This is a genomic window from Nocardia sp. NPDC056611 (assembly GCF_042792755.1).
Taxonomy (GTDB): domain Bacteria; phylum Actinomycetota; class Actinomycetes; order Mycobacteriales; family Mycobacteriaceae; genus Nocardia.
Map to the genome: position 1 here is coordinate 1,006,674 of NZ_JBHTVV010000003.1, position 50,560 is coordinate 1,057,233.

54 protein-coding genes (1 of these 54 running past the window's edge) are annotated in these 50,560 nt (G+C 69.1%); 34 read left to right on the plus strand and 20 right to left on the minus strand.

Annotation, left to right across the window (positions count from 1 at the left end; all coding sequences use genetic code 11):
* The 4 genes from ACFRAQ_RS21150 to ACFRAQ_RS21165 form a co-directional block, all read left to right on the plus strand.
* Positions 1–1,151 carry the 3' portion of a magnesium chelatase subunit D family protein gene (locus ACFRAQ_RS21150; RefSeq protein WP_379101994.1) on the plus strand. The gene continues 1,003 nt to the left of window position 1, outside the view, so 1,151 of the gene's 2,154 nt are visible here — the last part of the coding sequence; the start codon falls outside the window, past its left edge; the stop codon is at positions 1,149–1,151.
* A gap of 183 nt (positions 1,152–1,334) precedes the next feature.
* Positions 1,335–1,955, plus strand: coding sequence for a cob(I)yrinic acid a,c-diamide adenosyltransferase (cobO, locus tag ACFRAQ_RS21155; protein WP_379101996.1), 621 nt, complete (start codon positions 1,335–1,337; stop codon positions 1,953–1,955).
* An 11-nt stretch (positions 1,956–1,966) separates the two neighbouring features.
* Entirely contained in the window at positions 1,967–3,361 is a 1,395-nt protein-coding gene (locus ACFRAQ_RS21160) for a cobyrinate a,c-diamide synthase (RefSeq protein ID WP_379102224.1), read from the plus strand.
* Complete coding sequence (locus ACFRAQ_RS21165) at positions 3,348–4,103, plus strand: cobalamin biosynthesis protein (protein WP_379101998.1); 756 nt, start codon at positions 3,348–3,350, stop codon at positions 4,101–4,103. The genes ACFRAQ_RS21160 and ACFRAQ_RS21165 overlap by 14 nt, the downstream gene beginning before the upstream one ends.
* Positions 4,104–4,160: 57 nt before the next feature.
* Here ACFRAQ_RS21165 and ACFRAQ_RS21170 read toward each other — a convergent pair whose 3' ends face one another.
* Together ACFRAQ_RS21170 and ACFRAQ_RS21175 are read right to left on the minus strand one after the other, a co-directional pair.
* A complete protein-coding gene (locus ACFRAQ_RS21170) occupies positions 4,161–5,261 on the minus strand; it encodes a hypothetical protein (RefSeq protein ID WP_379102000.1) in 1,101 nt (366 codons plus the stop codon).
* A gap of 11 nt (positions 5,262–5,272) precedes the next feature.
* Positions 5,273–6,400 carry a phosphotransferase family protein gene (locus ACFRAQ_RS21175; protein WP_379102002.1) on the minus strand — a complete coding sequence of 376 codons (1,128 nt, stop codon included), beginning with the start codon at positions 6,398–6,400 and terminating at the stop codon, positions 5,273–5,275.
* A gap of 293 nt (positions 6,401–6,693) precedes the next feature.
* Between ACFRAQ_RS21175 and ACFRAQ_RS21180 the strand changes: the two genes are divergently transcribed.
* Positions 6,694–8,052 carry a DoxX family protein gene (locus tag ACFRAQ_RS21180; RefSeq protein ID WP_379102004.1) on the plus strand — a complete coding sequence of 453 codons (1,359 nt, stop codon included), beginning with the start codon at positions 6,694–6,696 and terminating at the stop codon, positions 8,050–8,052.
* Here the strand turns inward: ACFRAQ_RS21180 and ACFRAQ_RS21185 are convergent.
* Entirely contained in the window at positions 8,019–9,035 is a 1,017-nt protein-coding gene (locus ACFRAQ_RS21185; protein WP_379102006.1) for a hypothetical protein, read from the minus strand. The genes ACFRAQ_RS21180 and ACFRAQ_RS21185 overlap by 34 nt on opposite strands.
* 228 nt (positions 9,036–9,263) lie before the next feature.
* Between ACFRAQ_RS21185 and cobA the strand changes: the two genes are divergently transcribed.
* From cobA to ACFRAQ_RS21205, 4 genes are all read left to right on the plus strand, one after another.
* Entirely contained in the window at positions 9,264–10,472 is a 1,209-nt protein-coding gene (gene cobA / locus ACFRAQ_RS21190; RefSeq protein ID WP_379102226.1) for a uroporphyrinogen-III C-methyltransferase, read from the plus strand.
* Between the two features lie 76 nt (positions 10,473–10,548).
* Positions 10,549–12,012 (plus strand): MFS transporter, encoded by a 1,464-nt coding sequence (locus tag ACFRAQ_RS21195; RefSeq protein WP_379102228.1) that lies wholly within the window; start codon positions 10,549–10,551, stop codon positions 12,010–12,012.
* A gap of 55 nt (positions 12,013–12,067) precedes the next feature.
* Positions 12,068–12,637, plus strand: a complete 570-nt coding sequence (locus ACFRAQ_RS21200; RefSeq protein ID WP_379102008.1) for a TetR family transcriptional regulator — start codon at positions 12,068–12,070, stop codon at positions 12,635–12,637.
* A gap of 70 nt (positions 12,638–12,707) precedes the next feature.
* On the plus strand, positions 12,708–13,337 hold the full coding sequence (locus ACFRAQ_RS21205) for a metal-dependent phosphohydrolase (protein WP_379102010.1): 630 nt from the start codon (positions 12,708–12,710) through the stop codon (positions 13,335–13,337).
* 67 nt (positions 13,338–13,404) lie between these two features.
* On the opposite strand, the gene ACFRAQ_RS21210 is transcribed toward ACFRAQ_RS21205, so the two are convergent.
* Positions 13,405–13,881, minus strand: coding sequence for an Lrp/AsnC family transcriptional regulator (locus tag ACFRAQ_RS21210; protein ID WP_379102012.1), 477 nt, complete (start codon positions 13,879–13,881; stop codon positions 13,405–13,407).
* Between the two features lie 84 nt (positions 13,882–13,965).
* On the opposite strand from ACFRAQ_RS21210, the gene ACFRAQ_RS21215 reads away from it, so the two are divergent.
* Positions 13,966–15,093: a metallophosphoesterase gene (locus ACFRAQ_RS21215; RefSeq protein ID WP_379102014.1), complete on the plus strand. Its 1,128-nt coding sequence runs from the start codon at positions 13,966–13,968 to the stop codon at positions 15,091–15,093.
* Between the two features lies 1 nt (position 15,094).
* Here ACFRAQ_RS21215 and ACFRAQ_RS21220 read toward each other — a convergent pair whose 3' ends face one another.
* Positions 15,095–15,925 (minus strand): alpha/beta fold hydrolase, encoded by an 831-nt coding sequence (locus ACFRAQ_RS21220; protein ID WP_379102016.1) that lies wholly within the window; start codon positions 15,923–15,925, stop codon positions 15,095–15,097.
* A gap of 69 nt (positions 15,926–15,994) precedes the next feature.
* Between ACFRAQ_RS21220 and ACFRAQ_RS21225 the strand changes: the two genes are divergently transcribed.
* Positions 15,995–16,435 (plus strand): MarR family winged helix-turn-helix transcriptional regulator, encoded by a 441-nt coding sequence (locus ACFRAQ_RS21225; protein ID WP_379102018.1) that lies wholly within the window; start codon positions 15,995–15,997, stop codon positions 16,433–16,435.
* Here ACFRAQ_RS21225 and ACFRAQ_RS21230 read toward each other — a convergent pair.
* The 4 genes from ACFRAQ_RS21230 to ACFRAQ_RS21245 all read right to left on the minus strand — a co-directional run bounded on the left by ACFRAQ_RS21230 (position 16,432) and on the right by ACFRAQ_RS21245 (position 22,517).
* Positions 16,432–17,844, minus strand: a complete 1,413-nt coding sequence (locus tag ACFRAQ_RS21230) for an NAD(P)/FAD-dependent oxidoreductase (protein ID WP_379102020.1) — start codon at positions 17,842–17,844, stop codon at positions 16,432–16,434. The genes ACFRAQ_RS21225 and ACFRAQ_RS21230 overlap by 4 nt on opposite strands.
* A 271-nt stretch (positions 17,845–18,115) precedes the next feature.
* Entirely contained in the window at positions 18,116–19,603 is a 1,488-nt protein-coding gene (locus tag ACFRAQ_RS21235; protein WP_379102022.1) for an aminobutyraldehyde dehydrogenase, read from the minus strand.
* A 32-nt stretch (positions 19,604–19,635) separates the two neighbouring features.
* A complete protein-coding gene (locus tag ACFRAQ_RS21240) occupies positions 19,636–21,000 on the minus strand; it encodes an aspartate aminotransferase family protein (RefSeq protein ID WP_379102024.1) in 1,365 nt (454 codons plus the stop codon).
* Positions 21,001–21,026: 26 nt separating this feature from the next.
* The gene (locus ACFRAQ_RS21245) at positions 21,027–22,517 is read right to left on the minus strand and encodes a CoA-acylating methylmalonate-semialdehyde dehydrogenase (protein WP_379102026.1); all 1,491 of its coding nucleotides are present in this window, start codon (positions 22,515–22,517) and stop codon (positions 21,027–21,029) included.
* A 125-nt stretch (positions 22,518–22,642) separates the two neighbouring features.
* On the opposite strand from ACFRAQ_RS21245, the gene ACFRAQ_RS21250 reads away from it, so the two are divergent.
* Positions 22,643–24,244, plus strand: a complete 1,602-nt coding sequence (locus tag ACFRAQ_RS21250; RefSeq protein WP_379102028.1) for a PucR family transcriptional regulator — start codon at positions 22,643–22,645, stop codon at positions 24,242–24,244.
* Positions 24,245–24,251: 7 nt separating this feature from the next.
* On the opposite strand, the gene ACFRAQ_RS21255 is transcribed toward ACFRAQ_RS21250, so the two are convergent.
* Positions 24,252–25,097, minus strand: coding sequence for a hypothetical protein (locus ACFRAQ_RS21255; RefSeq protein WP_379102030.1), 846 nt, complete (start codon positions 25,095–25,097; stop codon positions 24,252–24,254).
* A 222-nt stretch (positions 25,098–25,319) separates the two neighbouring features.
* Here ACFRAQ_RS21255 and ACFRAQ_RS21260 point away from each other — a divergent pair, with 222 nt between their 5' ends.
* The 3 genes from ACFRAQ_RS21260 to ACFRAQ_RS21270 are packed head-to-tail and all read left to right on the plus strand — an operon-like array spanning position 25,320 to position 28,287.
* Complete coding sequence (locus tag ACFRAQ_RS21260) at positions 25,320–26,834, plus strand: APC family permease (RefSeq protein ID WP_379102032.1); 1,515 nt, start codon at positions 25,320–25,322, stop codon at positions 26,832–26,834.
* A 47-nt stretch (positions 26,835–26,881) separates the two neighbouring features.
* Entirely contained in the window at positions 26,882–27,331 is a 450-nt protein-coding gene (locus ACFRAQ_RS21265) for a nucleoside deaminase (RefSeq protein WP_379102034.1), read from the plus strand.
* Positions 27,328–28,287 carry an isopenicillin N synthase family dioxygenase gene (locus ACFRAQ_RS21270; RefSeq protein WP_379102036.1) on the plus strand — a complete coding sequence of 320 codons (960 nt, stop codon included), beginning with the start codon at positions 27,328–27,330 and terminating at the stop codon, positions 28,285–28,287. The genes ACFRAQ_RS21265 and ACFRAQ_RS21270 overlap by 4 nt, the downstream gene beginning before the upstream one ends.
* Before the next feature lie 62 nt (positions 28,288–28,349).
* On the opposite strand, the gene ACFRAQ_RS21275 is transcribed toward ACFRAQ_RS21270, so the two are convergent.
* Positions 28,350–28,832 carry a nuclear transport factor 2 family protein gene (locus ACFRAQ_RS21275; protein WP_379102038.1) on the minus strand — a complete coding sequence of 161 codons (483 nt, stop codon included), beginning with the start codon at positions 28,830–28,832 and terminating at the stop codon, positions 28,350–28,352.
* Positions 28,833–28,888: 56 nt separating this feature from the next.
* Here ACFRAQ_RS21275 and ACFRAQ_RS21280 point away from each other — a divergent pair, with 56 nt between their 5' ends.
* Both ACFRAQ_RS21280 and ACFRAQ_RS21285 read left to right on the plus strand, forming a co-directional pair.
* A complete protein-coding gene (locus ACFRAQ_RS21280) occupies positions 28,889–29,977 on the plus strand; it encodes a dihydrodipicolinate reductase (RefSeq protein ID WP_379102040.1) in 1,089 nt (362 codons plus the stop codon).
* Entirely contained in the window at positions 29,974–30,462 is a 489-nt protein-coding gene (locus ACFRAQ_RS21285) for a carboxymuconolactone decarboxylase family protein (RefSeq protein ID WP_379102042.1), read from the plus strand. The genes ACFRAQ_RS21280 and ACFRAQ_RS21285 overlap by 4 nt, the downstream gene beginning before the upstream one ends.
* Before the next feature lies 1 nt (position 30,463).
* Here ACFRAQ_RS21285 and ACFRAQ_RS21290 read toward each other — a convergent pair whose 3' ends face one another.
* On the minus strand, positions 30,464–31,729 hold the full coding sequence (locus tag ACFRAQ_RS21290) for an alkaline phosphatase family protein (RefSeq protein WP_379102044.1): 1,266 nt from the start codon (positions 31,727–31,729) through the stop codon (positions 30,464–30,466).
* Between the two features lie 394 nt (positions 31,730–32,123).
* A complete protein-coding gene (locus ACFRAQ_RS21295) occupies positions 32,124–32,660 on the minus strand; it encodes a winged helix-turn-helix transcriptional regulator (protein ID WP_379102046.1) in 537 nt (178 codons plus the stop codon).
* A gap of 60 nt (positions 32,661–32,720) precedes the next feature.
* Between ACFRAQ_RS21295 and ACFRAQ_RS21300 the strand changes: the two genes are divergently transcribed.
* On the plus strand, positions 32,721–33,365 hold the full coding sequence (locus ACFRAQ_RS21300) for a dihydrofolate reductase family protein (RefSeq protein ID WP_379102048.1): 645 nt from the start codon (positions 32,721–32,723) through the stop codon (positions 33,363–33,365).
* Here ACFRAQ_RS21300 and ACFRAQ_RS21305 read toward each other — a convergent pair whose 3' ends face one another.
* Complete coding sequence (locus tag ACFRAQ_RS21305) at positions 33,366–33,758, minus strand: ankyrin repeat domain-containing protein (RefSeq protein WP_379102050.1); 393 nt, start codon at positions 33,756–33,758, stop codon at positions 33,366–33,368.
* 24 nt (positions 33,759–33,782) lie between these two features.
* Positions 33,783–34,529 carry a peroxide stress protein YaaA gene (gene yaaA, locus ACFRAQ_RS21310; RefSeq protein ID WP_379102053.1) on the minus strand — a complete coding sequence of 249 codons (747 nt, stop codon included), beginning with the start codon at positions 34,527–34,529 and terminating at the stop codon, positions 33,783–33,785.
* Positions 34,530–34,587: 58 nt separating this feature from the next.
* Between yaaA and ACFRAQ_RS21315 the strand changes: the two genes are divergently transcribed.
* Positions 34,588–36,345: a proline--tRNA ligase gene (locus tag ACFRAQ_RS21315; protein ID WP_379102055.1), complete on the plus strand. Its 1,758-nt coding sequence runs from the start codon at positions 34,588–34,590 to the stop codon at positions 36,343–36,345.
* Positions 36,346–36,396: 51 nt separating this feature from the next.
* On the opposite strand, the gene ACFRAQ_RS21320 is transcribed toward ACFRAQ_RS21315, so the two are convergent.
* Positions 36,397–36,684 carry a hypothetical protein gene (locus ACFRAQ_RS21320; protein WP_379102058.1) on the minus strand — a complete coding sequence of 96 codons (288 nt, stop codon included), beginning with the start codon at positions 36,682–36,684 and terminating at the stop codon, positions 36,397–36,399.
* Between the two features lie 145 nt (positions 36,685–36,829).
* Between ACFRAQ_RS21320 and ACFRAQ_RS21325 the strand changes: the two genes are divergently transcribed.
* Positions 36,830–37,015: a hypothetical protein gene (locus ACFRAQ_RS21325; RefSeq protein ID WP_379102060.1), complete on the plus strand. Its 186-nt coding sequence runs from the start codon at positions 36,830–36,832 to the stop codon at positions 37,013–37,015.
* On the opposite strand, the gene ACFRAQ_RS21330 is transcribed toward ACFRAQ_RS21325, so the two are convergent.
* Positions 37,012–38,247 carry an NADH:flavin oxidoreductase/NADH oxidase family protein gene (locus ACFRAQ_RS21330; protein ID WP_379102062.1) on the minus strand — a complete coding sequence of 412 codons (1,236 nt, stop codon included), beginning with the start codon at positions 38,245–38,247 and terminating at the stop codon, positions 37,012–37,014. The two genes, ACFRAQ_RS21325 and ACFRAQ_RS21330, sit on opposite strands and share 4 nt — an antisense overlap.
* Before the next feature lie 63 nt (positions 38,248–38,310).
* On the opposite strand from ACFRAQ_RS21330, the gene ACFRAQ_RS21335 reads away from it, so the two are divergent.
* From ACFRAQ_RS21335 to ACFRAQ_RS21345, 3 genes are all read left to right on the plus strand, one after another.
* Complete coding sequence (locus tag ACFRAQ_RS21335; RefSeq protein ID WP_379102064.1) at positions 38,311–38,913, plus strand: TetR/AcrR family transcriptional regulator; 603 nt, start codon at positions 38,311–38,313, stop codon at positions 38,911–38,913.
* Between the two features lie 25 nt (positions 38,914–38,938).
* Positions 38,939–39,622, plus strand: a complete 684-nt coding sequence (locus ACFRAQ_RS21340; RefSeq protein ID WP_379102066.1) for a type 1 glutamine amidotransferase domain-containing protein — start codon at positions 38,939–38,941, stop codon at positions 39,620–39,622.
* Positions 39,623–39,812: 190 nt separating this feature from the next.
* A complete protein-coding gene (locus ACFRAQ_RS21345; protein ID WP_379102068.1) occupies positions 39,813–40,547 on the plus strand; it encodes an alpha/beta hydrolase in 735 nt (244 codons plus the stop codon).
* A gap of 45 nt (positions 40,548–40,592) precedes the next feature.
* Here the strand turns inward: ACFRAQ_RS21345 and sigJ are convergent, their stop codons facing one another.
* Positions 40,593–41,489: an RNA polymerase sigma factor SigJ gene (sigJ, locus tag ACFRAQ_RS21350; RefSeq protein ID WP_379102071.1), complete on the minus strand. Its 897-nt coding sequence runs from the start codon at positions 41,487–41,489 to the stop codon at positions 40,593–40,595.
* A gap of 166 nt (positions 41,490–41,655) precedes the next feature.
* Between sigJ and ACFRAQ_RS21355 the strand changes: the two genes are divergently transcribed.
* The 4 genes from ACFRAQ_RS21355 to ACFRAQ_RS21370 all read left to right on the plus strand — a co-directional run bounded on the left by ACFRAQ_RS21355 (position 41,656) and on the right by ACFRAQ_RS21370 (position 43,619).
* Positions 41,656–42,237 carry an NADPH-dependent FMN reductase gene (locus tag ACFRAQ_RS21355; RefSeq protein WP_379102073.1) on the plus strand — a complete coding sequence of 194 codons (582 nt, stop codon included), beginning with the start codon at positions 41,656–41,658 and terminating at the stop codon, positions 42,235–42,237.
* 9 nt (positions 42,238–42,246) lie between these two features.
* A complete protein-coding gene (locus tag ACFRAQ_RS21360) occupies positions 42,247–42,711 on the plus strand; it encodes a YybH family protein (RefSeq protein ID WP_379102075.1) in 465 nt (154 codons plus the stop codon).
* 102 nt (positions 42,712–42,813) lie between these two features.
* Complete coding sequence (locus tag ACFRAQ_RS21365) at positions 42,814–43,368, plus strand: dihydrofolate reductase family protein (protein ID WP_379102078.1); 555 nt, start codon at positions 42,814–42,816, stop codon at positions 43,366–43,368.
* 8 nt (positions 43,369–43,376) lie between these two features.
* Positions 43,377–43,619: a hypothetical protein gene (locus ACFRAQ_RS21370; protein ID WP_379102081.1), complete on the plus strand. Its 243-nt coding sequence runs from the start codon at positions 43,377–43,379 to the stop codon at positions 43,617–43,619.
* Here ACFRAQ_RS21370 and ACFRAQ_RS21375 read toward each other — a convergent pair.
* On the minus strand, positions 43,600–43,821 hold the full coding sequence (locus ACFRAQ_RS21375; protein ID WP_379102083.1) for a hypothetical protein: 222 nt from the start codon (positions 43,819–43,821) through the stop codon (positions 43,600–43,602). The genes ACFRAQ_RS21370 and ACFRAQ_RS21375 overlap by 20 nt on opposite strands.
* A 433-nt stretch (positions 43,822–44,254) precedes the next feature.
* Between ACFRAQ_RS21375 and ACFRAQ_RS21380 the strand changes: the two genes are divergently transcribed.
* The 5 genes from ACFRAQ_RS21380 (at position 44,255) to ACFRAQ_RS21400 (ending at position 48,549) form a co-directional block, all read left to right on the plus strand.
* Entirely contained in the window at positions 44,255–45,706 is a 1,452-nt protein-coding gene (locus tag ACFRAQ_RS21380) for an amidase (RefSeq protein WP_379102085.1), read from the plus strand.
* Between the two features lie 79 nt (positions 45,707–45,785).
* Positions 45,786–46,685, plus strand: a complete 900-nt coding sequence (locus tag ACFRAQ_RS21385) for a virginiamycin B lyase (RefSeq protein WP_379102088.1) — start codon at positions 45,786–45,788, stop codon at positions 46,683–46,685.
* Between the two features lie 166 nt (positions 46,686–46,851).
* Entirely contained in the window at positions 46,852–47,268 is a 417-nt protein-coding gene (locus ACFRAQ_RS21390) for a nuclear transport factor 2 family protein (RefSeq protein ID WP_379102090.1), read from the plus strand.
* Between the two features lie 97 nt (positions 47,269–47,365).
* Positions 47,366–47,656 carry a hypothetical protein gene (locus ACFRAQ_RS21395; protein WP_379102092.1) on the plus strand — a complete coding sequence of 97 codons (291 nt, stop codon included), beginning with the start codon at positions 47,366–47,368 and terminating at the stop codon, positions 47,654–47,656.
* An 86-nt stretch (positions 47,657–47,742) separates the two neighbouring features.
* Positions 47,743–48,549, plus strand: coding sequence for an LLM class flavin-dependent oxidoreductase (locus tag ACFRAQ_RS21400; protein ID WP_379102094.1), 807 nt, complete (start codon positions 47,743–47,745; stop codon positions 48,547–48,549).
* Between the two features lie 186 nt (positions 48,550–48,735).
* Here ACFRAQ_RS21400 and ACFRAQ_RS21405 read toward each other — a convergent pair whose 3' ends face one another.
* Positions 48,736–48,972 (minus strand): hypothetical protein, encoded by a 237-nt coding sequence (locus ACFRAQ_RS21405; protein ID WP_379102096.1) that lies wholly within the window; start codon positions 48,970–48,972, stop codon positions 48,736–48,738.
* A gap of 351 nt (positions 48,973–49,323) precedes the next feature.
* Here ACFRAQ_RS21405 and ACFRAQ_RS21410 point away from each other — a divergent pair, with 351 nt between their 5' ends.
* Complete coding sequence (locus ACFRAQ_RS21410; RefSeq protein WP_379102098.1) at positions 49,324–50,202, plus strand: DUF5753 domain-containing protein; 879 nt, start codon at positions 49,324–49,326, stop codon at positions 50,200–50,202.
* Positions 50,199–50,390: a DUF397 domain-containing protein gene (locus ACFRAQ_RS21415; protein ID WP_379102100.1), complete on the plus strand. Its 192-nt coding sequence runs from the start codon at positions 50,199–50,201 to the stop codon at positions 50,388–50,390. Before ACFRAQ_RS21410 ends, ACFRAQ_RS21415 begins: the two co-directional genes overlap by 4 nt.
* Positions 50,391–50,560: the final 170 nt, after the last annotated feature.

Here is a 50,560-nt window from a genome sequence, read left to right on the forward strand (position 1 = left end):
ATGGAGCTGACGGCCTGGGAAAAGGTGAGGCGGTCCCGCCGAACGGCGCGGGACCGCGGAATCCGGGGCAGGGCGAGGAGGGCGACGCCGATTCGCCTGCCGCGGAACAGAACTCACCCGAGCCTCGGAATCCCGCCGACTCGGCCTCGGCGGACCGACCCGACGGTCCGGACTCGCGCGATGCCGGCCCGGACTCGCCTGATGGTGGCCTGGACTCGCCGGACGGCGGCCCGGACTTCCCCGGTGGCGGCCCGAATCCTCCTGGGGGAGACCGGAATCCCTCCGACGACCGCGCCGCCCGCGACCCGTCTGCCGATCGCCCCGCCCGCGAGGGCAGCGTCGCCGCCTCCACCGCCACCCTCCCCAAGCCTCCGCGCTGGGAGGTCCCGGGTGTCGGTGAAGGCGCCCCCGGCCGCCGCTCCCGCGCTCGCACCCGCCAGGGCCGCATCGTCCGTGCCACCGACGACACCTCCACGGGCCTGCACCTCCTGGGCACTATCTTCGCCGCGGCCCCGCGCCAGTTCGAGCGTGGCCGCCTGACCGGCCCCCTCGCCTTCGCCCCCGACGACCTGCGTGGCGCGTATCGCGAAGGCCGCGAGGGCAACCTGGTCGTCTTCGTCGTGGACACCTCCGGCTCGATGGCCGCCCGCGACCGCCTCTCCGCCGTCACCAACGCCGTCGTGGCTCTGCTCCGCGACGCCTACCAGCGCCGCGACAAGGTCGCCGTCATCACCATGCGCGGCCAGGAAGCCGACCTGGTCCTGCCCCCGACCTCCTCGGTCGACATCGCCGTCCGCCGCCTGGCCGACCTGCGCACCGGCGGCAAAACCCCACTCGCCCAGGGCCTGCTGAAGGCCCGCGGCCTGATCCGCCGCGAACGCACCCGCGACCCCCACCGCCGCCCCCTGCTGGTCCTGCTCACCGACGGCCGCGCCACCGGCGGCGTCGATCCCGTCCCGCGTGCCCGGGCCGCCGCCCGCATGCTCGCCAACGACTCAGTCACCGCCATGGTCGTCGACTGCGAGCGCGGCATGATCCGCCTCGGCCTGGCTCGCGACTTCGCGGCCGAATTGCGCGGCGGCTACCTGCATTTGGGCGAACTCACCGGCGACGCCGTCGCAGGCATCGTCCGCGCGAGCCGGGCTGCGTAGACACGGTGGGAACGCGCGGAACAGCATGAAAGTTCGCGGCCCGTCTCGTTCTGGACTGAGTGGAGCGGAGGAGCGAAGCGGGGGAGCGGAGGGAGGGAAGAACGAGACTTCGGGGGCCGCGAACAGCCCGGAGCGAAGCGGAGGGCAAGATGAAACAGCCCGCGTTGAAAGGAGCCTCCACCGATGCCGAAGGGTGTTCCCCTCCCGGAATCCATTCCCGATGACGGTCTGACCACCCGGCAGCGGCGCAACCAGCCGGTGCTGGCGGTGCACACCGGGCCCGGCAAGGGGAAGTCGACGGCCGCGTTCGGGATGGCGTTGCGGGCGTGGAACCAGGGCTTCGACATCGCGGTGTTCCAGTTCGTGAAGAGCGCGAAGTGGAAGGTGGGTGAGGAGGCGGCGTTCCGTACCCTCGGGCAGCTGCACGACGAGACCGGCGCGGGCGGCGCGGTGGAGTGGCACAAGATGGGCGAGGGCTGGTCCTGGACCCGCAAGCAGGGCTCCGACGACGACCACGCGGCCGCGGCCGCGGCGGGCTGGCAGGAGATCCGGCGACGCCTGGAGACCGAACAGCATCGCTTCTATGTGCTCGACGAATTCACCTACCCGCTCAAGTGGGGCTGGGTCGATGTCGACGAGGTCGTCGAGACGCTCCGCGACCGGCCGGGCAATCAGCACGTAGTGATCACCGGCCGCGACGCCCCGCAGGCCCTGATCGACGCCGCCGACCTGGTCACCGAGATGACCAAGGTGAAGCATCCGATGGACGCCGGCCGCAAGGGCCAACGCGGCATCGAGTGGTGAGCGGGCCCGCCATGGTGAGCCCGGCGAGCACCCCCGCCGTCGTCATCGCCGCGCCCGCCTCGGGCAGCGGGAAGACCACGGTGGCCACCGGATTGATCGGCGCGCTGCGCCGTGCCGGGCACCGGGTCGCGCCGTTCAAGGTCGGCCCGGACTACATCGACCCCGGCTATCACGGCCTGGCCGCCGGCCGCCCGGGCCGCAACCTGGACCCGGTCCTGGTCGGCGCGGACCGCATCGCACCGCTGTACCTGCACGGCAGCCGCGACAGCGATCTCGCGGTGGTGGAGGGCGTCATGGGCCTGTTCGACGGCCGCATCGACGAACACCACACCGAACCCATCGCCGAGGGTTCGACCGCCCAGATCGCGGCCATGCTCGGCGCACCCGTGATCCTGGTGGTGGACGCGCGCGGCCACAGCCAGAGCCTGGCCGCCCTGCTGCACGGTTTCGCCACCTACGACAGCGGAATCCGGCTCGGCGGAGTGATTCTCAACCGCGTGGGCAGTGAACGCCACGAACAGGTCCTGCGCGCCGCCTGCGCCCGCGTGGGCCTGCCGGTGCTGGGCGCCCTGCCCCGGCTCGCCGAACTGGCCGTGCCCTCACGGCATCTCGGCCTGATCCCGGCGGTCGAACACGGCAATGCCGCGCAGGCGGCCGTGGACGCCATGACGGATCTCGTCGCGGCGCACATCGATCTGGCCGCGGTGGCCGCCCTGGCCGCATCCGATGTGCGGGGCCGGGCGTGGGATCCGGCGGCGGAAGTGACGGTCCAGGAATCGGGACCGGTGGTGGCCATCGCCGGGGGACCGGCCTTCACCTTCGGCTATGCCGAGCACCGCGAGCTGCTCACGGCGGCGGGGGCCCAGGTCCGCGTCTTCGACCCGCTGCGCGACGAACTGCCGTCCGGCACAGCCGGATTGGTCATACCCGGCGGCTTCCCCGAGGAACACGCCGCCGACCTCGCGGCCAACACCGGACTGCTGGCGGCCATCGCCGGCCAGGCCCGCCGCGGCCTCCCTATCCACGCCGAATGCGCCGGTCTGCTGTACCTGACCCGCACCCTCGACGGCCACCGCATGGCCGGTGTCCTCGACGTCGACGCCGAGTTCGGCCCGCGTCTCACCCTCGGCTACCGAGACGCGGTGGCGCTCACCGGCTCTCCGCTCTGGAGCGCGGGCGACCGCGTCCGCGGCCACGAATTCCACCGCACCCGGCTCGTCGACGCCGGTTCGGCGGACACCGCGTGGGCCTGGCGTTCACCCGCCGGGGAGACGGTCCGCGAAGGTGCGGTGCTCCGCCGTGTGCACGCGTCCTACCTGCACACGCACCCGGCGGGGAATCCGGCGGCGGTCGGACGGTTCGTCGCCGCGGCGGCCGACTTCGCCCGGACCGATGTCACGGTCTGACCTGGCGGTCGGTGTCGGGCTGCGTCCCGGGACGCCCGCCGAGGTGATCGTGGCGGCGGTGCGGGAAGCCTTGGGGGACAGGGTGGTCGGTCGATTGGCGACCCTCGACCGGCGCGCCGACGAGCCCGGTTTCGTGGAGGCGGCGTCTCGGCTGGGCGCGGAGGCGGTCCGCTTCTCGGCGTCGGAATTGGAAGCGGTCTTCGTTCCCCATCCCTCGGATCGGGTCGCGGACGCGGTCGGCGCGGCGAGTGTCGCGGAGGCGGCGGCCGTGCTGGCCAGTGGGGGCGGGGATCTGGTCGTCGCCAAGACGATCGTGTCCGGCGTCGTCATCGCTGCCGCCGAACCGGACCAGCGCGGGTATATCTTCTGTGCTGTGGCCGACCCCACCCCGACCCTGACCCCGGACCGCTGGCGCACCTTCCTGACCTGGTGGCGCTTCTGGGGCATCCTGGGTTTCTGCGGCTCGGCCTTCCTGACGTTCCTGATCATCAGCGATCTGGACGGCGTCCCCGCCTACTGCGGCTGGCGGCATCCCTGCCCGCCGTGGATCACCCTGACCGTCGGGGCGTTCCCGATGTACGTGTGGGCGGCGGGCGGAGCTGTCACCTGGCAGTTGGGGCGTATGGCCCGCAGACGCGGCTGGCGGCCGTCCCTGAGCATCCCGATCGGGGCGCTGATCTTCTTCCCCGGCCTGCTCCTGAGCCTCTACGTCGTCTACCACTACTGGTGGCCGAACGGCTGACACGCCGCAGCCCCCGCCGACTGGTTGGGTACCGGCGAGGGCTGCGACTTCCCGCGATCAGGGCGCGACAGAACCCCAATCGGCGAATCCGGTCGGATCGTGCCGGCCCATGGTGCCGTGCTCGAACAAACCCCAGCCCTCGTCGTCGCCGCAGCGCGCCTTGCCGACGTGGTCGATGACGCCGAACGGAATCCGACCGGCCACAGCGGGATCGGTCAGGTCGTAGAGCTTGCTCTCGGACCAGTCGCGGCCCTTCCACTGCCCGTGCAGCCAATCCGGGTCGCCGCCGTAGCCGCAGCCGGCATTGAGCGCGATGAAGGTCCCGGCCTCGACCTCGACTTCCAGGGGCTTGCCGTCGGGCGTGGAGAGCTCCAGGCGCAGCGCGGTCGGGATGCGGGTGCCGGACTTGTAGGTGAGATGCACACGCGGCCAGCCCAGCTGCTCGACGCGCCCGTCGTTCCAGACGCGGGTGGCGTCGTTGAGCGTGCGGAAGCCGTTGGGCTCCTCCTGCACGATGACGATGATCGAGTAGTCGTCGAACTTCAGCGGCACGTACAGCCACCAGAAGCCCTCGGACGGCTCGTCGGCCACCCGCCCGGCCGGATCGGCGTCACCGACGGGCCGGATGCCCCAGGAGCGGTCGCGGGTGCCGCACCACACGGCGGGATCGATGGCGAAGTCGTCACCGTCGACATTCAGTGTGCCCGACCAGGTTCCGACCTGGGCGAAACGCTGGGCGTCGATGATGGGCCGGTGCAGCTTGGTGATGATGGTGTGCGGCTGCTCGGCGACCGCGGGGTGCGCGCCCTCCCAGGTGAGGTCGAACGACAGGTCGTTGTGCTCGCAGATCACCCGCAGCTTCTGCAGCGGCTCGATCACCTCGATGCGGTAGCCGCCGACCGCGAGGTCCAGGCCGCGCTGTTCGAGCGCGTCGGAGAACCGCACCGCACGCTGGGTGTCGCCGCGGCGCACGGTCGCGAAGGCGTCGGTCACGCCCAGGTTCGGGTAGACGCCGAACCCGGTGATGAGCATGGTGTCGCCGCCGGTCTGGATGGCGTTGTAGTAGCTGCGGTCGTAGAAGTTGCGATCGCTGCTCACCACCCGCGCCATGGGCAGCGGGGTCTGGTGGATGGGGTATTCGTCCAGCGGACCGATCATGTCCTCGTCTCTCAATCCCAGTTGTACGTGCCGTCGAGCAGTGCTTCGATCAGATCCGCGTGCATGACGAATTCGTCGCGGTTCTCGGGTTCGGTGGTCTCGCCGAAGTGGATCATCCGCCGCCAGATGCGGGCCATCACGACGCCGTGGCGCAGGGCGGCGTAGGTGAGGTACCAGTCCAGGTCCCGCAGGGTGTGGCCGGTGGCCTCGGTGTAGAGCTTCTCGACGTCGGAGCGCCGCATGTAGTCGGGCACGCCGGGCTGGCCGTACTTGGTGGCCATGTCCTGGAAGAAGCGGTGGATGAGCAGGGTCCAGGCGACGTCGAGTTCGCGCGGGCCGATGGCGGCCATCTCCCAGTCGAGCACGGCGTTGGGGGTGAGGCCCTCGAACATGATGTTGCCGGGGCGGGCGTCGCCCCAGCTGAGCACGTCGGCGCTCGGGTCCTCGGGGAAGTTGTCCTCGAGCCACTGGAAGGCGCGGTCCAGGATGGGAATGTTGTAGCCGTCGTCGGTGAGAGCCCAGGCGTACCAGCGCTTCTGGGCGTCGAGGTGGCGGCGCAGCGCGGGGCCGTCGCCGTCGAGGTGCGGGAACCGCTCGGCGGGCTTGTCGATGGCGTGGACGCGCGCGATCACGTCCACGGTGTTGCGGGTGATCTCCATGCGCTGTTCGGGGGTGGCGTCGAAGAGCCAGCCGGTGAACACGTAGGGCGGGTTGTCGGCCGGCGCCTGGCCGCCGACGCGGCGCATCACCAGGAACGGCGAGCCGAGGATGCTCTCGTCGGCCTCGTACCAGCACAGCGGCGGGATCGGCAGGTCGGTGGCCTCGGTGACGCCCGCCATGGTGGCGAACTGGCCGCCGAGATCGTATTTCTCGAAGACCGGGAAGGAGTCGGCTTCGGGGGCGAGCCGGGCGACGAAGGAGCCGCCCGCGGGCTGACCGTTCTCAGTCCATTCGGCGTCGAACAGCAGTGTGGCGCTGGACATGCCGCCGGCCTGGGGGTGGGTCAGCGAGGTGACCCGCGGCGGGGTGTCCGATTCGACCTTGGTGGACAGCCATTGGGTCAATCTGGTCGCGAGCTCGTCGTCATCGCGGTCGGAGACCGTCAATTCCCATTTCTCATTGAGGTCGTCGGCGGACATTGCCGTCCCTTCTAGCGCACCAGCATCGGCGGCAGCCGTGTGGTCTGAGTAACACGTGCCCAAAATGTAACCGGTTCTAGTGGGGGGTGGGAAGTGCTCTCGGCGATTGGTGTAAGCAGTACCGCTGACCGGGATGACCGCTGGTCGGAGGTGTGGACTCGTGCTGTCCCGTAATCCCTTGGGAGGACTTCCGATTAGGCATATTCCGGGTCGGCTCAGGGTCTTCACGGAGGCGCCGCGTGGGGTCCGGAACCTAGCGTCGAAGGTCCGGATCGACGACGAGGGGATGTGGGATGAGCCTGCTGACGGCCGAGGACGGAACCGATCTGGCGGCGCGGCCGCCGGGGGAGCGCGCCGGCTGGAAACCGGCCGCCCGGATTCTCTTCCGATTCGGCTTTCTCTATTTCGGACTGTTCTGCGTTTTCTATCCGCAGCCGATCTTCGCCTTTCTCGGCGTCATCGCGGAATGGCTGCCGGAGAATATTCAGATCACCATGGTGAACTGGTATCACGGGCCGATCGAATGGGTCGGGCGGACCGTATTCGGCGCCGATGTCGCCCTGAATCCGCAATCGGGCAGCGGCGATCAAGGCTATTTGTGGGTCCTGGTCTTCTGTGTGCTGGTGATCGCCGTCGCGGGCACCCTGGTCTGGAGTGTGCTGGACCGCCACCGCACCGAATACCGCCGTCTCGCGAGCTGGTTCCTGCTGTTCATCCGGCTCTGCCTGGCCGGGCAGATGCTGGGTTACGGCTTCGCCAAACTGGTTCCGACGCAGATGCCGGTGCCGCCGCTGGACGCGTTGGTCCAGCCGCTGGGCAACATCAGCCACTCGTCCATGCTGTGGCTGCAGGTCGGCACCTCGCCGGTCTACGAAATGCTGCTGGGCGGGGCCGAGGTGCTGGGCGGCGTCCTGTTGCTGCTGCCGCGCACCACGCTGGCGGGCGTGCTGCTGAGTCTGGTGAGCATGGCGCAGGTGTGGGTGCTGAACATGACCTTCGACATCCCGGTCAAGCTGCTGTCGTTCCATCTCATGCTGCTGTGCCTGGTGCTGCTGGTCCCGGAGGCGCGGCGCCTGACCGCGGTGCTCACCGGCCGGGCGGCGGGACCCGCGGACACCCCGGAGCCGGTGTCGAGCGCCAAGGGCCGCCGGATCCTCGCGATCGGGCAGGTGGCGCTGCTCGTCTGGTTCCTCATCGCGCAGGTGGTGCAGCAGACGCGGGCCTACCACGAGTGGGGCCCGGGGCGGCCGAAGTCGGAGCTGTACGGCATCTGGGCGGTCACCGAGTTCACCCGCGACGGCCGGACCGTGCCGCCGCTGCTGACCGACGAAACGCGGTGGCGGCGACTGGTGTTCGACAACCCCGAGGCGGCGTCCTATCAGACGATGGACGACACGCTGACCACGGTCGGCGCGAAGATCGACGCGTCCGCGCACACGCTGACGCTGCTCGCGCCCGGTGGCGAGGGCTCGGACGGGCCGCGGCCACTGGCCACCTTCACTGTCGAGCGCCCGCGATCCGAGCGGCTGGTGCTGACCGGCGAGGTGTCCGGACATCCGGTGACCGTCACCCTCCAACTCGTCGACGAGAGCGGTATCCGATTGCGGCAGGGCGGGATTCACCTGGTCCAGGACGTCCCGCGGTTCAACTGACGCCGACGGTGCTGCACTGGTTGTCCCACAACGGTGCTGCACTGGTTGTCCCACAGTGGATTCGGCGCGAGGAATTCGCCGCTGCCCCGCACGAAGGCCTGCTGGGCGTCGATCCGGCCCAGCAGGTGGGCCGCCAGCCAGGCCGTCGGATACCCGAGGTACCCGTGCACCCCGGTCGCGCACGGCCAGGCCGCGCCGGCGCAATCCGGTTGGCCTTGCACGTCATTGTGATCCGGGGTGACCAGGGTGCCCCACGCCTTCGGGATTCCGGCGGGCACCGCGTCGTAAAAGGCCCGCATGGACTCCAGCCCGATGGCCTGCGCCGGCAACAGCTGATCCGACGGCGAGATGAGGGTGTCGGCCGCGCCGTTGACGAAGAACACCGAGCCCGCCGTCAGCGCCCGGATATCGGGGCACGACACGCCGAAGACGCACAGCAGTTGGATCGGCAGTTCGATCGGCACCGCGGTCGTGATCCGGCCGCCGGAATGCGCCATGGCATTGAGGGCTCCGGTCGCGCCCTGCGAATGTCCCACGGCCCCGACCGCATCCGGGTCGAGGTTGCCGTGGAAGACGCTGCCGGGGTCGGCGGCCAGGTTCAGCAGCTTGTCCACCGCGCCCGCGATGTCCACGCCGGAGCCGGTGGCGGCGTTCTCGGTGGCGATCACCACGAACCCCCACGAGGCGAAATGCCGCAGCAGGTAGGCGTATTGGCCCGGGTGCGCGTCGGTGCCGTCGCCCCAGGTGATGATGGGATGCCGGAATCCCTTGGCCCCCAGGTCGGTCGGATACCAGATGTCGTAGGCCGCTCCGGTGGAATCGCAGCAGGTGAAGGCTGTGCGCTCGGTCACCTGCCAGGGCCCCGGTTGCGAATACGCGCTCTCCACAGGCGGATCCGCGTGGCCGGTGCCCGGGGCGAGGCCGAGCGCCAGGAGCGCGGCGAGCAGGAGACTGCGAACGACCACGACGACCCTGCGTGTCATAGCTATTCAGCATAAGAACTGACGGGCCGGTTCCGTCGCAAGTTACGCGGACCGCCGCGCGCAGTCCGCGCGGATCGTGAACTTCCTATCGATTGCTGCACGGACGCCAGGCGATTGTCGTGCGCGGCCGTGCACGCCGTACCCTGAATCCTTGTGCAGAACCCCGCAGCCACCCCCGATGACCAGCCGGTTCCCGCGTCCCGGGCCGAGACCGGTGACCCGAACTACCTGGTCGGCCTCGATCTGAACGGCCGCCGCGTGGTCGTGGTCGGCGGCGGCACGGTCGCGCAGCGGCGGCTCGGGCTGCTCATCGCCTCCGGCGCGGACGTGCACGTGATCAGCCGCGAGGTCACCCCGGCGGTCGAGGGCATGGGCACCATGGGGCAGCTGACCATCGAGCTGCGCGCCTACGCCGACGGCGACCTGGACGGCGCCTGGTACGCCATGGCCTGCACCGACGAACCGGACACCAATGCCGCCGTGGTCGCCGAGGCGACCCGCCGCCGCATCTTCTGCGTGCGCGCCGACACCGCTCGCCTGGGCACCGCGGTCACCCCGGCGACCGCCCGCTACGACGGCATGACCCTGGGTGTGCTGGCGGGCGGGCAGCACCGCCGTTCCGCCGCGGTCCGCAACGCGCTGCTCGAGGCCCTGCAATCCGGTGTGGTGACCGATGATTCGGCCCCCGTCACGCCGGGCGTGGCCCTGGTCGGCGGCGGCCCCGGCGACCCGGACCTGATCACCGTGCGCGGCCGCCGCCTGCTGGCCCGCGCGAATCTCGTTGTCGCCGACCGCCTCGCGCCGCCGGAGCTGCTGGCCGAGCTGGGCCCCGACGTCGAGGTCATCGACGCCGCCAAGATCCCCTACGGCCGGGCCATGGCGCAGGAGCACATCAACGCCGCGCTCATCGAGGGCGCGAAGGCGGGCAAGTTCGTGGTCCGGCTCAAGGGCGGCGACAACTATGTCTTCGGCCGCGGCTACGAGGAACTCGAGGCGTGCGTCGACGCGGGCATCCCGGTGACCGTGGTTCCCGGCGTCACCTCCGCCATCTCGGTTCCGGCGCTGGCCGGTATCCCGGTCACCCACCGCGGCGTCACCCATGAGTTCGTGGTGGTCAGCGGCCACGTCGCCCCCGACCATCCGGACTCCCTGGTCGACTGGCCGGCCCTGGCCCGTCTGCGCGGCACCATCGTGCTGCTCATGGCGGTCGAGCGGATCGAGAAGTTCGCCGATGCCCTGATCGCCGGCGGCCGCGCGACCGACACCCCGGTCACCGTCATCCAGGAGGGCAGCCTGCGCACCCAGCGCGTCCTGCGCGCCGACCTGGCCACGGTCGCCGAACGGGTCCGGGCCGAGGGCATCCGCCCGCCGGCCATCATCGTCATCGGCCCCACCGCGGGGTTCACCGCCGGAGCTCCGGACCCGGCCAACTCCTGACGAGCGTGATGAGGACGGTTGCCCCGGTCACTGCATCCTCTAGAGTGGGCCCGTGCTCGATAACCCCGCTGCGACGATGCAGTATCCGGTGACCAAGCGGGCGTTCGGGCTCGCGATTCTCGTCCTCAGCGGGCTACAGCTGATGGTCGTGCTCGACGGCACGGTCATGATCCTGGCGCTGCCCCGACTACAGGAGCAGCTGGGCCTGTCCAACGCCGGCAGCGCGTGGACCGTGACCGCGTACGGTCTGCCTTTCGCCGGGCTCATGCTGCTGGGCGGGCGGCTCGGTGACTCGTTCGGGCGCAAGCGCATGCTCATCACGGGTGTCGGGCTGTTCACGGTGGCCTCGGCGCTGTGCGGCACCGCGCAGAACGAGGCGTGGCTGATCGCGGCTCGCGCGCTGCAGGGCACGGGTGCGGCCATCGCCGCGCCGACGGCGTTCGCGTTGGTGGCGAGCACCTACGCGCCCGGTCCGGCCCGCAATCAGGCGGTGGCCATCTTCGGTTCCATGGTCGGTGTCGGGTCGGTCGGCGGTCTGGTGATCGGCGGCGCGCTGACCCAGGTGGACTGGCGCTGGATCTTCTGGATCAATGTGCCGATCGGCCTGCTCATCGTGTGGGGCGCGGTCACCCAGCTGCGCGACACCGTGCACCAGCGCATGTCCATGGATGTGCGCGGCGCGGTGCTGGGCACGCTGGCGTGTGTGGCGATCGTGTTCGGCGCGACCGAGGGGCCCGAGCTGGGCTGGACGAGTCCGGTGATCCTGGGTTCGGTGATCGGCGGTCTGGTGCTGCTGGTGGTGTTCGTGCTGGCCGAACGTGATGTCGAGAACCCGCTGCTGCCGTGGTCGCTGTTCGACAGCCGCGACCGCGTGATCACGTTCATCGCCATCTTCCTGACCTCCGGCGTGCTCGGCGCGACCACCTTCTTCGTGGCGCAGTTCCTGCAGAACGTGCTGCGCTACAGCCCGTTGCAGGCCGGTCTGGCCAGCATCCCGTTCACCCTGGGTGCGGGTGTCGGCACCGCGGTGGCGTCGAAGGCGTGCATGTACGTGAAGGCGCGCTGGCTGCTGCTGGCGGCGGCCGCGGTGCTCTCGGGCGCGCTGTATTTCGGTTCCACCCTGGACAGTTCGGCCGACTACCTCCCGACGCTGCTGGTCATGATGTCGATCGTCGGCTTCTGCATCGGCATCGGCATCGTGATCCTGCCGCTGTGTGTGCTGGTCGGCGTGGACATGGCCCATATCGGTCCGCTCTCGGCGGTGGGGCAGATGTTCATGAACATGGGCACGCCGTTCGCGGTCGGCATCCTGAGCCCAGTGGCGCTGTCGCGCACGCTGTCGCTGGACAAGGGCGCGACCGGCAAGGTGAGCACCATGACCCAGCATCAGATCGACGCGCTGGGCAGCGGCTACACCCTGGTGCTGCTGGTGTGCGCCATCGGCACCGCGGTCATGGGCCTGCTGGCGTTGACGCTGCGGTACACGCCCGCGCAGCTGGCGCAGGCGCAGCACGCGCAGGACGAGGCGCAGAAGAACTGAGCCGGGGGCCCGGGGTCGCTTGGGCGTCAACACGTGTTGGCCTACACTTGTGGGCATGACTGTGGAGACGGGTCCCCGCCGCTCGGACGCGACCCGCGCGGCGATTCTCGACGCGGCGCGCAAACGGTTCGCCGAGGACGGCTTCCGCAAGGCGACCATCCGGGCCATCGCCGCCGACGCGGGCATCGATCCGTCGATGGTGATGCGGTACTACGGCAATAAGGACGGATTGTTCGACGCCGCACTCGATGTCGACCTGGCCCTGCCGGATCTCGGTGCGGCCGCGCCGGATTCGGTGGGCGGCCTGCTGGCGGCGCGCTTCCTGGAACTGTGGGAGCAGCCGCCGACCAGCGAGATCCTGCTGACCCTGCTGCGGTCCGCGCTCACCGATGATGCGGTGGCCGAACGCACCCGGCGCATCTTCGCCCAGCAGTTGATGCCCGCGGTGCTGGGCTTCGGCGACCCGGCCGACGCGCCGCACCGCGCGGGCCTGATCGCCGCGCAGATGCTGGGACTCGCGTTGTGCCGCTACATCTTGCGGCTGCCGCCGGTGGTGGCGCTCACCCAGGAGCAGATCGTGGCCGAGATCGGCCCCACCATTCAGCGCTACCTGTCCTCGACCTGACCCGGCGAGTGGTGAAAGCCACCGTTCTCGAGGGGTTTTCTCCGGCCCCGGTTTTCGGCACACTGCCCGGATGGGGATGAGCCTGGACGCGGAACTGCTGGACCGCTGGACGACACTGGCCGGGCCGCAGGCGCGGGCGGTGGGGGAGGACCTGGTCCGCCGCTATCGCGAGCCGCACCGCCGCTATCACACCGTCGAACACCTGGCCGCCATGCTCGCGGTCATCGACGATCTGGCCGCGGATGCCGACGACCTGGACGCCGTCCGCTACGCCGCGTTCTTCCACGACGCGGTGTACGCCATGGACGGCACCGACAACGAGGAGGCCAGCGCCCGCCTGGCCGAAACCACCCTGCCCGCACTGGGAGTCGCGCCCGGCCAGGTCGCCGAGGTCGCCCGCCTGGTCCGCCTCACCGGCGGCCACCACCCGGCCCCGGCGGACCGCAATGGCGCGGTCCTCTGCGACGCCGACCTGGCCATCCTCGCCGCCGACCCGGCCGGATACGCCGCCTACACCGCGGCCGTCCGCGCCGAATACGCCCACGTCCCCGATGATCTGTTCCGCAAGGGCCGCGCCGCGGTCCTGGCCGCCCTGGCGGAAGGCCCCGCCCTGTTCCGCACCCCGACCGCGCTGCGGCGCTACGAGGCCGCGGCCCGCGCCAACCTCGCCGCCGAAATGGCCGCGCTCACAGTCGAATAGCGGCGCTCGTGGTCGGCCGCCCCAGCCGATGGGTTGACGGGCCGCGCGCGCGAGGCGGGGCGGTGGCTCAGCGCGTGCCCCACTTGTAGGTCTGTTTGCGCAGTTTGAGGTAGACCATGATCTCCGCGTGGCGCACGCCCGCCAGGGCGCGGATGCGGTGGGAGACCAGGTCGAGCAGTGCTTCGTCGTCGGAGCAGACGGCCTCGCAGAGGATGTCGTAGCGTCCGGCGCAGATCACCACGTAGTTGATCTCGTCGATCAGGGCGAGCGCGTCGGCGACCGGCTGCACCGAGCCGTCGACGGTGATGGCGAGCATGGCCTGCCGGAACAGTCCGACCTGCAGCGGGTCGGTGACGGCCACGATCTGGATGACGCCGGCGTCGGCGAGCTTGGTCACCCGCTGCCGCACCGCCGCCTCGGACAGCCCGACCACCTTGCCGATGGTGGCGTAGGCCCGCCGCCCGTCCTCCTGCAGTTCGGTGATGATGCGTTTGGAGATGTCGTCGAGGTGCGGTGTGCCGCGTCCGGAGGTCTGGTCGGTCACGTGTGATCATCCTTCCCGAGAAACCCGGTACGTTGGAGAGCACGCCTTCTCCGGCGGCATTCGGTCCGACAAGGATGATCTCCCGTGAAGTACGTTCCCCGCGCGGTTCTGTTCCTCTGCGTACCCGCGCTGTTGTTCCTGCTCCCGTGGTGGCTGCTGGTCTACACCACCCTCTCCGGTGCGGCGTTCTGGCTCGGCACCGCGGTCTTCCTGCTCGGATATCTGGCGCTGCCCGCGGGCATGCTGCTCGGGCACGGGCCCCGGCAGTCGGATGCGGCGGCCCTGGTGGGCGACACCTTGCTGGGTGTGATGTGGGTGGTGTTCAGCTGGTCGGCGATCGGCGCGGTGGTGCGCGGCGGCCTGGCGGTGGCCGGGGTGGACGATCCGGCCCGCTCCCGGATCGTGGCCGCGGGTGTACTCGCGGTCGCGGTGGTGCTGACCGCGTACGCGATCTACAGCGCCCGCAAGGTGCCGAAGGTGCGGACCGTCGAGGTCGAGATTCCGCGCCTGGGAGCCGGATTGGACGGTTTCCGGCTGGCCGTGGTCACCGACACCCATTTCGCCGCGACGGACCGGCTGCGCTGGTCGGAGCGGGTGGTGGCCGAGGTCAACGCCCTGCGCCCCGACATCGCCTGCCACGCGGGCGATCTCGCGGACGGTTCGGTGACCAAGCGTGGCGCGCAGGTGGATCCGCTGGGCAAGGTCGAGGCCGAGTACGGGCGCTTCTACATCACCGGCAATCACGAGTACTTCGGTGACGCTCCGGGCTGGATCGAGCACATGGCGGGCCTGGGCTGGCGGCCGATGCGCAATGAGCACGAGGTCGTCACCCGCGATGGCGACAGCCTGGTGATCGCGGGCATCGACGACCCGACCGGCACCAGCCTGAGCGGCCACGGCCCCGATCTGCCCGCCGCCCTCGCCGGCGCGGACCCGAACTTGCCGGTGATCCTGCTGGCGCATCAGCCCCGTCAGGTCGCCGACGCGGTGGCTTCGGATGTGGCCCTCCAGATCTCGGGCCACACCCACGGCGGTCAGATCTGGCCGTTCCACTACCTGGTCCGCTTGGAGCAGCCGGTGGTGGCGGGCCTGAGCCGCCACGGCGAACGCACCCAGCTCTACACCAGCCGCGGCACCGGTTTCTGGGGTCCGCAGCTGCGCCTGTTCGCCCCGAGCGAGATCACCCTGCTGATCCTGCGCGCTCCGCGCTGAGCTACCGATCCGCCAGTCGCCGAATGGTGTCGGCGTAGGCGGCCGGGTGGGTCAGGTTGCCGTTGTGGCCGCCGGGGAATTCGGTGGCCTCGACGCCCATCAGTTCGGCCAGTTCGAACGCGCACAGGCGGTCGAAGACCTGCGCCGGGGTGCGGCGTCCGATGGCGGGCAGGATGCGGGTGCTGGTCCGCGCCAGCCGGTCGACATCGAGCTGGTCCTCGCGGATGGCCGTGAAGTCCTGCTCGATGAAATAGGTGAAGTTCGCGGCCCTTTCGGGCGTGATGGGCGGCAGTTGCACGCCCTCCTCGATCTCCTGATCGGCGGGGTTGATGCCGAGCGTGCGGGCCATCGGGGCCAGCGCGGCCCGCCATCCCTCGGCGCGGCACACCTCCTGGCATTCCTGGAGTTCGCGCTGGTGGTGTGCGCGCTGGGTGGCCGCGAGCAGCCACGGCGAGACCGGTTCGTGCGCGATGAGGGTGTGCACCTGCTCGGGATGCGTTGCGGCCAGGTGTAATCCGAGGGACGCGCCCATGCTGCACCCGAGCATCAGTACGGGCTGGTCGGTAATAGCGGTCAGCAGCCGGTGCACGTCGTCGGCGTGGGCGGCGACGCTCGGCCGTGGGCTCGGTTCGTGAATCCGGCTGCGCGACAGCCCCCGTCGGTCGTAGGTGACGACGGTGAATTCGTTCTCCAGGTTCCGCACCAGGCCCTCGCTGCGGCGCGCGTCGCCTTCGCCGCTCTGGGAGATGAGCAGCATCGGTCCGGTGCCGCGGATTTCGTAGTACAGCTCGGCGCCGTCGACGGGGAGGGTGGCGGTCTCGATCGTGGTCATGCCATCACCATAATCCATCTTTTCTGATGTATCAAGAGTGATGTATCTGAATTGATGTATCTTCGGCGTATGAACGGAGTCGAGCTGTTCCTGCTGGGTCGCGCCCTCATGAAGATGGGGGAGCAGGCCCTGCCCGGCGCGGGCGAGCGCACGGGAAACCGCGCGGTACTGGTCGTCATCGGTGACGTGCTCGAACACCCGGGCACCACCATCAGCGAGGTGACCGCCCGCACCGGGCTCCCGCAGAGCGCGGTCTCGGGTGCGGTGGCCCGGCTGCGGGAGACGGGTTCCCTGGTGGCCCGGACCGATCCGCACGACCGCCGCCGCACGCTGCTCGAACCCGCCCGGGAGTTGTCCGAGCGGGTGTCGCAGGTCCGGGCGACCAGCATCGACGACACCCTCGCCGCGGCCCTGGGCGACGCCGACCCCGCCGCCCTCACCGAAGTGCTCGCGGCCCTGGAGCTGCTGTCGACTCGCCTGGGCATCCGCCCGGGCGCGACCGCCGACTAACTGTCGAACCCCAGCCCCGTGTAGTCGAGGGTCTTCAGCCACAGATTGCGCCGCCCCTGCCGCGCGTCCGCGCGGGCCAGGGACCAGCGGGTGAGGTGAATTCCCGCGGAGCGCAACGGTTCCGGCGGCAGCGGCAACGGCCGCGAACGCACCATCCGCAGCCGGGTGCGTTCGGTGTCGAGGCCCCACAACTGATCGAGCATGACCTCCGCGCCGAAGCGGGTCGCGCCGACGCCGAGCCCGGTGTACCCGGCCGCGTACACCAACCGGCCCTTGTAGGCCGAACCGAAGAAGGCGCAGAACCGGCCGCAGGTGTCGATGACCCCGCCCCAGCGATGGGTGAACCGCACCCGCTCGAGCTGCGGAAAGGTCTGGAAGAAGTGCCGGGCCAGCGTCTCGAAGGTGGCCTCGTTGTATTCCAGTCCGGGCGCGATGCGGTTGCCGAAGTGGTAGATCGCGTCGTAGCCGCCGAACAGGATTCGGTTGTCGCTGGTCAGCCGGTAGTAGTGGAAGCGGTAAGAGGCGTCGCCGACGCCGGTGCGGGTGCCCCAGCCGATGCTGTCGAGCTGGTCGGCGGTGAGCGGCTCGGTCATCAGCGCGTAGTCGTAGACCGGCACCACGTGCCGGGTCACCTTGGGCAGCGGTCCCGCGAATGCGCTGGTGCACAGGGCGACCCGGGGGGCGCGCACCTCGCCGTGCGGTGTGTGCAGGGTCAGTCCGCCGCAGGATTTCGACATGCGTTGCACGGGAGTGCCTTCGAAGATCCGCACCCCCGAATCCAGGCAGGCGCGCCGTAATCCCCACGCCAGCCGCGCCGGATCGAGCATGGCGACGCCGTCGCGGTCCCACCATCCGCCGAGATACGTGGGGGAGTGCACCATGCCCCGGACCTGTCCGGCGTCGAGCAGCTGGGTGCGGTGGCCGAGCGCCTCCGCGGCGTCGTGGCTCTCGCGCAGCCACGCGAGTTCGTGTGGCGCGGTGGCGACTTCGAGTTCCCCGGTGCGTTCGAAGTCGCAGTCGATGCCGTACTGGACGAGGGCCTTCTCGATGTCGTCGAGGTTGGCGCGTCCCAGTCGTTCCAGCTGCCCGATCTCGTCGGGGAAGCGTTCGAGCCCGTTGGCCAGACCGTGGGTGAGGCTGGCGGAGCAGAAGCCGCCATTGCGCCCGGAGGCGGCGTGTCCGCACAGCCCCGATTCCACCAGCACCACATCGGTTTCCGGATCGCGTTCCTTGGCCAGCAACGCCGTCCACAACCCGCTGTACCCGCCGCCGATGACGGCCAGTCCCGCGTCGACGGCGGTGGTGAGGGGATCGGTGGGGGCCGGCCGTTCGGGCCGGTCGGTCCAGTACGGCGTCGGCGCCGCGTCCGCCAGCGCCGACGCCCACGGTTTGCTCTCTTTGGCCGACATGGCCGATCAACTCCTTCTCTCCTACCGCGCGGCACGCATCGGGGTACGTGAAAAGCCGCCGATGGTCCATGACGGGACCAGTCGGCGGCGTGCGGGAGAGTCAGCTGGTGGCGGCGCGATCCTCGGAGCGGCGGGGCATGCGCAGGGTGGACCGCAACACCTGTGTCGGCATCATCGGCAGGTCCATTTCCGCCTCCTCTTGATGCCTCGAGGATAGCTCAGGAATGCGGAGAAAGTCCTGATCGAAGCCTTTCCGCGACCTCGTGGAGAGTTATTCGGCCTGGAAGATCACGTCGTGCCAGGGTTTGCGGGCGGCCCCGGTGATATCGGACATGACGTGCTTGATATTCGTGTACTCCTCGAATGCGTAGGCGGACATGTCCTTTCCGAATCCGGACGATTTGTACCCGCCGTGCGGCATTTCACTGACGATCGGAATATGGTCGTTGATCCACACGCAGCCGGCCCGGATGTCCCGGCTCGCCCGCTGGGTGCGGAACACGTCGCGTGACCAGGCCGAGGCCGCCAGGCCGTAGTCGGTGTCATTGGCCAGCGCGATGGCCTCGTCGTCGGTGTCGAACGGCAGCACCACCAGGACCGGGCCGAAGATCTCCCGTTGCACGATCTCGGAATCCTGGGCCGCGCCGGTGATCAGGGTGGGCTCGTAATACGCGCCCGCCGCGGGCGTCCACGCTGGGATTCGGCCGCCCCGAACGACTTTCGCGCCGGATTCGCGGGCCCGCTCGACCATGCCGTGCACTTTCTCGCGGTGTGCGCGGGAAATGAGCGGTCCCATATCGGTGCCGGGGTCCTCGACGGGACCGAGGGTGACCCGGTCCATGAGCTCGGCGACCCGGCCCACGAATTCCTCGAACAAGGGCCGCTGCACGTAGGCGCGGGTGGCCGCGGTGCAGTCCTGTCCGGCATTGATGAGCGCGCCCGCCACCGCGCCGCGTGCGGCGGCCTCGGGGTCGGCGTCGTCGAACACGACGAAGGGCGCCTTGCCGCCGAGTTCGAGATGCACCCGTTTGACCGCGCCCGCCGCGGCGGCCGCCACTCGCTTGCCGACGGCGGTGGAGCCGGTGAACGACACCATCGCCACCGCGGGATGCTCCACCAGCGGCTGCCCGGCCGCGACGCCGGTGCCGGTGAGGACATTGATCACCCCGGGCGGCAGGCCCGCCGCCGTGCCCGCCTCCGCGAACAGCAGAGTCGACAGCGGGGTCAGCTCGGACGGCTTGAGCACCACCGTGTTCCCGGCGGCGACGGCGGGCAGGATCTTCCAGGCCGCCATCTGCAGCGGATAGTTCCACGGCGCGATGGACCCGATGACACCCAGCGGTTCGCGCCGGATCGAGGAGGTGTGATCGCCGGAGTACTCCGCGGCCGCCTTGCCCTCCAGCTGCCGGGCGGCCCCGGCGAAGAACGCGGTGTTGTCGATGGTGCCGGCCACGTCGAACTCGCCGGCCAGGCGAATCGGCTTGCCCGCGTTGACGCTTTCGACGGCGGCCAGTTCCCCGGAGCGTTCCCGCAGCACCCGCGCCCACTCGTGCATGAGATCCGATCGCGCGCCGGGTGTGCGACCGGCCCAGTCCCCGAAGGCGTCCCGGGCCGCCGCCACCGCCGCCGCGGCGTCCGCGGCGTTCGCGCCCGCGCCCGTCGCGATCACCGCGCCGGTCGCCGGCGCGGTGATCGACAGCGGCGCTCCGGACCCGGATCGTCGTGCGCCGCCGATGAATTGCAGGTCCTGCTGATTCACTGCGCTCCTGAAGAATCGAATCCGCGGATGGGTCACACAGTATGGCCGTCGGCGACGGTCAGTGCCTGGTCGAGAATCGCGAGTCCCTCCTTGGCCTCGGCCTCGCCGACGATGCAGGGCGGGACCACGTGCAGCCGGTTGAAGTTCACGAACAGCAGCAGTCCGGCGGCCCGGGCGGCGGCGACGGTCTCGATCATGGCCGGGCTGGTGCCGCCGTAGGGTGCGAGGGGTTCGCGGGTGGCGCGATCGCGGACGAGTTCGACGGCCCAGAACACGCCCAGGCCGCGGACCTCGCCGACGCTCGGGTGCCGTTCGGCCAGTTCGCGCAGTCCCGGCCCGAGGACTCGCTCACCCATGTCGGCGGCGTTCTCCACGATGCGCTCCTCCGTCATCGCGGTGATGGTCGCGACGGCCGCGGCGGTGGCCAGCGGATGCCCGGAGTAGGTGAGCCCGCCCGGATACGGGCGGTCGTCGAAGGTGGCGGCGATGTGCGGCGCGATGGCGACCCCGCCCAGCGGCACGTACCCGGAGTTGACGCCCTTGGCGAAGGTGATCAGGTCGGGCGCCACGTCGAAATGGTCGATGGCGAACCAGCGTCCGGTGCGGCCGAAGCCCGCCATCACCTCGTCGGCGATGAACACGATGCCGTAGCGGTCGCACAGTTCCCGCACGCCCGCCAGGTAACCCGCCGGCGGAACCATGATTCCGGCGGTGCCGGGCACCGATTCGAGGATGACGGCCGCGATGGTGCCCGGTCCCTCGAGTTCGATGGTCTGCTCGAGATGCCGCAGCGCGCGTTCGCACTCCTCGGCCTCGGTGGCGGCGTGGAACTGTGAGCGGTACAGGAACGGCCCGAAGAAGTGCACGACGCCGGCGTTGCCGTGATCGTTGGGCCAGCGGCGCGGGTCCCCGGTGAGGTTGATCGCGGTCTCGGTGCCGCCGTGATAGGAGCGGTAGCGCGCGAGCACCTTGTACCGCCCGGTGTGCAGGCGCGCCATGCGCACCGCGTGTTCGACGGCGTCCGCGCCGCCGTTGGTGAAGAAGATCCGGTTCAGCTCTCCGGGGGTGCGTTCGGCGATGAGCCGCGCCGCCTCCGAGCGCGCGTCGTTGACGTAGGCGGGGCCGATGGTGCACAGCGTGGCCGCCTGTTCCTGGATGGCGGCCACCACCTTCGGATGCTGGTGGCCGATATTGGTGTTCACCATCTGCGAGGAGAAGTCGAGCAGCCGGTTGCCGTCGCCGTCCCACACGTAGCAGCCCTGGGCCGCGGTGATCACCATGGGGTTCAGCGACTTCTGCGCCGACCAGGAGTGGAAGACGTGCTTGCGATCCAGTTCGTAGGCGCGGGCGGCCCGTTCGCGCGCCGCCTCGGGGGTCAGGCCATGGGGCAGGGTCATCGCAGGTCCTTCGATCGTGTCAGCCGTCAGTGGTTCTGGGGGAAGCCGAGATTCAGGCCGCCGTGGCTGGGGTCGAGCCAGCGGGTGGTGACGGCCTTGGTGCGGGTGAAGAAGTGCACGCCGTCGGCGCCGTGCGCGTGCGAGTCGCCGAACAGGGAGTTCTTCCAGCCGCCGAAACTGTAGTAGGCCATGGGGACCGGGATGGGGACATTGATGCCGACCATGCCGACCTCGACCTCGTTGTGGAACCGCCGCGCCGCGCCGCCGTCATTGGTGAACAGGGCGGTGCCGTTGCCGTAGGGGTTGGCGTTGATCAGGGCCAGCGCCTCGTCGTAGCTGTCCACCCGGACCACCGACAGGACCGGTCCGAAGATCTCGTCGGTGTAGACGCTCATCTCGGGGGTGACGTGGTCGAGAATGGTGGGGCCCAGCCAGAATCCGTCGGCGCCGCCCTCCGGGGACACCGTGCGGCCGTCGAGAACCACTGTCGCGCCGGAGGATTCGCCCGCTGCGACGTAGGACGTCACCTTGTCGCGGTGCGCGGCGGTGACCAGCGGGCCCATATCGGTGCCGAGGGTGCCGTCGCCGGTGCGAATGGTCTTGGCGCGCTTGGTGATGCGCGCCACCAGGTCGTCGGCGATATCGCCGACCGCGACCAGTGCGCTGATGGCCATGCACCGTTCTCCGGCCGACCCGAAGCCCGCGTTGACCGCCGCGTCGGCCGCCAGGTCCAGGTCGGCGTCGGGCAGCACCACCATGTGGTTCTTGGCGCCGCCGAGCGCCTGCACCCGTTTGCCCGCGGCGGTGCCGTGCTCGTAGACGTAGCGGGCGATGGGGGTGGAGCCGACGAACGACACCGCCTTGATCGCCGGGTTGGCCAGCAGTTCGTCGACGGCGACCTTGTCGCCCTGGACCACGTTGAACACCCCGTCGGGCAGCCCGGCCTCCTGCCACAGTTCGGCCATCCACAGCGAGGCCGAGGGATCCTTCTCACTCGGCTTGAGCACCACGGTGTTCCCGGCCCCGATGGCGACCGGGAAGAACCACATGGGCACCATGGCCGGGAAATTGAACGGCGAGATGATCGCCACCGGGCCCAGCGGCTGGCGCACCGAGAAGATGTCGACCTTGGTGGAGGCGTTCTCGGTGTAGCCGCCCTTGAGCAGATGCGGTATGCCGCACGCGAATTCGACGATCTCCAGGCCGCGCGACACCTCGCCGAGGGCGTCGGCGAGCACCTTGCCGTGTTCGGCGGTGATGATCGCGGCGAGCTCCTCCTTGCGCTCGTTGAGCAGTTCGCGGAACCGGAACAGCACCTGGGTGCGTTTGGCCAGTGAGGCGTCGCGCCAGGCGGGGAAGGCGGCGACGGCGGCGTCGATCACCGTGCGCACGTCGGCCGCGGAGGCCAGGGCGACCTGTGCGGTCACCGCGCCGGTGGCCGGATTGGTGACGGGTGCGGTTGTCTCGGCGGAACCGGTGAAGGGCTTGCCGTCGAGCCAGTGTGCGATGGTCTGCATATCTCCTCGATTCCGTGATTCCGCCGGTCGGGCCGGGGTTCGTCCGTCCCTACTCTGCGTCATTACCGGCCGGTTGATTCCCGACATTGTGTATCCATTTTCCGTCTTCGTATTACGATTCGTCGGTGCTCCTCTCCGTTGCTGACGTGCTGGCCATGCCGGTCGTGCGCGCCGGGCTGCCGGAGGTCGCGGGCGGCGGCCCGCTGGATCGGCCGGTGCGGTGGGTGCACGTCAGCGAACTGGCCGACGTCGCGAAGCTGCTGGTCGGCCGGGAACTCATTCTCACCACCGGGCAGGCGCTGACCGGTAGCGACGCCGAGACCGTGGCCTATCTGGAATCCCTGGCCGCGGCGGGGGTGTCGGGGCTGGTGGTGGAATTGGGCACCTCGGTGCGGGAGTTCACCCCCGTGGTGGCGCGGACCGCGGACCGGCTGGGTCTGCCGGTGGTGGCGCTGCACCGGGTGGTGCGGTTCGTGGAGATCACCGAGGCGGTGCACCGGGTGATCGTGGCCGACCAGTACGAGGAGCTGGAGTTCGCGCGCACCGTGCACGAGACCTTCACCGCGCTCAGCGTGCGGCGGGCGTCGCTGGCCGAGATCGTGAAGACCGCCGCCGGGATGCTGGACGCCTCGGTGGTGCTCGAGGATCTGGCGCACCGGGTGCTGGCGCTGACCGCGCGCCACACCGGCACCTCGGCTCTGCTCGACCGCTGGGAGGCCACTTCCCGGCTGCTGTCGGACATCGATCCGAATGTGGTTCCGGTGGGCCCGCATACGCAGCGCTGGGGCCGGCTCATCCTGCGTTCGAACCGCGTGACCAGCGCCCGTGCCCGCATGGTGCTCGAACGCGCGGCCCAGACCCTCACCCTGCACCGCATGATCGAGCGCGACCGGTTCGGACTGCACCGGCAGGCGCAGACCGGGCTCATCGACGACATGGTCAACGGCCGCCTCACCGACGAACGCGACGCGGTCGCGCTGGCCGCCGCGCTGGGCCTGGCCCGCCGGGTCCGCTATGTGTCGCTGGCGCTGGAGGTCGCCGCCGCCGCCGAATCGGATCCGGTCGCGCAGCAACGGCGTACGGCCGCCGTGCTGGACTCGGCGCTGCACGGGGTGGCGCTGGCCAAGGCGACCGCGCTGGCCGCGCCCGATCACGGCAACCGGGTCACCTTCGTGCTGGGGGTGCCGCGCGGCGGTGACTTCGATTCCGCGCTCACCGCGATCTGCGTGGCCATGCTCGCCGAGGTTCGCCGGGTGCCCGGCGTGGGGCGCGCGGTGATCGGCGTCGGCGGTGAATCGGATTCGCTGCTCGACACCGCGCGCGAACTGGCCCAGGCCGCGCACGTCGCGGAAGTCGCGCTCTCCCTGGACGCTTCGACTCCGCGCCCGTTCTATCGCAGCGGTGACGTGCGGCTGCGCGGCCTGCTCTCGCTCATCCGGGACGAGCCCGGGGTCCAGCGGTTCGCCGAGACCGAACTGAGCGCCCTGCTGCGCCACGACATCCGCAACGCCAGCGACCTGACCCGCACCCTGCGCCAGTTCCTGGACCTGGCGGGCAACAAGACCGAACTCGCGAAGCGGCTCAATATCAGCCGGCCCACCCTCTATGACCGGCTGTCGCGGATCGAGCGCATCCTCGACGTCGATCTGGACAATGGCGAGACCCGGACCTCCCTGCACGCCGCGCTGCTGATCCGCGACCTGGCCACGGCCGGCGACGCCCGGTGAGCCCGGCTCAGGCCGGGTCGGCGCCCATCGGATTCGGGTAGGGGATCTCGCCGCTGCGGGCCACGGCGCGGGCGGCGGGCGTCAGCACCGCGAGGGTCTCGACGATGCCGGGGACCTCGCGGTAGGCGGTCATCGCCAGGGCGTCGGTGCGGGCCTCGAGGTGCGCGCGCAGCGCGCGCCCCGCCTCGGTGAGGCCGCCCTCGGCGTCGAGCAGGCCGCGGCCGGCGAGCCGTTCGCGCGCCGCCTGCCAATCGGTGTCGCTCCAGCCGCGATTGTCGCGCCAGATCTGGGCGGGGACGCCGGTGGAGGCGGAGAACAGCACATGCGCCTCGCAGCCGTCGATGCCCTCGGTGAGCAGACAGGCCACATGTCCGTCGCCGCGGTGTTCGCGCAGCGTGGTGGCGGCCTGCCAGAGCGCGTGCACGGCGTCGCCGGGGGTGGGCAGATCGCGGTTGGCGGCGAACAGCGCGCGGCCCCCGGCCGGGGCGTCGGCGATGGCCCGCTGCAGGTCGGGCACGGCGCGGGCAGCGATGCCCGCGATGTCGGGGACGACGGCGCGCAGCACCGCGGCGGCGGCGATGGTGCGGGTGGCGATGACCGCGTCGGGGGTGGCGAACCCCCAGGCGTCGGGCAGCGCCCGCCGGACCATCGCGGGATGGAAGTTGTAGAAGGTGGCCTCCACGACCGAGGGGCCGGCCGCGCCGAACGGGGCCGAGCGGGTGGCGAAGTAGCCCATCCAGAACCCGCGCAGGCCAACGGCTTTGTTGGCGGCGATGCAGTCCGTGGCGAAGTAGGTGACGGCGTGCAGAGGTTCCAGCACACGCCACAGATCGCGGGCGAAGGCGTTGTCCATGGGCCCACTGTATCGGCTGAATACAGCTAACTGAAGTCAGGTGGGTCCGCGGCGTCCGCCCGACGATTTGTAAAGGGCTGGACGGTCTTTCAATCCGACTGTAAGAGTAGTGACCTGAGTCACACCATTGGTCGGTTGTGGTAACTCCGTTTCATATCCGTGCAACATTCCCGTCCGCACAATTCCTCGCAGGTCATCGACCAGAGATAGAGGAGTTGCACCATGGAACCGAGTACACCCGTAGCGATTTCGGGAGAATCCGGCGAACCCGAACCCGGAGTGTCGCGGCTCAAACCCAATGTGGTGGGTCTGCTCGGCGTGGTGTTCATGGCCGTCGCGACCGCCGCGCCCATCACCGCCATGACCGGCAACGTGCCGTTCATGATGTCGTCGGGCAGCGGAATCGGCACGCCCGCGGCGTTTCTGATCGCCATGGCGGTGCTCGCGGTGTTCACCGTGGGATTCACCACCATGGCCAAGCACATCACCGCCACCGGCGCCTTCTACGGATTCATCTCCTTCGGGCTGGGCCGCGGCGCGGGGCTGGCGGCCGGACTGCTGGCGGCCTTCGCCTACATGGTGTTCGAGCCGTCGCTGATCGGTATCTTCTCCAGCTTCGCCCACAACACGGTGCTCGATCAGCTCGGAAAAGACGTGCCCTGGTGGGTTTTCGCGATCCTCATGCTGGCGATCAACGCGGTGGGCACCTGGTTCGGCGTGGCGCTGGCCGAACGCCTGCTGGTGGTCCTGCTGGCCACCGAGGTCACGGTGCTGTTCATCATGGCCGTGTCGGTGCTGCTGCACGGCGGCGGCCCCGACGGCCTGTCACTGGCGCCCATCAACCCCGCCAACGCGTTCCACGGGCCGTCGGCGGGCCTGGGACTGTTCTTCGCTTTCTGGTCGTGGGTCGGATTCGAGTCGACCGCCATGTACGGCGAGGAATCCAAGGATCCGAAGCGAATCATCCCGCGCGCCACCATGATCGCGGTGCTCGGCGTCGGCGTCTTCTACCTGTTCGTGTCCTGGATGGCCATCTCGGGCAGCGGCGGTGACAAGGCGATGGAACTGGCCGCGTCCGGCAACCCGATGAATGTGTTCTTCGGTCCCACCGAACGCTATGTCGGGCACTGGGCGGTCGAGGTCATGCAGTGGCTGATGGTCACCGGTTCGCTGGCCTGCGGCATGGCCTTCCACAACTGCGCCGCCCGCTACCTGTTCGCGCTCGGCCGCGAAGGCGTGGTGCCGGTGCTCCAGCGCACCATCGGCACGGCCCATCCCGGACACGGTTCGCCGCATATCGCGGGCCTGGCGCAGACCGCCGTGGCGGCGCTGCTGGTGCTGGCGTTCGGGCTCGCGGGCAAGGATCCGTACGCGGGCCTGTACACCCTGCTCGCGGTGCTGGGCACCATGGCGATCCTGATCGTCCAGGCCACCTGCTCGTTCGCGGTGATCGCCTACTTCCGCGCCAACCATCCCGAGAGCCGCCACTGGTTCCGCACGCTGGTGGCCCCGCTGATCGGCGGCGTGGCCATGCTCGGCGTGGTGCTGCTGCTGGTCCTCAATATGGACACCGCCGCCGGAACCGAGGCCGGGTCGGTGATTCTGAAGGCGACGCCGTACCTGGTCGCCGCCGTCGCCCTCGCGGGTCTCGGCTACGCCGCCCATCTGCGCCGCACCGACCCGGCACGGTACGCGCTGCTGGGCCGGACGGTGCTCGAGGAATCGCACGAGCGCTGAGCGCGGATACCCGGCTTCGAGGCGTGGACGGTGGCAGCATGGTCGGCATGATCACTGCGCGGGATCTGCTGGCCACCGCCTACGAAGAGGCGCAACTCGGTCTGCGGGAGGGCGGAATCCCGATCGGGGCCGCCCTTTTCGACAGCAGCGGCACGCTGCTCGGCCGCGGCCGCAACCGCCGCGTCCAGCACGATGATCCGAGCGTGCACGCCGAGACCGACGCCTTCCGTCATGCCGGTCGCCGCCGCGACTACCGCGACACCGTCATGGTCACCACGCTGTCCCCGTGCTGGTACTGCAGCGGCCTGGTCCGCCAGTTCGGCATCGGCGCGGTCATCGTGGGGGAATCGCGGACCTTCACCGGCGGCCACGACTGGCTCGCCGAGCACGGGGTGGAGGTCACCGTGCTCGACGACCCGGCCTGCGTCGACATGATGACCCGGTTCATCGCCGAACGCCCCGAACTCTGGTACGAGGACATCGGGGTGCCGCGATGACCCCCATCGCGACCGTCGATCTGGACCGCTGGCGCGCGGGCGGCGAGTCCGCGGCGCGGGTGCTGCGCGAGGTGGACGCGGGCCTGCGCCGCGCCGGATTCCTGCTGGTGCGCGGACACGGTGTGCCGCACGGACTTCCGGGCGATGTGCGTGCCGCCGCCCGCCGCTTCTTCGCACTGCCGCCGGCGGTGAAGCAGCGTTACGCGGTGTCGGTCGGCGGCCGCGGGTGGATTGGTCCGGGCCTCGAGGCCAATGGGTACTCCGAGGGCACCGCGACACCGCCGGATCTGAAGGAGACCTTCGCTGTCGGCGCGGACACCCCGACCGGCGACCCGCGCGTGGACCGGGTCTGGTTCCTCGACAATGTGTGGCCCGGAGAAGTGGGTGAACTTCGGGAGCTGCTGCTCGCCTACACCGCCGCCGTGCGCGCGCTCTCCGACGAGCTGCTGGCGCTGTTCGCGGCGGCACTCGGCCTGTCGCACAACCCCTTCGAGAGCCTGGCCGCTCGGCCCACCTGGACCTGCAACATCAATCACTACCCGCCGCTGACCGAGATCGGCCCGCCCGAACCCGGACAGTTCCGCATCGGGCCGCACACCGACTTCGGCACCGTCACCGTCCTGGACCGCGAACCCGGCGCGGGCGGCCTGCAGGTGTACACCGACGACGGCGGCTGGGCCGACGCGCCCTACGACCCCGAGGCCCTCACCGTGAACATCGGTGACCTGCTGGCGTATTGGAGCGGCCACCGCTGGCCCGCCGGCCGTCACCGCGTGCTGCCGCCCCAGGCCGCCGCTCCCGAGGAGGACCTGGTCTCACTGATCTACTTCTACGAGCTCGACCACGACGCCCGGGTGACGCCCTTGGACCCGCCCATCGGCCGCGTCGCGGGCCTGGCGCCGGTGGTCTCGGCCGAGTTCCTGCGCACCCGATTGGATGCGATCACGCTGGGCTGATACGTGCCGCCGTCGGCGGAAACCGCCGGTGTGACAGCGGAACTCCGCGTCGGCCGGTGGTGTCAGCGCGACTCTTCGGCCGGAGCCCAGCGGTTGGCGGTGAGCGCGTAGCCCGGCAGCTCGGCGGTCGACATCTTGGACTCGTAGATGCGCTGGTAGCCGGTGGTGGCGATGCGCCACACGCCGTCCTCGCGGCGGTAGGTGTCGTGGTAGTAGGCCGCGCCGCGGATCAGCAGGCCGTAGTCGGCGGCGATGACCGTGTCCTCCAGGCACCAGCTGCCCGAGGCGGTGTCGCCGTCCACGGTGATCTCCGGGTGGTTGGCGACGTGCACGGTGATGATGTTGCCGCTCAGCGCGCCCCGCATGTAGTCGACGATCTGGTCGCGGCTGGTGAACTGCGCGGGCAGGCCGCCCGAGGGCGAACCGTAGGAGCCGACGATGTCGGCGCACAGCGTGTCCGCGAACTCGTCCCACTGCTTGAGGTCGAGGGTGCGGAGGTAGCGGTACTTGAGTGCGCGAATCGATTCGAGTGCTGCGATATCCATACCGCAATGTAGCCGAATCGGACACCAACCTACCAAGCGTTTGCTACGTTTCGGACATGATTTCCACCCTGGTCTGGGGCACGGGCAATGTCGGCCGTGCGGCCATCCGGGCCGTCGCGGCGCATCCCGAACTGGAGCTGACCGGCGTTCTGGTCCACAATCCGGACAAGGTCGGCCGGGACGCCGGCGCGCTCGCCGGACTGGACGTCGAACTGGGGGTCGCGGCCGTCGACGACATCGACGCCGCGCTGGCCGCGGGCCCGCGGGCCGTGGTGTACGCCGCCTCCGGTGACATCCGCCCCGACGACGCTGTCGCCGATATCGAACGGGCCCTGCGCGCCGGGGCCGTCGTGGTCACCCCCGCCCTGTACGCGCTCTACGACCACCGCAGCGCCCCCGCCGAACTGCGCGACCGGGTCGACGCGGCCGCCGCGGAAGGCGGTGGCACGCTGTTCGTCTCGGGCATCGACCCGGGCTGGGGCAACGACATCCTGCCGCTGCTGATGAGCGGCCTGGGCAGCACCGTGGACGTGCTGCGCTGCCAGGAGATCTTCGACTACACCACCTACGACCAGCCCGATTCGGTGCGCTATCTGGTCGGCATGGGTCAGCCCATGGACTATCAGCCGCCCATGCTGGCCCCGACCATCCCGACCATGGTGTGGGGCGGGCAGATTCGGCTCATCGCGCGCGGACTCGGCGTGGCGCTCACCGACATTCGCGAGGTGGTGGAGCGTCGTCCGCTCCAGGAGACCGTGGAGACCGAGTTGATGGGCAAGTTCGACGCCGGCACCCAGGGCGCGGTGCGCTTCGAGGTGCAGGGCATCGTCGACGGCAGCCCGCGCATCGTCATCGAACACGTCACCCGCATCCACGCCAGTTGCGCCCCCGACTGGCCGCAGCCGCCGAGCGGCGCGGGCGCGCACCGCGTCATCGTCGAGGGCCGTCCCCGCATCGAGATCACGGTGCAGGCCACCGATGAGGACGGCAATCACTCCGCGGGCGGAAACGCCACCGCGGTGGGCAGATTGGTGAACGCGCTCCCGTGGCTGGCCACCGCGGAACCCGGTTTGTACGACGCACTCGACGTGCCCCTGCCGTTCGGCACTCTCGGAAGACAGCAACTTTCAAAGGAGCCCGCATGATCATCGACATTCCCGAGGGCAAGGATCCCATCGGCTACGTCTGGGGCGAGATGGTCCCCGGTATCGGTGTGGCGGCCTCCAACTTCTCCCTCGCCGTGTACTCGCACAGCACCCTGGGCCTGCGCGAGTTCGAGGCCGCGCGGCTGCGCATCGCGCAGATCAACGGCTGCCTGTTCTGCCTGGACTGGCGCACCGACCGCAATGGCGAGAAGGTCGAGGAGTCCTTCGCCGACGACGTCACCAACTGGCGCACCACCGAGAACTTCGACGACCGCGTCCGCATGGCCGCCGAATACGCCGAGGTCTACACCCTCGACCACCACTCGCTCGACGACGAGTTCTTCGAGCGCATGAAGAAGCACTACACCGACGCCGAGATCGTGGAACTGTCCATGTGCCTGGGCTCCTGGCTGGCCTTCGGCCGCCTCAACCACGTGCTCGGCCTGGACGCGGTCTGCGTGCTGCCCGGTCATTCCGCGCAATAGGTCACAAGCTCCATCCCGCCGTCGCGGCCAGTTTGCGCAGGATGTTCCACTGCTCGAAGTCGGCCGCGACGGGGCCGCAGGTGCCGGGCGTCACGGGCGGGACATTCCATTGCGGGGCATCCGGATTCGGTGCCCCGGTGAAGTCGAGCACCTCGGCGATATTGCGGGCGGCGGCGTCGCGGGGAGTCAGCGGCTGGAGGCCCCAACGCCATTCGATGGCCTTGAGGACCGAGGTGTGGTCGTACACCTGGTGCGCGACGTGCCCGCGCCGCGCTCGCGGCGAGATGACCAGGCACGGCACCCGGAATCCGCGTAATCCCCAGTCCGGGTTGGCGTCCGGCGCGACCTGCGGCGGTACGTGGTCGAAGAATCCGCCCCATTCGTCGTAGTTGATGATCAGCAGCGTTCGCGGCCACACCGGGCTCGTGGTGACGGCCTGATACACCTGGTTCAGAAACGCCTGCCCGGCACGGATATCGGCGTGCGGGTGGTCGTCGGCGGAGGTTCCGGTGGCTTCGTCGAGGAATTTGGGGTCCACGAAGGACACCGCGGGCAGCGTCCCGGCCGCGCAGTCGGACAGGAAGGTCGGGAACCGGCGCGCGATGGAGAGGTACTTGGTGCCCCACAGCGCCAGGAACGGCGCGTCGTAGAAGTAGTAGCGGGCTTGAACATCGGCGTCCTTCAACCGATCCCAGATGGTCGGCAGCTTCGAGACGTCGGTCGAACTGTGAATCCGATCGGTCTGTGCCGCATGCTGATACAACCGGTTCGGCAGCGTCTCGGCCATGATCGCCGCGAAGTAGTTGTCGCACACCGTCCACGCCGGCGCCGCGTTCCCGTAGAACCCGAGATCCTCCTTCCGGTAGTACCCGATCGAGAACTCGTCATTGGTCCCGGCCCGCAGCCACCCGTCGCACTTCCCGTCGTTGAACTCGACCCGCCCGCCCTCGAACGAGTGATCCGGATCGTGATACTCACACCCCTGCGTGGTGGCGAGATGGAATGTCTTGCGCGCCACTCCGTTCCGATCGGCGAACGTGAGATCCTGCTTCCCGTTCGCCCCCGGCAGCCACCCCAGGTAGTGATCGAACGACCGGTTCTCCATCATCACGACGATGATGTGGTCGATCCCGCTCTCCGCGGGCGCGGGCATCGACGCGGTCTCCGGCAGACACGCCACCGTCGACCCCACCGCAGCCCCCAACGCGAGGGCTCCGGCCCCCGCCAATACGGTCCGCCGCGTGGCGGTCCCCCGAACGATTCCCATCACGAATTATGAATCGCCCGGACCACCCCCAATGCATAACCGCCGAACCGTCATTGGACTCGATTCGGATCCGGCCTCGTAGGTCCACGATGGTTTCGGTGATGCCGGCGGCGTTCTGATCACCGAAGGCCTTGCTCACCTCGTAGAAGCACGCGATGAGCAGGGCCAGGAAGACGAGCAGGCCGATCAGCATGCCGAGTGCTATCGCCATGGCGTCGCCGATCCTCGAGGGTGTATCGGCCTCGTCGTCGTGCTCGGGCGGTTCGGCGGATTGTTCGAAGTCAGTGCTGCCGCTTCGTATCACCGGATCGACATTATCGGCGGTGGGTGCCGGGATCATGCCGTCGGAATCGTGGGGGCGGAGTGCCGACCCGGCGGGGCCGGATCGTCGGGCTCAGGCTCCGGCCGCTGCTTCGCGCCGGGCGACTTCTTCGTAGGCGGCGGTCAATTCCGCCAGGACGCCGTCCGGCGGGGCCGGGGCGCCGTGCAGATGGATGTCGCGGAGTTCGGCCATGAATCGATCCCAGAGGCTGGGGCCGCCCGCGGCCAGCAGCTCGGCTCGGATGGTGAGTTCGGGGGTCGTGTCGAGCCAGCGGGCGCCCCACGCGCCGAGGTTGGCCAGTACCGGGACGAGCTGGATCGCGGCCTCGGTCAGGTGGTATTCGACCTTCTGGCGATGGCTCGGATCGTCGTCGCGGGTGAGCAGACCGGCGTCGACCAGTTTCGCGAGGCGGGACGCGAGCACATTGGAGGCGATGCCCTCCATCGATCCGGCGAGCAGTTCGCGGAAGTGGGTCGCGCCGCTGAACATGATGTCGCGCACCACGATCAGGCTCCACCGGTCCCCGAGGAGCTCGACCGTCATATTGATCGGGCAGCCCGATTTGCCGGGTGCGGTCGTCAACTTGCCCGATGCAACTGGTTGCGTCACGAGATCAGTCTAGATACGGTCGAAAACTGATTGCAGATCGCAACCAGAAAGGGCTATCGGATGACTCAGATGGTGCGGGTACACAACTTCAACATCTCGAGCGACGGCTATGGGGCCGGTCACGGCCAGAGCCTCGAGCGTCCCTTCGGCGATGCCGACGCGACCGCGTTGTTCTCCTGGTCGGGGGCCACCGCCCACGCCCCCACCCGCACCGAGCCGGGCGGCACCTACGGCCTCGACGACTACTGCACCCGCGAGTGGCACCGCAATATCGGCGCGGAGATCATGGGGCGCAACAAGTTCGGCCCCCAGCGTGGTCCCTGGGAGAACTACGAGTGGGAGGGCTGGTGGGGTGCGGAACCGCCCTTCGGCACCCCGGTGTTCGTCCTCACCCACCACGTGCGGCCGTCGATCATCCGGGGCGCCACCACCTTCCATTTCCTGGACGCCACCCCGAAGGAGGCCCTGGCTCAGGCACTCGAGGCCGCCGACGGCAAGGACGTTCGCATCGGCGGCGGCGTGGCCACGGTCCGGGAATTCCTCGAAGCCGACCTCATCGACCAGCTGCACGTGGCCGTCGCCCCGGTCGAATTCGGCCACGGCGAACGCCTCTGGATCACACCGGACGAACTCACCGACCGCTTCGAGCTGGAGCGCATCCCGAGTCCGAGCGGTGTGACCCACCATTTCTTCTGGCGGAAGTGACTACTGGCCGAACAGCTTCAGGTACTTGGTCTGGCCGAACATTTCGGCGGCGTCGCGGGCCGACGGGCTGCCCGCTTCCGGGTCGGCTCCGGCGGCGAGGAGGGCGTTCACGATCTCGTCGGAGCCCTTGAAAACGGCTCCGGAGAGCGGGGTTTGGCCCTTGTCGTTGCCGAAGTTGGGGTCGGCCTTGCGGTTGAGGAGGGCGGTGACCGCGTCGGGGTGGGAGTAGTAGGCGGCGAGCATGAGCAGCGTGTCGCCATTGTCGTTGGTGAGGTTCACCGGGACGCCGGCGTCGAGGTAGGCGGCCAGGGTGGCGGCGTCGCCGGTGCGGGCGAGGTCGAAGATCTTGCTCGCGAGTTCGAGGACCTCGGGGGAGAGCTCGTTGGGTTCCACCCGGCCACTCTATCGAGCCCCGGATCAGTTGGTGATGATGAGCAGCTCGGTCGGGGACGCGATCTCGGTGCGCAGCCCGGCCTTCTCGGCGACCTTGGCCAGGGCGTCGATGGTGGACGGTTCGGTGCGGGTCAGCACCAGGGCGCGGGCCAGCAGGCCCTTGTGGTGTTTGTTGAAGTGGCTCACGACGGTTCGGGAGCCGTCGGGGCGTTCGGTGAGGACGGTGGCGGTGACCGCGCCGGGGATGCGGCCCAGGTTCTGGTAGGTGCCCGAACGCAGGTCCACGACCAGCTGTCCGGCCGCCTCGGCGCGCAGCGCCTCCGGCAGCACCGGCTTCCACAGCGACTGCAGCGTCGGCAGTCCCGGCAGTTTGGAGCCCCCCGAGAGCCGGTAGGCGGGGATCGGGTCGCCGGCCCGCACCACGCCGAACAGCGCCGACCCGATGCCGAGCCGGGCTTCGGCCTTGGCGCGCTGCGCCTTCGTGAAGCCCGCGGCGTCCAGCGCGTCGTAGAGGACGCCGGTGTACCGGTCCAGGGCGGGGCGGGTGGCGGAGGTGCGCAGGGCGGCATTGCGGGCGATCTCCGCGTCAGCCCCCTTGCCCAGCCCGAGCGCGGCCCGGGAGGCGTCGGCGTCGGCGGCCAATCCGATGACTTCGGTGACCAGTTTGTCGCGCACCGCCGTGAGCTGCGGCATCGCGAGGGAATCCAGGTCCAGGGGACCGCCCGAACCACCGTCGGACTTGGTTTCTGAGGGAGGCAGCAGCACCAGCACGAGCCAACACGGTAATGCCTTGGGAACTGTTCGCTAGCAGCGGCTACTGTGTTCATCCGTGATCACCCGCCTCTCCCACCTGTTCCTGCGCACCCTGCGCGACGATCCCGCCGACGCCGAGGTGCCCAGCCACAAGCTGCTGGTGCGTGCCGGATACGTGCGTCGCATCGCGCCCGGCGTCTATTCGTGGCTGCCGCTCGGCCTGCGCACGCTGCGCAAGGTCGAGGACGTGGTCCGGGCGGAGATGAACGCCATCGGCGCGCAGGAGATCTCGTTGCCGGCTCTGCTGCCGCGCGAGCCGTACGAGACCACCAACCGCTGGACCGAGTACGGCGACGGCCTGTTCCGGCTCAAGGACCGCAAGGGTCAGGACTACCTGCTCGGCCCCACCCACGAGGAGCTGTTCGCGCTCACCGTGAAGGGTGAGTACAACTCGTACAAGGATCTGCCGGTCACGCTGTACCAGATCCAGACCAAGTACCGGGACGAAGGCCGTCCGCGCGCGGGCATCCTGCGCGGCCGCGAGTTCGTCATGAAGGACTCGTACTCCTTCGACCTCGACGAGGACGGGCTGAAGAACAGCTACAACGCTCACCGCGAGGCCTACCAGAAGATCTTCGACCGCCTCGGCGTGAAGTACGTGATCGTGGCCGCCACCTCCGGCGCGATGGGTGGTTCGGCGTCGGAAGAGTTCCTGGCCGACAGCCCGGTCGGTGAGGACACCTACGTCATCTGCCGCGAGTCCGGGTACGCCGCGAACGTGGAGGCCGTGGTCACCGCCGCGCCGCCCGCGATCGCCATCGAGGGCCAGGCCGAGGCCGCCGTCCACGACACGCCCGACACCCCGACGATCGCCACCCTGGTGGAGTGGGCGAACGGCGCGGGTATCGACAAGGTGCTGGGCCGTGAGGTCACCGCCGCCGACACCCTCAAGAACGTCATGGTCAAGCTGGTCTACCCCGACGGCAAGACCGAGCTGCTCGGCATCGGCGTCCCCGGCGACCGCGAGGTCGACGAGAAGCGCCTGGAGGCGTCGGTCGAGCCCGCCGCCGTCGAACTGCTCGACGAGGCCGACTTCAAGGCCAACCCGTTCCTGGTGAAGGGCTACATCGGCCCGAAGGCCCTGCTCGACAACGGCATCCGCTATCTGGTCGACCCCCGTGTGGTGTCCGGCACCAGCTGGATCACCGGCGCCGACGAGCCCGGCAAGCACTATGTCGGCCTGGTCGCCGGTCGTGACTTCACCGCTGACGGCACCATCGAGGCCGCCGAGGTTCGTGACGGCGACCCGTCGCCCGACGGCCGCGGCGTGCTCGAGGCCGCCCGCGGCATCGAGATCGGCCACATCTTCCAGCTGGGCCAGAAGTACACCGACGCCTTCCAGGTGGATGTCCTGGGCGAGAACGGCAAGCCGGTCCGCCTCACCATGGGCTCCTACGGTGTCGGCGTCTCCCGCATGGTCGCGGTGCTCGCCGAGCAGAAGCACGACGACAAGGGCCTGCGCTGGCCCCGCGAGGTCGCCCCGTTCGACGTCCACGTCGTCATCGCCAACAAGGACGACGCCGCCCGGGCGGGCGCCGAACAGGTTGCCGCCGAACTGGATTCCCTCGGCTTCGAGGTCCTCCTCGACGACCGCACCGCGTCGCCCGGCGTGAAGTTCAAGGACGCCGAACTCCTCGGCATGCCCTACATCGTGGTGGTCGGCCGAGGCTGGGCCGAAGGCAAGATCGAACTCCGCGACCGCTTCGCCGGCACCGCGGAGGAACTCCCCGCCGACTCCGCCGTGGCCACCGTCGCAGCCAAGATCCGCGGCTGACCCACCCCACTCGAGTGGCGCGTCACCTCCCGGTGATGCGCCACTTTTGTGTCACCCCTGCCCGCGCGTCGTGTCCCCGCGCAGTGCCGACACCGAGATGACCACCAGCATGGCGGGGAGCAGGAACAGTTGGAGAATCACCAGGTAGGTCCCGGAGTGGTAGAAGAATGCGAGATAAACTCCATATCCGGCGCACAGGCTGCCGCAGGCCGCGTTGGCCAGCCGCCACCACCAGTCCAGCCGCGGCGGGATCACCAGGATCCAGAGGACGGTCCCGCTCACCAGTAGTAGTACGACGTACCACGAAAACAGCGGGTGCACACCGAAATCCAGATTCACGAGCTTCCTCCCCCGTCGACAGTGGGCCTCATTGTCAACGCAAACCCCAAGGCGGGCAACGGAATAAGATCGCCACGAACGCCCGCCCCGCTCCACGCACTCCCGATAGCGTCAGGTTCGATCCCGAATCCCTGAAGGGGGCCCGATGCGGCGCAAACTCGGAGACGCGGCCTGGATCCTGCTGGGCGCGATCCTCGGCTTCCTCATCGCCCTGATCGCCGCCATCCTGGTCCTACACGTCATGGCCGAGGGCTCGGCCGACATGAACGGCATGGCCCCGCCGCATCAGAATTCGATATCGTCCCAAGCGATGTGGCAGCCCCAGGGCTAGGCGGCGCGGGTGGTGAGCCAGGTGCGGTAGCGGCGGAGGGCTCGGCGTTGGAGGGCGGTTTCCTGGAGGAGGGCGAGGGTGGGGTTGAGGGTGGGGCGGGTGGGGCGGCCTGCGCCGAGGCGGCGGAGTTGCCGGCGGACACGGGCCATGGAGGCGGCGGAGGCCATGGCTTTGTTCTTCATGCGGACGGGGGCGAGTTCGACGGCGGCGTCGGGCTCGTGGCGCCAGGTGGTGGGGAGGTCGGGGTCGACGGCGAGGGCGGTGCCCATGCCGACCAGGTCGACGCCGCCCGCCAGGACTTCTTCGGCCACACGTCGCCGGACGATGCCGCCGGTGAGCATGAGGGGGAGTGGGCTGGTGGTGGCGAGTTCGGCGGCGAGGGTGAGGAAGTAGGCCTCGCGGGCGCGGGTGCGGTCGTCGCCGGCCTGGCCGGTCATGGCGGGCGCCTCGTAGCTGCCGCCGGAGAGTTCGACGACGTCGACGCCGAGGGGAGCGAGCATGGCGATCACGGCGGCCGCGTCGTCGGCGTCGAAGCCGCCGCGCTGGAAGTCGGCGGAGTTGAGTTTCACGGCGACCGCGAATTCGGGAGCGACCGTGGCCCGGACCGCGCGCACGATGTCGAGGAGCAGTCGGGCCCGGTTCTCCAGACTGCCGCCCCACTCATCGGTGCGCCGGTTGGCCAGCGGCGAGAGGAACTGCGACAGCAGGTAGCCGTGCGCGGCATGGATTTCGACGCCGTCGAATCCGGCTTCGGCTGCGCGGCGGGCGGTTTCGGCGAATCGCCGCACCGTTTCCGCGATCTGTGCCGCGCTCATCGCGACCGGCTCGGCGAACATCTTGCTGGTCTTGCCGATATCGACCCGGACGGCGGAGGGGGCCCACGCGACGCCGGGCATATCCGCCCGCACCTGCCGCCCGGGGTGATTGATCTGCATCCACACCCGCGCCCCGCCGCTCGTGGCCGCGGTGGCCCACCGCCGGAACGGTTCCAGCGGCGAATCCTGGTCGAGGACGACGCCGCCCGGCCCGGTCAGGGCGTCCGCGTGCACCATGACGTTGCCGGTGATGATCAGCCCGACGCCGCCGCCGCTCCAGCGCCGGTACAGCTCGAACAGGGCGTGGTCGGGGAGTTGGCCGGCGGCGGCCATGTTCTCTTCCATCGCGGCCTTGACCAGCCGGTTCGGCAGTGTGACGCCGTTGGGTAGCGTGAACGGTTCGAAGACCGGTGTCATCAGCTTTCTCCTGAACGCGGTATGTTTACATTGCTAACATGAGGCTAGGAGGGAGTGTAAGCAGTGTCAACATCAGTGAAGAGTGGCTACCATCACGGCGACCTGCGCGTCTCGCTGCTGGCGGCGGCGATGCGTGGACTCGAGGCCGGTGAACCGTTCTCGCTGCGGGCCCTGGCCCGCGAGGTGGGCGTCTCACCGACCGCCCCCTACCGGCACTTCGCCGACCGCGAGGCCCTGGAATCCGCGCTGGCCGCGCAAGGCCTGCGCGACCTGAAGGCCGACCTGACCCAGGGCCGCCGGCTCCCGGAATCACCCGCCGACCTCGCCGAACTGGCGGTCGTCTACGTGGAGTTCGCCCTGCGCCGCCCCGCCCTGTTCCGCCTGATGTTCGGCACCGCCTGCGACGCGGGCGGCGAGGAGCGGGTCGCGGCGGCGGAGGAGATCCACGATCTCCTGCGTCTCGCGATGGCCTGCGTCTTCCCGGACGGCGGCTCGGACGCGCTGTCCTCGGCGGGCTGGGCGCTGGCCCACGGGCTGGCGTTCCTGCACCTGGACGGCAAGCTCCCGGCGGAGTCGAGTCGAGAGGTGGCCGATCACGTGCGGGCCGCGTTCGCCGCCGTCCTCTCCCTGCCCGCCGCCGGGAGCCCCGCCCACGTAACCGAATAATCCACGACCAGAAGGAGTTTCGAGCATGTCCAAGCGCATCTTGAATGTCGTGACCAATGTCGGCCACTACGACGATCCGTCCCATCCGACCGGCCTGTGGCTGTCCGAACTCACTCACGCCTGGCACGTCTTCGAGCAGCACGGCTTCGATCAGACCCTGGTCAGCCCCGCGGGCGGGCCGTCCCCGCTGGAACCGCGGTCGCTGAAGTTCCCCAACTACGACCGCACCGCGAAGGCGTGGCGCGCCGACCCGGCCCGGATGAACCTGCTGGAGAAGACCGCCGCCCCCGGCGAGATCGATTCGGCCGACTACGACGCCATCTACTTCACCGGCGGCCACGCGGTCATGTACGACTTCCCCGACAGCGAAGGCCTGCAACGCATCACCCGCGAGATCTTCGAACGCGGCGGCATCGTCGCCTCGGTCTGCCACGGCTACTGCGGCCTGCTCAACACCCGCCTCTCCGACGGCTCCTACCTGGTGGCGGGTCGCAAACTCACCGGATTCGCCTGGCAGGAAGAGGTTCTCGCGCGCGTCGACAAGCTGGTGCCCTACAATGCGGAGGAGGAGATGAAGAAACGGGGCGCGCGGTACGAGAAGGCCATGCTGCCGTTCGTCTCCTACGCCGTGGTCGACGGCAATCTGGTGACCGGCCAGAATCCCGGGTCGGCGAAGGAGACGGCGAAGCAGGTCGCCGCCCTGCTCTGACCGCGTCGGAGTCTTCGGGAAAACCCTTTGACGACCCGGGCGACCATTGCTACTTTTCCGGGGACCGTGCCAGAGGACGAGGAGGTGATACCCGTGAACGCAGTATCGACATGGGTGCTCCCCTCCGGAGTCATGGTCGGGCGATAGGTCGTCCGGGAGCGCCGTTCTGTGCACTCCGAAAGGCACGACCATGCAATTCATTTCCGAAAAGCGTCTCGACGACTCCGTTCTCGAGCGTGAATTCACTCTCGGCGAGATCCCCGGCATCCTGTGGACGCCCACGACCGTCGCCGCCCCGGCACCGCTGATCCTGGTCGGTCATTCCGCCGCCGGGCTGCCGACGATGTACCCGCGATTGCTGGGCAGGGCCCGATCCGCCGTGGCGGCGGGCTACGCGGCGGCCGCCCTCGAACTCCCCGGCAGCGGTGTGCGGCCCCGTCTCGCCGGCGTCGATCAGGCTCGCGCGGATCTGCAGCGGGCGCTGCGGGCCGGCGAGCCGGTCACCGACGATATCGTCGACCGCCTCATACTCCCGCTGCTGGACCAGGCGGTTTCGGAATGGCGGGCCGCCCTGGACGCCCTCCTGGATCTGCCCGAGATCGGCGGCCCGGTCGGGTATTCGGGCGGGGTGATCTCCATCGGCGCCCGCCTGGCGGTGGTCGAGCCGCGCATCGCGGCCGCGGTCCTGTTCGCGGGGAGTTTCGTGCCCCGGGCCATCATGGAGGAGGCTCGCCAGGTCACCATTCCGCTGCACGTCCTGCTGCAGTGGGACGACGAGGGCAACGACCGGCAGATGGCCTTGGACCTGTTCGACGCGTTCGGTTCGAAGGAGAAGACGTTGAACGCGAATATGGGCGGTCACACCGGCGTCCCGCAGCATGCGGGGGAAGCGGCGAACCGCTTCTTCGACCGGCATCTGAAGTAGAGGGTGGTCGCCGGGCCGACACCAGCTGTCCGGCCCGGCGACGTCTCAGGCGAGCCCGGATGTCCAGGGCCGCAGCTTCTCCGGATTCCGGATCACCCAGATGCGGGTGATCCGCCCGTCGGCGATGTCGAAGGCGTAGACCGAGACGACGGCGTCGTCGAGCTCGGCGACCAGACCGGGCTGTCCGTTGACGGTCCGCTCGATCAGCGTCATCGGGAGCCCGCGTGCGGCGATCTCCATCCAGGCCCGTGCGATCTGCTCGCGCCCGATGATCGGCTCGAGGAACGCGAGCGCGAGGCCGCCGCCGTCCGCCGTGGCGGTCGCGCGCGGGTCGAGCAGCCCGATGAGCGCCTCGATATCCTGTGTCTCCCAAGCCCGTTTGAAGTCCCGGACCACGTCGGCGCGTTCGCTGCTGGACGGCGCGCGGGAGGTGTCGATGCGGCGTCGGGCGCTGGAGGCGAGCTGGCGGCAGGCGGCGGGGGAGCGGCCGACGATATCGGCGACCTCGGCGAACGAGTACCGGAACACGTCGTGCAGCACGAAGGCGACCCGTTCGGCGGGCGTCATGGAGTCCAGGACGACGAGGAACGCCATGCTGATCGACTCGTCGAGCGTGACCCGGTCGGCGGGATCGGCGGGCGCGAGCCCGTCCAACCAGTCGGTCCGGCCGGGTACCGGCTCCGGAATCCATTCGCCGACATACCGTTCCCGCCGGGCGCGCGCCGAACCGAGCAGGTCGAGGCAGATCCGGCTGGCGACGGTGGTCATCCACGCCCCGGGCGTCTCGATCTCCTGCCGCTGGGGTTCGGTCAGCGCGTACCAGCGCGCGTAGGTCTCCTGCACCACGTCCTCCGCCTCGGCCAGCGACCCGAGCAGCCGGTAGGCGAGGTTGATCAGCTGACGGCGTTCGTTCATCACCGCGGGCAGCTGCGGGTCGGTCATGGTCGGCTCCTTCGGTCTGCGTGCCATTACCGATATCGACGATGCGGCGACCAAGAATGTGAGCGACGCGAGGCGTCTCGGTCAGGGTGACGGGCGGCGGCCTGACATTCCGGACGGCTGCTTCGTCGGTTGGGCAAGCAACGTTCAGTAGAGCAGGAGTTCGGTCATGACCAGAATCGGCATCATCCTCGGCAGTACCCGGCCCAACCGCAAAGGCTCGCAGATCGCCCGCTGGGTGCGGGACCAGGCTTCGACGCGCGGCGACGCCGACTACGACCTGATCGACCTGCGCGACCACCCCCTCCCGCACTTCGACGAGCCCGTCCCGCCGATGTTCGGCCCTTCCGCGAACGAGTCCACCCGCGCGTGGGCCGAACGCATCGCCGCCTGCGACGGGTTCGTCATCGTGACCCCCGAGTACAACGGCGGATATCCGGGGGTCGTGAAGAACGCCCTCGACCACCTGTTCGCCGAGTGGAACAACAAGGCGGTCGGATTCGTCTCGTACGGCGTCAACGGCGGCGCTCGCGCCGTGGTGCAGCTGCGCGCGGTGTGCAGCACCCTCGGCATGGCGGATGTCGGCTACCAGGTGGGGATTTCGGTCCTCACCGACTTCGAGAACCAGACCACGTTCGTCCCGAGCGCCGCACACGCCGCCACCCTCGGCAAGACCCTCGACCAGCTGATCGCCTGGACCGGCGCGCTCGCGCCGCTGCGGTCCGCCGAATCCACTCTCGTGAACTCCTAGGAGCGAATCATGAACGCATCCAGCAACGTTCGATCCGACGGCACCGCCTCGGAGGAGGCCGCGATCCGCGGGCAGATCGACAGCGTGATGAAGGCCCTGCACGCCGGGGACCTCGAAGCCATCCGCCACGCCTACACCCCCGACGTCATCTCCTTCGACGTCGAACCCCCACTCCAGCACGTCGGCATCGAAGCCAAACTCGCGAACTGGTCAAAGGTTTTCCAGTTCTTCGAAACTGTGAACTACGAACTCCGTGACCTGACCCTGACCATCGGCGCTGACGTCGCCTACGGCCACGCCTTCGCCCGCCTTTCCGGCACAGCGAATTCCGGCGACCGAATCCCCGGCATGTGGGTTCGCGTAACCTACGGCCTCCGCAAACTTGACAACACGTGGCTCATCGCCCACGACCAGGTCTCCGTCCCCTACGACGTCACCACCGGCACCAGCGCCATCGACCTCCAACCCGAGTGATTCCGCCCCGCTGTATGTCCCGGCCACGGCCTCCGGGTGCGATGATGGCCGGGATCCGCAGCGCACCGATGAGTTTCGAGCGTCGAGGAGGTCTACTCAGCTATGCGGAAACTGAGCTATGGCATCAGCGTGTCCCTGGACGGGTACATCAACGATCGCGACGGCAATATCGACTGGACCGACCCGGATGAGGAACTTCACCAGTTCCACAACGATCGGTACCGCGAGATCGACATTTCCCTGCACGGTCGTCGCCTCTATGAATTGATGGCGGACTTCTGGCCCCACGTCCCCGCGGACGAAGGGCCGATCATGCGCGAGTTCGGGGAGCTCTGGACCGCCAAGCCCAAGTACGTGTTCTCCCGCACCCTCACCGAGGTCGAGTGGAACAGCACCTTGGTCAGTGAGAACGCGGTCGACGTGGTCCGCAGGCTCAAGTCCGAGGGTGACGGCGTCATGGAGGTCGGCGGCGCGAACCTGGCCGCCTCCCTCATCCCCCACGACCTCATCGACGAGTACCAACTCTTCGTAGCGCCCATCATCCTCGGCGGCGGCACCCCCATGTTCCCCATGCTGGACAAACGCATCCCACTCCGCCTGGTCGAGACACGACCCTTCAACACCGTCCTGATGCAGCGCTACCTCGTCGACCGATAGGGAGTGCGATGCCGATCGATATCCGGGAGTTCATGCGCCGAAACCCGTACCCGGGGAGGGTGATCGGCTTCCGATCCGACGGCGTCACCATCGAGCTGAACCACCAGTTCACCCCGGTCGCGTTCACCACGGCCGATCCTCTCGTCGAGGCATGGGACGCCGTCGACCCGCGCTATCGGGTCGCCGCGGCGGGGATCACCTTCGACAGTGGCGTCGCGGTGGCGAGGGAGGTCAGCGGCCGCGTCGGCTGAGGACGCCGGAGAGCCAGCCGACGCCGAAGGTCACCAGGAGTACCAGCCACATGGGGGAGCGAATGGTGAGCAGCAGGAATTCGATGTCGACGCGGTGGCGGTTCTCGGCGATGAACACCAGGGCCAGGATGGCCAGAGCGATGGCGAACCACTGCTTCATGGAAATACGGGAAAGCAGTGATGGCTTGGTGTTTTCGGCCATGACCGGCCTCCTGATGGGGTTGTCGCGCGTCCGGGCTCGCCCTCGCGTGAGTGGCCAATAGGTGACTTCGGTGCAACGCGGTGTGCAGCGGCGATCCTGCCGGAGCAGGATACAGGCAACTCTCAGCTATCTATTTGTCGGTTCAGCGTAGCCGCTCAGGGCCGTTCTACGCATGTATTTCCCGGATCGATCCGGCGACCGACCGCCCGCACCCGCGGATGAAGGGGCCGCCGGGTCCGGCTGTGACATCTATCCCGTTGTGCCGAAAGGCACTTCATGGCTCGGCCCCATGTATTCGGCCCGGCCGACGTCGTGACCTGGGATATGGCAGAACGAATCCGACAATTCGCGCCGAAGGACACCCGTTGGGCATTTCTCGTTTGCGAGAACCGGCATTTTATGGCTGTTGTGGCAGGCCAATAGCGTCGTATTCATGCAATGGAATCTTCGATCGGCAGAAGAACTCGCGGCCGCGTTGCGGCGCGGCGCGGTGACCTCGGTGGAACTGACCGACGAGGCGATCGCCGCCATCGAGCGCGACGACAAGGCGATCAACGCGATCTGTGTACCCGACTTCGATCGTGCGCGGGCCGCCGCACGCCACGCCGACGAGGCCCGCGCCCGCGGCGAGGATCGGCCGCTGCTCGGCATCCCGGTGACGGTCAAGGAGTCCTACGACATGGCGGGACTGCCCACGACCTGGGGCATCCCACAGCACGCGAACCATGTTCCGGCCGAGGACGCGGTCCAGGTGTCGCGGTTGAAGGCCGCCGGCGCGGTGCTGCTCGGTAAGACGAATGTGCCGCTGATGCTGCGAGACATCCAGACTTTCAATGACATCTACGGCACCACCAACAATCCGTGGGATCACAGCCGCACGTCGGGTGGGTCGTCCGGTGGTTCGGCGGCGGCGCTGGCGTCCGGGTTCGGCGCGCTGTCCATCGGCTCCGACCTCGCCGGTTCGCTGCGCACCCCCGCGCATTTCTGCGGCATCTACGCGCACAAGCCGTCGCTGGGACTGGCGCCGACCCGCGGCATGGTCGCGCCGCCCGCGCCGGCCCTGCCGATCGACCTCGACCTCGCTGTCGTCGGTCCGATGGCCCGCACTGCCCGCGACCTCACGCTCCTGCTCGACGTGATGGCCGGACCGGACCCGCTGACCCACGGCATCGCCTACGACCTCGCTCTGCCGCCCGCGCGTCACGAGCGGCCGGCCGACTTCCGGGTCCTGATCATCGAGGACCATCCGCTGATTCCGTCCGGATCGGCGGTGCGGGCGGGCGTGAACCGGGTCGCGGACGCGCTCGCCGACGCGGGCGCCCGCGTCGAACGGCACAGCCCGCTGCTGCCCGACCCGACCGAAGCGGCGACGGTCTACATGCAGCTCATGCTGTCGAACGCCGCCGCGAACCTTCCCGTCGACGTGTACGAACAGCTGCGGATCCGTGCCGCCGCCCTGGGCGCGGACGACCGGAGTCTCGATGCCGCGCGGGTGCGCGGCATGGTGCTCAGCCACCGCGAGTGGGTCGAGACGAACAACCGGCGCGAACTCCACCGCCACGCCTGGCGGCGGTTCTTCACCGAGTTCGATGCCGTGGTGTGCCCGATCACGCCCACTCCCGCCTTCCCGCACGACCACAACGGCAGTCTGGAGAATCGGCACGTCGACATCGACGGCGTCGAGTACCCGTACTTCGACCAGCTCGTCTGGGCCGGCATGGCCACCATGCCGGGGCTGCCCGCCACCGCTGTCCCGACGGGCCTGTCCCCCGAGGGACTGCCGGTGGGGGTGCAGCTCATCGGCCCGATGTTCGAGGACCGCACCCCGCTGCGGCTGGCCGAACTGCTCGAAGAGCAGATCGGCGGCTTCCGGGCGCCTCGGTGAGCGCACCGAACCAGACCCTGGCCGGAACACCGGCTGACATCGAACTCATCGCTGCCGAACACGATGTGGAGGAGTCCCTTTGACCCAGGTATCCATCGAAGAGCACGCTGTGGCCGACAGTGCGGCCGGACCCTACGCCCTCACGGCGGGGCCGGACGGCGCATTGTGGTTCACCCTCGTCCACAGCGCCCGGATCGGCCGACTGGTCCCCGGCGAGCAGCCGACGAGCCACCCGCTGGACCCCGGCTGCGGGCCGACCATCATCACACCGGGACCCGATGGCGCGCTGTGGTTCACCGAGTACCAGGCGGACCGGATCGGGCGCATCACCACCGACGGCGTCATCGACGAATTCGGTCTGCCCGCAACGGGTTCCGGTCCGTTCGGCATAGCGGCGGGACCCGACGGCGCGTTGTGGTTCACCGAGACCGCCGCCGACCGCATCGGCCGGATCACCGTCGACGGCCGCATCACCGAGTTCTCACTCCCTGTCGCGGGCGCCTTCCCCTCGGCGATCACCGCCGGCGGCGACGGCGGAATGTGGTTCACCCTCAACCAGGCGAACGCCATCGGACGCATCGGCATGGACGGCGAGATCGCCCTGCACCCCCTGCCGACGGCGGCCGCGGCCCCGGTCGGGATCGCCGCCGGGCACGCCGGCGAGCTGTGGTTCGTCGAGATCGCCGCCGGTCAGATCGGCCGGATCACCCCCGACGGTCAGATCACCGAGTTCCCGCTGCCGGACCGCGCCGCCCGCCCCCACGCCGTCACCGTCGACGCCGACGGCACCGTCTGGTTCACCGAATGGGGCGGCAACCGCGTCGGCACGATCACCCCCGACGGTGCCCTCACCATCCACGACCTGCCCACCCCGCACTCCGAACCGCACGGCATCACCCCCGGTCCCGACGGCGCCGTGTGGACCGCGTTGGAGATCGGCGCGCTGGCTCGCATCGCCCCGGCGCGCAACGCTTCCTGACCGGACTGTCCCCGGCCGCGGGAGTGTCGGTCCTGGCTGGTGCCGACACCCGCCAGGACCGAAACGACCCTCAACCGTTCCATTCCTCGGTGCTAACGTTGCCGCTGAGGTGCGTTCTCTTACCTGTATTCACCGCGTGAAACGAGACAGGGCGAGGAGTGCTGTGGTGACTGACTCGAACGATCCTATGGAGACGGTGCGCCGCTACGTCGATGCGTTCAACAACGGCGACGAGAAGGCGATGGTCGCGGCGTGCGCCGACCCGATGCAGATTCTGGACGGGATGTCGCCGCACGTGTGGCAGGGGCCGACTGCCGCGGCGGACTGGTGGAGGGATGCGCTCGCGGAAGGCGAGCATCTCGGAGTTTCCGACTACCGCATCGAACTCGGTGAACCCCATCATGTCGATATCGCCGACCCGACCGCCTATGTCGTTGTCCCGGTGACCTTCGGCTACAACGTGCGGGGCGAACCGGTGCTGCAAACCGGCGCGGTCTTCACCCTGGCCTTGCGCAAGGTCGACACCGACTGGCTCTTGACGGCCTGGGCCTGGGCGAAAGGCCAAGTGCAACAACCCCACTGATCCGCCCGCTCGCGGGTGATCCTGCGGTCGGCGCTCGTGGGTGATCCCGCGGTCGGGCGGTCCGTGGTTGTCGGTGTCCGTCCTTATCGTTGGGCACATGACCGACATCGGGCCCCTGGCCGCTTCCACCCGGGCCACCTTCGGCTCGCCGGGTGTGCACGCGGTCGTTCGGCGTGGGCGCACCGTGCACGCAGTCAGCCTCGGCCAATGGGTCGAGGGGGAGGAAGTGCCGGAACTGTTGTGCCACACCGGGATCTCCGGGTGGGATCCCACCGCGCTGGAACCGACCCGGGCGGACGTCACCTGCGCGAGGTGCCTGCGCCGCCTCGGAGGCGCCGCCCCCTCACGGCAGATCCCGTTGTTCGGCGAGGAGACCTGGGGCGGGTAGTTCGCCGGGGTTTCGTGGTGGCCCGATGAATTTCGGCGGCGTGCGGCGTCGAATCCTGTGGGTAGACCTAGAGACAGGAGATCGGGATGACGAGGCCGTTTCGATTCGGGGTTGTCGCGCCGCTCAGGAGTGACGTCAAGGCTTGGCGGGAGCAGGCTCGGCGGGTGGCGGGGCATGGGTATTCGACGTTGTTGATGCCGGACTTCCCGCAGTTACAGCCCGCGCCGGGGCCGATGTTGGCGACCGTCGCGGCGGAGACCGATCTGCGGGTGGGGACTTGGGTTTACGCGTCGCCGTTGCGGCCGGCGTGGTTGACGGCGTGGGAGGCGCATTCGCTGTCGCTGGTGACCGAGGGACGGTTCGAGATGGGGATCGGCGTGGGGCGGCCGGGGATCGCGGAGGAGTTGGCGGGGAAGGGGGTCGACGGTGTGCCCTCGCCGGGGCAGCGGTTGGCGGAGATGCGGGAAGCGGTGCGGATGCTGCGGGAATTGGATGGGCCCGAACGGCATACGCCGGTGGCGATGGCTGTGTTCGGGCCGAAGGCTCGGGCATTGGCGGCGGAGGTCGCGGATACGGTCACGCTCGCGTTGGGGGATCAGCCGCGAGGGGAGGTCCAGAAGCTGGCGCAGGAGTTTCGCCACGCCGACGGGCCCGAGCTCGCGCTGGCCGTGCCGGTGGTCGGGGACACGGTCGCGCCGCACATGGCGCCGCCCACCACCGACACCGCCGCGTGGCATGCGGCCGACGCGGTGACCGTGCTGCCGGACGACCCGGCGGCCGCGATCGACGAGATCCAGCGGCGCCGAGAGGAGATCGGGTTCTCCTACTTCGTATTCGGCGCCCACGTGGCGGACCGGTTCGCTCCCGTCGTGGCCGCGCTCGCCGGGCGTTAGGCGGGGCGCGGTCGATCCCCGGCAGGCCAGATGTTCCAGCCGGGGCCGCGGCCGCGCACCATCCGCTGGACGGCGGACTCGTAGTGCCGCTTGGCATGACAGTCGTCGGCACACGCCCGGTGACGGTCCCACCCGGCCTTCGCCTCGACGAGAGTCGCCGGAGGGCGGTGGGGTGCGCGGTGGCGGTCACCGGTCACGCGGGACACGGTTCGACTCCGTTCGGGCGGCGGGGAACGGAATGACTTTGGCGGACTTCCGCCGCTCGGGCGCGACCCGGATGATCTGACTCGCCGCCATCTTCCGCTCACACAGCGCGGTGAGGCAATCGCGATGCAGAACAAGCGATTCCATGGCCTCCGTGGAGTTCATCGTCGGCTCGTCGTCGCCGACGTCGCAGTCCTCCAATCGGTCGTAGGAGTCCATGGGGAATTCACCTCCCGCCGCGCGCGCATTGCTTTCCGCCCCCGGCGGTGACGGCCGCGGGGCCTATTTCCATACCGACCGGAATTTCTCAGATCCTCGACCAGGCAGACGACGAGGATTATTGCCCCAGCTACGGACAAGAACGTCAAAGCCCAAGCATCCCAAGGCATTACGGCTCCCAGTTGCTTCCGATGAATGTTCGGTACGTCAAGGATGCACCCAAGAGTATTGCGGCGATACGTGCATGGCCAACGTCGCGCCGAATAAGATAGAAGTGCGTTCCGCACGTGTGCGTAAGGAACATTCCCCAGATAGCGAGGCTAACAAATGGCCGGTTTGACGGTCTCTCGCATGGATTTCGGCAATTTCATGAAGTCGGTGCGATCGAAAGCTCCTCGGACAGCTCTGTCGGCTGCGGCGGCGCATCTCGAGGTCACCAGGTTCGTTCTGATGCGGATGGAGGAGGGCTCCCCGACCAAACTCACGAAGCCACAGGTCAAGGATCTGCTCGAGTACTACCACGCGGCGCCGGCGGACCGAGTCGAGGCGCTCAGACTCCTGGACGAGGTCCGCGCCCAGGACAGCGCCGCCAAAGCACAAGGGAATTCGAAGGGCTTCTGGAAGGCCTACACGGATCAGGTGGCACCGAACTTCGAGAAGTTCCTACGGCTCGAGGGCGTGGCGGATGTGGTCATCGTGCACCAGCCGGTGATCGTCCCCGGCATCCTCCAGTCACCCAACTATCGGCGGGCGATCATCCATGTCACCGAGCCCAGCCTGTCCGCGGTGGATACCGAACGGCGGATCGAACTGACCGCCAAACGGCAAGCCCGCTTGAACGAATCCGGATTCCGGTTGGAAGCGTTCATATCCGAAGCGGTTCTGCGGAACCGGCCGGGCTCTCCGAAGGTCATGGTGGAACAAATGCACTGGCTCGCGGAGGCCGGTACCCGTGACAACGTCGAGCTTCGCTTGATTCCGTTCGCGGTCGGCCCGCACCCGGGGTTGATCATGCAGGCCTTCATGCTGCTCGAAATCCCCAAGGGCACAAGCGGTATGGCATTGCCGCCGGTGGTATTCGCGGAAGGAGCCATCGGCAGCGTCTTCCATGAACACGACGATGAGGTCAACGAATATCGAAGGGCGATCAACGGTCTGCGAGCGGTAGCGTTGTCACCGGATGACACCAGGGATCTGGTGGTCCGAACTGCAAAGGAGTACGCGGCATGAGCAAGCCGGTCATGGGCGAATGGTACAAATCGAGCTTCTCCGATTCCGGCAAGCAGTGCGTCGAAGTTCGGCACGACGCAGCGGCCACGCTGGTGCGCGACACGAAGGACGGCGGGCTCGGGCCGATCCTGGAGTTTCCCGCGACGGTGTGGTCCGACTTCATCGACAGCGGCATCTGGAATCGCTGACAACCCCCGCGAATGGCGAAGCCCCCGTACGGATTTCTTGGGTTCTAGTAGTGGTCGCAACATCCCAGCTCAAGGGGTGTAGTGGACTTTCAGATTCGAGAGGACCGGGGGCGGCATAGCGGCGGGCGGCCGTTGACGCGTGAGCGCGAGGCATACTTCGAGCTCATGCG

What these genes read in the sequence shown, in the direction of transcription:
- ACFRAQ_RS21260 (WP_379102032.1), top strand. Translation starts at nt 25,320, where the DNA reads ATGGAACCGAGTACACCCGTAGCGATTTCGGGAGAATCCGGCGAACCC.
- ACFRAQ_RS21360 (WP_379102075.1), top strand. Translation starts at nt 42,247, where the DNA reads ATGAACGCATCCAGCAACGTTCGATCCGACGGCACCGCCTCGGAGGAG.
- ACFRAQ_RS21275 (WP_379102038.1), bottom strand. Translation starts at nt 28,832, where the DNA reads ATGGATATCGCAGCACTCGAATCGATTCGCGCACTCAAGTACCGCTAC.
- ACFRAQ_RS21290 (WP_379102044.1), bottom strand. Translation starts at nt 31,729, where the DNA reads ATGGGAATCGTTCGGGGGACCGCCACGCGGCGGACCGTATTGGCGGGG.
- ACFRAQ_RS21230 (WP_379102020.1), bottom strand. Translation starts at nt 17,844, where the DNA reads ATGTCGGCCAAAGAGAGCAAACCGTGGGCGTCGGCGCTGGCGGACGCG.
- ACFRAQ_RS21325 (WP_379102060.1), top strand. Translation starts at nt 36,830, where the DNA reads ATGCGGCGCAAACTCGGAGACGCGGCCTGGATCCTGCTGGGCGCGATC.
- ACFRAQ_RS21245 (WP_379102026.1), bottom strand. Translation starts at nt 22,517, where the DNA reads ATGCAGACCATCGCACACTGGCTCGACGGCAAGCCCTTCACCGGTTCC.
- ACFRAQ_RS21220 (WP_379102016.1), bottom strand. Translation starts at nt 15,925, where the DNA reads ATGACCACGATCGAGACCGCCACCCTCCCCGTCGACGGCGCCGAGCTG.
- ACFRAQ_RS21370 (WP_379102081.1), top strand. Translation starts at nt 43,377, where the DNA reads ATGCCGATCGATATCCGGGAGTTCATGCGCCGAAACCCGTACCCGGGG.
- ACFRAQ_RS21200 (WP_379102008.1), top strand. Translation starts at nt 12,068, where the DNA reads ATGACTGTGGAGACGGGTCCCCGCCGCTCGGACGCGACCCGCGCGGCG.
- ACFRAQ_RS21380 (WP_379102085.1), top strand. Translation starts at nt 44,255, where the DNA reads ATGCAATGGAATCTTCGATCGGCAGAAGAACTCGCGGCCGCGTTGCGG.
- ACFRAQ_RS21185 (WP_379102006.1), bottom strand. Translation starts at nt 9,035, where the DNA reads ATGACACGCAGGGTCGTCGTGGTCGTTCGCAGTCTCCTGCTCGCCGCG.
- ACFRAQ_RS21175 (WP_379102002.1), bottom strand. Translation starts at nt 6,400, where the DNA reads ATGTCCGCCGACGACCTCAATGAGAAATGGGAATTGACGGTCTCCGAC.
- ACFRAQ_RS21355 (WP_379102073.1), top strand. Translation starts at nt 41,656, where the DNA reads ATGACCAGAATCGGCATCATCCTCGGCAGTACCCGGCCCAACCGCAAA.
- ACFRAQ_RS21340 (WP_379102066.1), top strand. Translation starts at nt 38,939, where the DNA reads ATGTCCAAGCGCATCTTGAATGTCGTGACCAATGTCGGCCACTACGAC.
- ACFRAQ_RS21280 (WP_379102040.1), top strand. Translation starts at nt 28,889, where the DNA reads ATGATTTCCACCCTGGTCTGGGGCACGGGCAATGTCGGCCGTGCGGCC.
- ACFRAQ_RS21160 (WP_379102224.1), top strand. Translation starts at nt 1,967, where the DNA reads ATGGTGAGCCCGGCGAGCACCCCCGCCGTCGTCATCGCCGCGCCCGCC.
- ACFRAQ_RS21225 (WP_379102018.1), top strand. Translation starts at nt 15,995, where the DNA reads ATGAACGGAGTCGAGCTGTTCCTGCTGGGTCGCGCCCTCATGAAGATG.
- ACFRAQ_RS21365 (WP_379102078.1), top strand. Translation starts at nt 42,814, where the DNA reads ATGCGGAAACTGAGCTATGGCATCAGCGTGTCCCTGGACGGGTACATC.
- ACFRAQ_RS21300 (WP_379102048.1), top strand. Translation starts at nt 32,721, where the DNA reads ATGACTCAGATGGTGCGGGTACACAACTTCAACATCTCGAGCGACGGC.
- ACFRAQ_RS21330 (WP_379102062.1), bottom strand. Translation starts at nt 38,247, where the DNA reads ATGACACCGGTCTTCGAACCGTTCACGCTACCCAACGGCGTCACACTG.
- ACFRAQ_RS21205 (WP_379102010.1), top strand. Translation starts at nt 12,708, where the DNA reads ATGGGGATGAGCCTGGACGCGGAACTGCTGGACCGCTGGACGACACTG.
- ACFRAQ_RS21405 (WP_379102096.1), bottom strand. Translation starts at nt 48,972, where the DNA reads ATGGACTCCTACGACCGATTGGAGGACTGCGACGTCGGCGACGACGAG.
- ACFRAQ_RS21170 (WP_379102000.1), bottom strand. Translation starts at nt 5,261, where the DNA reads ATGATCGGTCCGCTGGACGAATACCCCATCCACCAGACCCCGCTGCCC.
- ACFRAQ_RS21410 (WP_379102098.1), top strand. Translation starts at nt 49,324, where the DNA reads ATGGATTTCGGCAATTTCATGAAGTCGGTGCGATCGAAAGCTCCTCGG.
- ACFRAQ_RS21255 (WP_379102030.1), bottom strand. Translation starts at nt 25,097, where the DNA reads ATGGACAACGCCTTCGCCCGCGATCTGTGGCGTGTGCTGGAACCTCTG.
- ACFRAQ_RS21375 (WP_379102083.1), bottom strand. Translation starts at nt 43,821, where the DNA reads ATGGCCGAAAACACCAAGCCATCACTGCTTTCCCGTATTTCCATGAAG.
- cobO (WP_379101996.1), top strand. Translation starts at nt 1,335, where the DNA reads ATGCCGAAGGGTGTTCCCCTCCCGGAATCCATTCCCGATGACGGTCTG.
- ACFRAQ_RS21270 (WP_379102036.1), top strand. Translation starts at nt 27,328, where the DNA reads ATGACCCCCATCGCGACCGTCGATCTGGACCGCTGGCGCGCGGGCGGC.
- ACFRAQ_RS21395 (WP_379102092.1), top strand. Translation starts at nt 47,366, where the DNA reads ATGACCGACATCGGGCCCCTGGCCGCTTCCACCCGGGCCACCTTCGGC.
- ACFRAQ_RS21165 (WP_379101998.1), top strand. Translation starts at nt 3,348, where the DNA reads ATGTCACGGTCTGACCTGGCGGTCGGTGTCGGGCTGCGTCCCGGGACG.
- ACFRAQ_RS21195 (WP_379102228.1), top strand. Translation starts at nt 10,549, where the DNA reads ATGCAGTATCCGGTGACCAAGCGGGCGTTCGGGCTCGCGATTCTCGTC.
- ACFRAQ_RS21285 (WP_379102042.1), top strand. Translation starts at nt 29,974, where the DNA reads ATGATCATCGACATTCCCGAGGGCAAGGATCCCATCGGCTACGTCTGG.
- ACFRAQ_RS21265 (WP_379102034.1), top strand. Translation starts at nt 26,882, where the DNA reads ATGATCACTGCGCGGGATCTGCTGGCCACCGCCTACGAAGAGGCGCAA.
- sigJ (WP_379102071.1), bottom strand. Translation starts at nt 41,489, where the DNA reads ATGACCGACCCGCAGCTGCCCGCGGTGATGAACGAACGCCGTCAGCTG.
- ACFRAQ_RS21400 (WP_379102094.1), top strand. Translation starts at nt 47,743, where the DNA reads ATGACGAGGCCGTTTCGATTCGGGGTTGTCGCGCCGCTCAGGAGTGAC.
- ACFRAQ_RS21180 (WP_379102004.1), top strand. Translation starts at nt 6,694, where the DNA reads ATGAGCCTGCTGACGGCCGAGGACGGAACCGATCTGGCGGCGCGGCCG.
- ACFRAQ_RS21415 (WP_379102100.1), top strand. Translation starts at nt 50,199, where the DNA reads ATGAGCAAGCCGGTCATGGGCGAATGGTACAAATCGAGCTTCTCCGAT.
- ACFRAQ_RS21240 (WP_379102024.1), bottom strand. Translation starts at nt 21,000, where the DNA reads ATGACCCTGCCCCATGGCCTGACCCCCGAGGCGGCGCGCGAACGGGCC.
- ACFRAQ_RS21345 (WP_379102068.1), top strand. Translation starts at nt 39,813, where the DNA reads ATGCAATTCATTTCCGAAAAGCGTCTCGACGACTCCGTTCTCGAGCGT.